The 41,035-nt window shown below is 66.0% G+C and carries 34 protein-coding genes; 13 read left to right on the top strand and 21 right to left on the bottom strand.

From position 1 onward, the window contains the following. Window positions 1-2,454 (top strand): Hint domain-containing protein (locus EG885_RS23455; protein WP_207392278.1); only part of this gene is annotated, 2,454 nt, incomplete at its 5' end. Between the two features lie 352 nt (window positions 2,455-2,806). Here the strand turns inward: EG885_RS23455 and EG885_RS13720 are convergent. Beyond that, on the bottom strand, window positions 2,807-4,036 hold the full coding sequence (locus tag EG885_RS13720) for a GGDEF domain-containing protein (RefSeq protein WP_131575518.1): 1,230 nt from the start codon (window positions 4,034-4,036) through the stop codon (window positions 2,807-2,809). Window positions 4,037-4,416: 380 nt separating this feature from the next. Here EG885_RS13720 and nadA point away from each other — a divergent pair, with 380 nt between their 5' ends. The 4 genes from nadA (at window position 4,417) to EG885_RS13700 (ending at window position 10,122) form a co-directional block, all read left to right on the top strand. Continuing rightward, entirely contained in the window at window positions 4,417-5,469 is a 1,053-nt protein-coding gene (gene nadA, locus EG885_RS13715; protein WP_131575516.1) for a quinolinate synthase NadA, read from the top strand. A gap of 4 nt (window positions 5,470-5,473) precedes the next feature. Further along, window positions 5,474-7,006 (top strand): L-aspartate oxidase, encoded by a 1,533-nt coding sequence (locus EG885_RS13710; protein WP_131575514.1) that lies wholly within the window; start codon window positions 5,474-5,476, stop codon window positions 7,004-7,006. Beyond that, the gene (gene nadC, locus EG885_RS13705) at window positions 7,003-7,848 is read left to right on the top strand and encodes a carboxylating nicotinate-nucleotide diphosphorylase (protein ID WP_131575512.1); all 846 of its coding nucleotides are present in this window, start codon (window positions 7,003-7,005) and stop codon (window positions 7,846-7,848) included. The genes EG885_RS13710 and nadC overlap by 4 nt, the downstream gene beginning before the upstream one ends. Window positions 7,849-7,947: 99 nt before the next feature. After that, complete coding sequence (locus EG885_RS13700) at window positions 7,948-10,122, top strand: esterase-like activity of phytase family protein (RefSeq protein ID WP_165571139.1); 2,175 nt, start codon at window positions 7,948-7,950, stop codon at window positions 10,120-10,122. A gap of 130 nt (window positions 10,123-10,252) precedes the next feature. On the opposite strand, the gene EG885_RS13695 is transcribed toward EG885_RS13700, so the two are convergent. From EG885_RS13695 to EG885_RS13600, 20 genes are all read right to left on the bottom strand, one after another. Further along, window positions 10,253-12,859, bottom strand: coding sequence for a nitrate reductase (locus EG885_RS13695; protein WP_131575507.1), 2,607 nt, complete (start codon window positions 12,857-12,859; stop codon window positions 10,253-10,255). Then, window positions 12,856-13,185, bottom strand: a complete 330-nt coding sequence (nirD, locus tag EG885_RS13690) for a nitrite reductase small subunit NirD (RefSeq protein ID WP_131575504.1) — start codon at window positions 13,183-13,185, stop codon at window positions 12,856-12,858. The genes EG885_RS13695 and nirD overlap by 4 nt, the downstream gene beginning before the upstream one ends. Then, a complete protein-coding gene (gene nirB, locus EG885_RS13685) occupies window positions 13,182-15,611 on the bottom strand; it encodes a nitrite reductase large subunit NirB (protein WP_131575502.1) in 2,430 nt (809 codons plus the stop codon). The genes nirD and nirB overlap by 4 nt, the downstream gene beginning before the upstream one ends. Before the next feature lie 4 nt (window positions 15,612-15,615). Next, window positions 15,616-16,410, bottom strand: a complete 795-nt coding sequence (locus EG885_RS13680) for an ABC transporter ATP-binding protein (RefSeq protein WP_242679654.1) — start codon at window positions 16,408-16,410, stop codon at window positions 15,616-15,618. Window positions 16,411-16,421: 11 nt separating this feature from the next. Beyond that, a complete protein-coding gene (gene ntrB, locus EG885_RS13675) occupies window positions 16,422-17,309 on the bottom strand; it encodes a nitrate ABC transporter permease (protein ID WP_131575498.1) in 888 nt (295 codons plus the stop codon). Window positions 17,310-17,313: 4 nt separating this feature from the next. Next, the gene (locus EG885_RS13670; protein WP_131575496.1) at window positions 17,314-18,606 is read right to left on the bottom strand and encodes an ABC transporter substrate-binding protein; all 1,293 of its coding nucleotides are present in this window, start codon (window positions 18,604-18,606) and stop codon (window positions 17,314-17,316) included. Between the two features lie 271 nt (window positions 18,607-18,877). Continuing rightward, window positions 18,878-20,050, bottom strand: a complete 1,173-nt coding sequence (locus tag EG885_RS13665) for a CmpA/NrtA family ABC transporter substrate-binding protein (RefSeq protein WP_131575494.1) — start codon at window positions 20,048-20,050, stop codon at window positions 18,878-18,880. Next, window positions 20,047-20,628: an ANTAR domain-containing response regulator gene (locus EG885_RS13660; RefSeq protein WP_131575492.1), complete on the bottom strand. Its 582-nt coding sequence runs from the start codon at window positions 20,626-20,628 to the stop codon at window positions 20,047-20,049. Before EG885_RS13660 ends, EG885_RS13665 begins: the two co-directional genes overlap by 4 nt. Before the next feature lie 91 nt (window positions 20,629-20,719). Then, window positions 20,720-22,066 carry a calcium-binding protein gene (locus EG885_RS13655; protein WP_131575489.1) on the bottom strand — a complete coding sequence of 449 codons (1,347 nt, stop codon included), beginning with the start codon at window positions 22,064-22,066 and terminating at the stop codon, window positions 20,720-20,722. Between the two features lie 140 nt (window positions 22,067-22,206). Continuing rightward, window positions 22,207-23,124, bottom strand: coding sequence for an N-acetyl-gamma-glutamyl-phosphate reductase (argC, locus tag EG885_RS13650; protein WP_131575487.1), 918 nt, complete (start codon window positions 23,122-23,124; stop codon window positions 22,207-22,209). A 55-nt stretch (window positions 23,125-23,179) separates the two neighbouring features. Beyond that, a complete protein-coding gene (locus EG885_RS13645) occupies window positions 23,180-23,527 on the bottom strand; it encodes a DUF779 domain-containing protein (RefSeq protein ID WP_207392277.1) in 348 nt (115 codons plus the stop codon). Next, on the bottom strand, window positions 23,524-24,579 hold the full coding sequence (locus EG885_RS13640) for a DNA topoisomerase IB (protein WP_131575483.1): 1,056 nt from the start codon (window positions 24,577-24,579) through the stop codon (window positions 23,524-23,526). Before EG885_RS13640 ends, EG885_RS13645 begins: the two co-directional genes overlap by 4 nt. Before the next feature lie 95 nt (window positions 24,580-24,674). Next, window positions 24,675-26,201, bottom strand: coding sequence for an aldehyde dehydrogenase (adh, locus tag EG885_RS13635; RefSeq protein WP_131575481.1), 1,527 nt, complete (start codon window positions 26,199-26,201; stop codon window positions 24,675-24,677). 110 nt (window positions 26,202-26,311) lie between these two features. Further along, complete coding sequence (locus tag EG885_RS13630) at window positions 26,312-27,283, bottom strand: GAF domain-containing protein (RefSeq protein ID WP_242679653.1); 972 nt, start codon at window positions 27,281-27,283, stop codon at window positions 26,312-26,314. Between the two features lie 71 nt (window positions 27,284-27,354). Further along, on the bottom strand, window positions 27,355-28,572 hold the full coding sequence (locus EG885_RS13625; RefSeq protein WP_131575478.1) for an ABC transporter ATP-binding protein: 1,218 nt from the start codon (window positions 28,570-28,572) through the stop codon (window positions 27,355-27,357). Between the two features lie 19 nt (window positions 28,573-28,591). Beyond that, a complete protein-coding gene (locus EG885_RS13620; protein WP_131575525.1) occupies window positions 28,592-30,091 on the bottom strand; it encodes an alpha-amylase family glycosyl hydrolase in 1,500 nt (499 codons plus the stop codon). Window positions 30,092-30,128: 37 nt separating this feature from the next. Then, window positions 30,129-31,262, bottom strand: coding sequence for a carbohydrate ABC transporter permease (locus tag EG885_RS13615; protein WP_131575476.1), 1,134 nt, complete (start codon window positions 31,260-31,262; stop codon window positions 30,129-30,131). Further along, complete coding sequence (locus tag EG885_RS13610) at window positions 31,262-32,257, bottom strand: carbohydrate ABC transporter permease (RefSeq protein WP_131575474.1); 996 nt, start codon at window positions 32,255-32,257, stop codon at window positions 31,262-31,264. The genes EG885_RS13615 and EG885_RS13610 overlap by 1 nt, the downstream gene beginning before the upstream one ends. Before the next feature lie 58 nt (window positions 32,258-32,315). Beyond that, the gene (locus tag EG885_RS13605; protein ID WP_131575522.1) at window positions 32,316-33,659 is read right to left on the bottom strand and encodes an ABC transporter substrate-binding protein; all 1,344 of its coding nucleotides are present in this window, start codon (window positions 33,657-33,659) and stop codon (window positions 32,316-32,318) included. A 96-nt stretch (window positions 33,660-33,755) separates the two neighbouring features. After that, window positions 33,756-34,814 carry a quinoprotein relay system zinc metallohydrolase 2 gene (locus EG885_RS13600; protein ID WP_131575472.1) on the bottom strand — a complete coding sequence of 353 codons (1,059 nt, stop codon included), beginning with the start codon at window positions 34,812-34,814 and terminating at the stop codon, window positions 33,756-33,758. Between the two features lie 148 nt (window positions 34,815-34,962). Between EG885_RS13600 and pqqA the strand changes: the two genes are divergently transcribed. From pqqA to EG885_RS13560, 8 genes are all read left to right on the top strand, one after another. Further along, window positions 34,963-35,055 carry a pyrroloquinoline quinone precursor peptide PqqA gene (gene pqqA, locus EG885_RS13595; RefSeq protein WP_042250260.1) on the top strand — a complete coding sequence of 31 codons (93 nt, stop codon included), beginning with the start codon at window positions 34,963-34,965 and terminating at the stop codon, window positions 35,053-35,055. A gap of 75 nt (window positions 35,056-35,130) precedes the next feature. Next, window positions 35,131-36,012 carry a pyrroloquinoline quinone biosynthesis protein PqqB gene (pqqB, locus tag EG885_RS13590; RefSeq protein ID WP_131575470.1) on the top strand — a complete coding sequence of 294 codons (882 nt, stop codon included), beginning with the start codon at window positions 35,131-35,133 and terminating at the stop codon, window positions 36,010-36,012. Beyond that, window positions 36,009-36,776, top strand: a complete 768-nt coding sequence (pqqC, locus tag EG885_RS13585; RefSeq protein WP_379105750.1) for a pyrroloquinoline-quinone synthase PqqC — start codon at window positions 36,009-36,011, stop codon at window positions 36,774-36,776. The genes pqqB and pqqC overlap by 4 nt, the downstream gene beginning before the upstream one ends. Beyond that, entirely contained in the window at window positions 36,773-37,066 is a 294-nt protein-coding gene (pqqD, locus tag EG885_RS13580; protein ID WP_131575467.1) for a pyrroloquinoline quinone biosynthesis peptide chaperone PqqD, read from the top strand. Before pqqC ends, pqqD begins: the two co-directional genes overlap by 4 nt. 77 nt (window positions 37,067-37,143) lie before the next feature. After that, window positions 37,144-38,217 carry a pyrroloquinoline quinone biosynthesis protein PqqE gene (gene pqqE / locus EG885_RS13575; RefSeq protein WP_242679655.1) on the top strand — a complete coding sequence of 358 codons (1,074 nt, stop codon included), beginning with the start codon at window positions 37,144-37,146 and terminating at the stop codon, window positions 38,215-38,217. Between the two features lie 3 nt (window positions 38,218-38,220). Then, window positions 38,221-39,048: a quinoprotein dehydrogenase-associated SoxYZ-like carrier gene (locus EG885_RS13570; protein WP_131575463.1), complete on the top strand. Its 828-nt coding sequence runs from the start codon at window positions 38,221-38,223 to the stop codon at window positions 39,046-39,048. 121 nt (window positions 39,049-39,169) lie between these two features. Further along, the gene (locus EG885_RS13565; RefSeq protein WP_131575461.1) at window positions 39,170-39,877 is read left to right on the top strand and encodes a response regulator transcription factor; all 708 of its coding nucleotides are present in this window, start codon (window positions 39,170-39,172) and stop codon (window positions 39,875-39,877) included. Beyond that, the coding region (locus tag EG885_RS13560; protein ID WP_131575459.1) for an FIST N-terminal domain-containing protein at window positions 39,877-41,035 on the top strand (1,159 nt) is incomplete at its 3' end. The genes EG885_RS13565 and EG885_RS13560, both read left to right, overlap by 1 nt.

Raw genomic sequence — 41,035 nt, 5'->3', positions numbered from 1 at the left:
GAGGGGCGGGGGACGGATTGGGTCAACCCCGACTTTCGCTATCAGACCGCGGGGCTGACAGATGGTGGCTTCGCGGTCACTTGGGAGGCGTCGGTGCCGACCCCCGACGAAGAGAACTATGACCCCAATTACGCCAATCAGGGGCGCGAGATCTTTGTCCAGCGTTATGACTCTGAGGGGCTCGCAGCTGGAGACGTGACGCGGCTGCAGGGAATGACGGGCAATCTGGACGATCAGTTGCCGCAGATCGAACCCTTGCCGGATGGCGGCTTCGTGGTCAGCTGGACCGGGGCCACGTCTGATCGACAGGGCACGGATGTTTTCGTGCAGCGCTTTGGCGCCGATGGAGAAGAGGCGGGCGATCTGCAGCGGCTGCAGGGCATGGCCGGAAACTTGAGTGACAGTCAGGCCCAGATCATCCCACTGCCCGACGGCGGTTTTGCCATGACCTGGAGCGGGGGCACGCCAAGCGGACCTTTCGGGACTGACGGGCAAGGCTTCGAGATCTTTGTCCAGACCTTCGATGCGGATGGCGCGGCGGTCGGGGCATTGCAACAGGTGCAAGGCGAGGCCGGGCGCCTGACGGACCGCTTTCCCGAGGGCGCAGCCTTGGAGGATGGCGGTTTCGTCGTAACGTGGGAGGGCGCCTCAGCCAATTTCGTGCAGCGGTTCGATTCAGATGGCGAATTGGTGGGTGAGGTTCAGCCATTGCAGGCGCCGCCCGAAGACTACAGACAGAACCAATATCCGCAGGTGGCGACGTTGTCCGACAACGGCTATGCCGTGACATGGAACGCCCGCAGCACAGACGGCGGAGGTGCCGACAACTTTGTCCAGACATTCGGCGCCGATGGTGCCCCGGCGGGGGATCCTCATCGATTGGAAGGCATGGCCGGAGAGTCGGATTCCAATCCCCTGATTTCGTCCTTGGCTGACGGTGGTTTTGTGGTGACGTGGCTGGGTTTTACGTCGGACGGGCAGCGTGGCGATATCTTCGTGCAGCAGTTCGGCGCGGATGGCGCGCCGGCTGCCGATCTTCAGCGGCTTCAGGGCATCGCGGGCGACAGGGCCGACACGACGCCGCAAGTCGCCGCGCTGCAGGATGGTGGTTTCGCCGTGGCATGGTCCGGAGAGACCACGGGCAGGCAAGGGCGGGATATCTTTGTCCAAAGCTTTGGTGCAGATGGCGCCCCTGTCGGAGATAAGAGCCGTCTTCAAGGCTTGGAAACGGACTGGCAACAGGACACTGCCCCAAAAATCGCGCCATTGGCGGATGGCGGTTTTGTCGTCACCTGGGGAACTCGTGACTCAATCTCAGGTGACCCTGACGGTATTTTACAACAGCAGCTCTTCATCCAACGCTTCGACGCCAACGGCGTGCCGGTCTATCCCGACGGGGATGACACGCTGCTGGGGGGCGACGGCGACGACACCCTGCTGGGCGGTGCCGGTGACGATGTGCTCAGCGGCGGCTCCGGCGATGATGTGCTGGACGGCGGATCGGGCAGCAACACGCTGACCGGCGGGCCGGGCGATGATGTCTTTGTCTGGGACGGGACCGGCGACACCACGATCACGGATTTCGGAACCGGTGATGTCGTGGACCTGTCGGGACTGTTCAACGAGGGGACGCTTGCGGCCTATAATGCGGAGAGCGGCACCGGGTTCACGACCCCTCTGCAGGCGATGAACCACGATCTGACCGACGGGATCATCAGCTTCAACGGCGCCGACATGACCGGTCCGGGTCTGACCATGACCGGCGTCACCGGCGGGCTGACCGCCACGCAGACCGGCGTCACCTGCTTTGCCAGCGGCACGCTGATCGACACCGCCACCGGCCCGAGGCCGATCGAAAGCCTTGCCGTGGGCGATCTTGTCATGACGCTGGATCATGGCGATCGGCCGCTGCGCTGGATCGGCCGCAGCGCGGTCTATCTGATTGCCCGCCCGCATCTGGCCCCGGTCCGCATTCCGGCGGGGGCGCTTGGCGGCGGGCTGCCCTTGCGCGCGCTGATCGTCTCGCCCCAGCATCGGGTGCTGGTGCGGTCCCCCATCGCCCTGCGGATGGCTGGCGCCGCCGAGGTGCTGGTCGCGGCCTGCAAGCTGGTGGGGACGGCGGGCATCCATGTCGCGCTGGATCTGACGCAGGTCGATTACTGGCACCTGCTGTTCGACGCGCATCAGGTGATCCGTTCGGAAGGGGCACTGACCGAAAGCCTGTTCACCGGCCCCGAGGCGCTGCGCGCGGTCCCGCCGCAGGCTCTGGCCGAGATTCTGGATCTGTTCCCGCTGCTGGCCGATCCGGGCCATGTTGCCTTGCATGCCCGACCGGTGGTGCAGGGCCATCGTGCGAGAACCCTGGCCGCCCGCCATCAACAGCATGGCAGGCCGCTGCAGGGCATGAAGACGGCGGCTTGGGATGGTCAGGGTGTCGTGCGCATCCGTCGATAGGATTGGCGGGGCGATCCGTGCGCCTTGATCGCAATCTCATCTGATCGGGGATCGATTGCGCGCCCGGTGTGGCCGCCAGATGCCTTGGTCCGAAAGGCCCATCAGGCAGGTCACGAGAGGAGGCCCATCAGCCGAGTCACCGAACTCTTTAAAAACTTTACAAGGTCACTCGGCTGATATGTTTGTTATACTCATTGGCGCTGCAATTGTCTGCCTGTCTAATGAGACAGGTCCGCTAGCGGATGCCTGCCCGGACTGGCCGAACGGCGGCCCCGGCATCCGAAAGGCCCCGCCGGGACGGGCAGTCATATCAGCGGTGCCACGGCCCGGTGGATGGCGCGGCAGACCCCGGTCATCCCACCGACATCAGGGGCGTCGCCGCCCCCCGCGTCACGGTCACCCGGTCTCGCCCGTAATGCTTCGAGCGGTAAAGCGCCTCGTCCGCCCCGCGATAGGCCAGACGATGGTCATAGGGCTGGCCGACCAGATCAAAGCCGCCGATGCTGACGGTCGTGCGCTGATCCCCGACCGCCGATCCCGCTGTGGGTGCGGCCCTCGCCAGCGGCGCCCCCGGTCCCGCCCCACCTGAAGACCCACCGCCTGAAGACCCACCGCCTGAAGGTGCACCGCCTGAAGATCGGGGCCCCGAAAACGCCGCGATGGGAATGCGCAGTTCTTCGCGGAAGCGCTCGGCGATGCGGCGGCCATCGGCGGGGCTTGTGGTCCTGATGACGACGGCAAATTCCTCGCCTCCGACGCGGGCCGCGAAATCGGTGGGGCGCATGCAGGACCGGATGGCGGCGCCGATGGCCCGCAGGGTCGTGTCCCCGACATCATGGCCATAGCGGTCGTTGATCTGCTTGAAATGATCGATATCCAGCAGCAGCAGGATCACGTCCCGAACCTTTGCCGCCTCAAGCTGCCGGGTGTAATCCTCGAAGCTTCGGCGGTTGGGCAGGTCGGTCAGGGGATCGGTGGCGGCGTGCTGGGCCAGCGCGCGTTCGCGCCTGCCGCGCCGCTGCTCGGTTTCAAGCATCTTGGAAAAGACCAGCGCGGTCAGCGCCGTCAGGGCGGTGACGAACATCGTGGTGGGCAGGCTGGCGGCGGTAAAGATCATCAGCGCCAGCGTCGTCGGCACAACGCATGCGGCCCCGATCAACAGCCAGCGCAGCCTGTCCAGCCTGCGCCCCGGCGGCGCAAGGGCACCCACCGAGACCGCGCTTATCCCTGTCACGATGATGACAAGCGCGCCCGTCAGGGCGCCATTGCCGCCGATGATCATCCGGGCCACGGCGGTGATCACCATCACGGCCAATGCCCCCGGCCATCCCGCAAAGACCGAGGCGATGCCGACAAAGGCGCCCCGGGCATCAGCCTGAAAGCCCGCCCCAAGGTCGATCGGTTGCAGCATCACGATCACCGTGGCGATGCCGAAGACGATCCCCGTGACCGTCCGCCGCAGCAGGCGGTGCCGGATCCAGTGCTGAACCCGGCCATAAAAGAAGACCGCGACGGCCATCAGGCCCAAAGTATGGATCAGGATCAGGATCAGGATATGGTGCACGGCAAGGGCAGTTTCCATCAGGCATCGTCTTAAACCTTATGCGTCATGGCCCGGAATAAATCGACACTGTTCGGTACAGTTACGGGATGTTTCCGCCCTGTGTCGCATGGCGCGGCGGATCGTGGGCGTTCTGCCACAGGTTGCAGGCGCGGCGACCGGACCCTTGCCCGGGTTTTGATGGGATCGCGACGCGTGGCGGCCCTTTTCGGGGTCGGGGTCGGGGTCGGGGTCTGGACCGGTCACGGGCCACAAACGGTCCCCACGCCATCCTGTCGCGCGTGAATAAAGTTGCCCTTGCGTCAGCCATCGACTATGCCAGCCGCCAGTCGTCGCCCTGACGATCTGCGCAACCCCGCAAAGGGCGCATCCGAGGGGGCGCATCGGAGGAGGAGCCGATCTTGCTGGACCTGACCACCATCCGCGCCGAGCTGGACCGGCATTACGATCTGGCCCCCTCGGTCGCGCTGGCCGCGCAGATGTCGGATATTCATGCCCGCATGAACCGGGCGATGCCCTTTCCCGATTGGGCCATCGCCGCACCCTATGTCGCCGCGATCAACCGGCTGAAGGCCGAACGCGGCGCGGTGGTGCTGGCGCATAACTACATGACGCCCGACATTTATCACGGGATCGCCGATGTGGTGGGCGACAGCCTGCAGCTGGCGATCGAGGCGACGCGGACCACCGCCCCGGTCATCGTGCAATGCGGCGTGCATTTCATGGCCGAAACCTCGAAGATCCTGAACCCGTCGCGCATCGTGCTGATGCCCGACATGCAGGCGGGCTGTTCGCTGGCCGAAAGCATCACCGCCGAAGGCGTGGCCGCGATGCGGGCGCGCTATCCGGGCGCGAAGGTGGTCAGCTATGTCAACACCTCGGCGGCGGTCAAGGCGGCGTCCGACATCTGCTGCACCTCGTCCAATGCGGCGCAGATCGTTGCGGCCATGCCCGGCGATACGGTGATCATGACGCCCGACAAATGGCTGGCCCAGAACGTCGCTGCGCAGGTGCCGCAGAAGCGCATCGTCTGGTGGGACGGGGCCTGCATCGTGCATGAGCGCTTTACCCCGCAGGATCTGCGCGATTTCCGCGACTGGCATCCGGGCCTGCGCATCATCGCCCATCCCGAATGCCCCCCCGATGTCGTGGCCGAGGCCGATTTCGTAGGCTCGACCGCGCATATCATCGAATGGGTCGGGCGCGAACAGCCCGCCAAGGCGATGCTGGTCACCGAATGCTCGATGGCGGCGAATATCGCGGACGCGCATCCGGGTGTCGAGTTTCTGGGCCCCTGCAACATGTGCCCGCATATGAAAAAGATCACGCTGGAAAAGGTGCTGTGGTCGCTGCATTCGATGACCGGCGTGGTCGAGGTCGATCCCGCCATCGCCGCCCCCGCCCGGCTGGCGGTGCAGCGGATGATCGATCTGTCGCGCCAACTGGCCTCGTGATCCGATGATCGCCACGGACCGGGTGGTCATCATCGGCGCCGGGCTGGGGGCGCTGTATGCGGCGCTGGTGCTGGCGCCGCGACCTGTTCTGATGATCAGCCCCGATGCGCTTGGGCAGGGGGCCAGTTCGGCTTGGGCGCAGGGCGGGGTGGCCGCTGCGATGGACCCCGCCGACAGTCCCGCCGCCCATGCCGCCGATACGGTGCGGGCCGGGGCCGGGCTGGTCGATGCCGCGATGGCCGCTCTGGTGACCGCCGAGGCGCCGGATCACATCCTGACCCTGACGGCGCTTGGCACGCCCTTCGACCGTGATGCGGCGGGCGGCTATGTGCTGTCGCAAGAGGCCGCGCATGGCTGCGCGCGCGTGGTCCGCGTCAAGGGCGATCAGGCGGGGGCAAAGATCATGCAGGCGCTGGTCGCCGCCGTGCGCGCCGCGCCCTCGGTTCAGGTGGCCGAGGGGTGGGTCGCGACCGGGCTGGTGATGCGCGGTGGTCATGTTGCGGGCGTCGATCTGGCGCGGGCGGCGGGGTCGGTGCCGGTGTCCGTCATGGCGCCTGCGGTGCTGATCGCGGGCGGTGGTGCAGGCGGGCTGTTTGCCGTGACGACCAACCCGCCGCGCATCCGGGGCGAGGCTGTGGGCATGGCCGCCCGTGCGGGGGCGGTGATCGCCGACGCGGAATTCGTGCAGTTTCACCCGACCGCCATCGCCTGCGGCACCGATCCCGCACCTTTGGCGACCGAGGCGCTGCGGGGCGAAGGCGCGCGTCTGATCAATCGCGCGGGCGGGCGTTTCATGGCGGCGCTGCATCCCGATGCCGAACTGGCGCCGCGCGATATCGTGGCGCGGGGCGTTTACGCCGAAACCGTCGCGGGCCGCGAACCGGCACTGGATTGCCGGGCGCTGCCCGATCTGGGCACGCGCTTTCCGGCCGTCTCGGCGGCCTGCACTGCCGCGGGCATCGACCCCGCGCGCCAGCCGGTCCCGGTGGCGGCGGCGGCGCATTATCATATGGGCGGCATCGACACCGATGCGCAGGGCCGCAGCAGCCTGTCCGGCCTCTGGGCCTGTGGCGAGGCGGCCTCGACCGGGCTGCACGGGGCGAACCGGCTGGCCTCGAACGGGTTGCTGGAGGCGCTGGTCATGGCCCGCCGTGCCGCCCTGTCCATCGGGCGCGACGGGCCCCCTGCGCCGCCGGTGACGCTGCCCGATCCGGCGGCGGCGCCTTTGCCCGATCCGGCGCTGGTCGCGCGGCTGCGCGATGCGATGACCGATGGCGCGGGCGTGCTGCGCGATCAGGCCGGGCTGACCCGCGCGCTGGATCGCATCGCGAAGATCGCCCGCGCCCAGCCCGACAGCCCGCAGCTGGCGAACATGACCGCCACCGCGACGCTGATCTGCGCGGCAGCCCTGGTGCGCCGCGAAAGCCGGGGTGCGCATTGCCGCACAGATTATCCCGACACCCTGTCCCTTGCCCGCCGCAGCCGCCTGACTTTGGCCGAGGCGCAGGCCCTGATCCCGGAACCGAGGCCCGCATGATCCCGCCCTTGCCCGACCTGATCCTTGAACCCCTGCTGCGCGCCGCCCTGATCGAGGATCTGGGCAGCCACGGCGACATCACCACCCGCACGGTCATCCCCCATGGCACCCGCGCCCAAGGCCGGATCCGCGCGCGAGAGGCGGGCACCGCCTCGGGGATGGCGCTGGCGGCGCTGGCCTTCCGGCTGATCGACCCCGATCTGCGCCTGAACGTGCTGGTGCCCGACGGCACGGGGTTTGACGCCGGTGCCACGCTGGCCTCAATCGAAGGCGACGCCGCCGCGATCCTGTCGGCGGAACGCGTGGCGCTGAATTTCGCGGGCCGTCTGTCGGGCATCGCCACGATGACGGCGGCCTTTGTCGCCGGGACGCGTGGCACCCACACCCGCATCACCTGCACCCGCAAGACCACGCCGGGTCTGCGGCTGGTGGAGAAACAGGCCGTGCTGCATGGTGGTGGGTTCAATCATCGGGTGTCGCTGTCCGATGCGATCCTGATCAAGGACAACCATATCGCGGCGGCGGGTGGCATCGGCCCTGTTCTGCGCGCGGTCAAGGCCCGCGCCTCGCATATGATGCGGGTCGAGATCGAGGTGGATGATCTGGACCAGCTGGCGCAGGTGCTGGACGAGGGTGGCGCCCATGTCGTGCTGCTGGACAACATGGACGACACGACGCTGGCCCGCGCGGTCGAGATGGGGCAGGGGCGCGTGGTGCTGGAGGCATCGGGCAATATGGTGCTGGACCGGATCGCGCGGGTGGCGGCGACCGGGGTGGATTACATTTCGGTCGGGGCGCTGACCCATTCGGTCCGGGTGCTGGATCTGGGGCTGGATCTGTAAGGGCCACCGCACAGCCTGTCCCAAAAAAGTCGCCAATCTGTCGCAGCACTGACATCATGCGCAGTCAGACAGGCCCCTGATCAGCATAGGGGACTGTCCATCATGCATAAATTCGCGCTTCTGACCTCGGCCATCGCCCTGGCGACCGCCATGCCCGCCCTGTCCGACACGACCTTCAACCGGATCGCCGCCTTTGCCACGCCCGACAACATGGCCGCAGGGGAGGACCGCGCCCGCCCGACCTCGGCCGAGATCATCTCGGCCTCCGAGGATGGCAACACGGTCGTCTATTCCGACAGCCCCCTGGGCGTGCTGGGTTTTCTGGACATCACCGATCCCACCGCCCCCAAACCCCTTGGCAATGTCGCCATGGAGGGAGAGCCGACGACGGCGGTGATCATCGGCAACCGGGTCTTTGTCGGCGTCGATACCTCGGCATCCTTCACGGATCCTTCGGGGCAATTGCGGGTGCTGGATCTGGACAGCCACGCGGTTCTGGCCTCGTGCGATCTGGGCGGGCAGCCGGATTCCGTGGCCAGATCGCCCGATGGCAGCTTTCTGGCCGTCGCGATCGAGAATCAGCGCGACGAGGATCTGAATGACGGCGCGTTGCCGCAGATGCCTGCGGGATATGTGGTCAAACTGCCGGTGACGAATGGCGAACTGGATTGCGACGGCCAGCAGCGCATCGAGATGACCGGTCTGGCCGAGATCGGCGCCGACGATCCTGAATCCGAATATGTCGATATCAACGAGGCCGGAGAGATCGTCGTCACCCTTCAGGAAAACAACCATATCGTGGTGATCGGTGCCGATGGTGCGGTCGCCTCGCATTTCAGCGCGGGCACGGTCAGCCTGGAGGGCGTGGATGCGAAAGACGATGGCGCGTTGACTTTCACCGACAGGCTGAGCGATCTGCCGCGCGAACCTGATGCGGTGAAATGGATCGACGCCGATCATTTCGCCACCGCGAACGAGGGCGATTACGAGGGCGGATCGCGCGGCTGGACGATTTTCAACCGCGACGGCACGGTCGTCTACGATTCAGGCAACAGCTTCGAACATGCGGTGATTGCGGCGGGCCATTACCCCGACAAGCGGTCTGATGCCAAAGGGGTCGAGCCGGAATCGATCGAGGTCGCGACATTCGACGGCACGCCTTACGTCTTTGTGGTGTCCGAACGCGGCTCGATCATCGGGGTCTATGATGTCACTGACCTGACCGCGCCGCGCCTGACGCAGCTGCTGCCCTCGGGGATCAGCCCCGAAGGCATCGTGGCCCTGCCCGCGCGCAACCTGCTGGTCACCGCGAACGAGGCCGATCTGGGCGAAGACGGTGGCGCGCGCGCCCATGTCATGCTGTTTCAGGCGGGCGATGCGCCTGCCGCCTATCCGATGCTGACATCGGAGGGGGCGGACGAGATGATCGGATGGGGCGCGCTGTCCGGTCTGGCGGCGGGCGATGCGCCGGGCCAGCTGTTCGCGGTGTCCGACAGCGTCTATGGCGCCCACCCCGCGATCTATACCATCGACGCGACCCAGACCCCGGCGCGCATCACCGCGAAAACCGTGGTCACCCGCAACGGGGATCCGGCGCAAAAGCTGGATCTGGAAGGGATCGCCCCCGATGGTCAGGGTGGTTTCTGGCTGGCATCCGACGGGCGCAGCGACCGGCTGATCCCGCATGCGATCTATCACGTCGACGGGACAGGAGAGATTCAGGCCGAGATCGGTCTGCCCGCCGACCTGCTGGCGCATGAGACCCGCTCTGGTTTCGAAGGCATCGCCCTGCAGGGCGACCGGCTGTGGATGGCCGTGCAGCGCGAATGGGGCGACGATCCCGAGGGGCAGGTCAAGCTGGTCTCTTATGATCTGGACAGCGAGGAATGGGGCGCGGTCGCCTATCCGCTGGAGCCTGCGGGCGAGGGCTGGATGGGCCTGTCCGAGATCACCATCGACGGGGACTGGGCCTATGTCATCGAACGCGACAACTTGATCGGTGCCGCCGCCGTGGTGAAAAAGCTGTTCCGCGTGCCGCTGGCCGATCTGGCCCCTGTGGCTTTGGGTCAGACGCTGCCCGTGGTGACCAAAGAAGAGGTCCGCGACCTGATCCCCGATCTGCAATCGCAAGGCGGCTATGTGGTCGACAAGGTCGAGGGCTTTGCCATCGACGCGGGCGGCGAGGGCTGGATGGTCACCGATAATGACGGTGTCGATGACAGTTCGGGCGAGACGCTGTTCTGGTCCGTGGGGGCCATGCGCGACGCCCAGTGATGTTGGTCCAGTGACGTCAGCCCTGTGACGTCAGCCCTGTGACGTCAGCCCTGTGACGTCAGCTCTGTGACGTCAGGCCAGTGACGTCAGGCGGGCGCCCGGATCGTTCCGGGCGCCCGGCCTTTGAGGTTTATTCAGCGGCCAGCTGGCGGCGGTGACCCGAGATCAGGGCCGCCAGTTCGGGACGGCAGGATCCGCAGTTGCTGCCTGCGCCAAGGGTCGTTCCAAGCGCCTCGACGCTGTCGGTGCCCTGCAGGATGGCGTTCAGGATCGTCGTGCGTCCCACGTTCAGACACGCGCAGATCACCGGGCCGGGATCGGGCCGGTCGGCGGGCGGGCGGCCTGCCAGCGGGTGGCTGTCCGCGTCCGCCATCGGCCCGCCCAGCAGGCCCGCCAGATGATCGCGTGACAACAGCACCGGACCCGGCGCCACGAACAGCGCCGCCGCCAGCCGGCCCTGATGGTGAAACGCCATGCGATGCACGCCGCGCCGGGCATCGCCCAACTGCATCGAGGGCGCGCCAAGGCCCAGCAGTTCCTCGGCCCAAAGCTGCCAGTCGGGGACGGGGGAGGCATCGGCCATCTCGATCTGCCAGCCGCCGCGCAGGCGCGCGCGCGCCCAATAGGCGCAATCGGGCGTCACGGACCGCGTTGTCAGCAGATAGCCATGCCATGCCGCGCCATAGCGGGTGACCGTGACCGGCGCCGATTTGCTGGCGGGCTGACCCGAGATCGGGTCGCTCAACCCCGGCACCAGCGCGTCGATGCGTCCGGTGGGGGCCGTCTGGCCGGTCCAGTGGATCGGGGCGAAGGGATGGCCGGGGGCCACGCGGTCGCTGATCAGGACGCGCAGCAGCGCCCGGCCCTGCGGACTGTCGACCTGCGCCAGATCGGCGGGGGCGAGGGTCAGGTGCGCGGCGTCATCGGGGTGCAGCTCCAGATAGGGTTCGGCCAGATGGCGCGACAGGCGCGGCGACAGGGCGGTGCGGGTCATCGTGTGCCATTGATCGCGGATGCGCCCGGTGTTCAGCAGCATCTGCCCCGGCGCCCGTGCGGGCAGGGCGGCGGTGACCGGCACCATCCGGGCGCGCCCGTCGGGCGTGTGGAACCGCCCCGTGCCAAAGAACCGCCCGCCTCGCTGCGCCGGACCCTGCGGCCACAGAACCGGCGCCAGCGCGCCGTAATCCGCCCCGGCCAGATCCGAGATGTCGAAATCGCTGCCCAAGGCGCCCGCCACCCCCGACAGCGCCGCGTATTCGGCAAAGATCGCTGCCGGATCCTGCCAGTCGAAGCCCTGAAACCCCATGCGCCGCGCGACCTGCGCGATGGCCCACCAGTCGGGCCGCGCCTGCCCCGGCGCGGGCAGGGCCGCGCGCTGGCGGCTGATCATGCGTTCGGAATTGGTGACCGTGCCGTCCTTTTCGCCCCAGGCCGAGGCCGGCAGCAGCACATCGGCCAGCCGGGCGGTGTCGGTGTCGGGCCAGACCTCGCTGACCGCCACGAAATCGCAGGCCTTGATCGCGCGGGCGACGCGGTCGGCATCGGGCATGGTCACGGCGGGGTTGGTGTGGATGATCCACAGCGCCTTGATGCGCCCGTCCTCGACCGCGCGGAACATGTCCACGGCCTTGAGACCGGGGCGATCGGCCATGCGGGGGGCGTTCCAGAAAGTCTGGACGGCGCGGCGATGGGCGGGGTTTTCCAGCTCCAGATGGCAGGCCAGCATATTGGCCAGCCCGCCGACCTCTCGTCCGCCCATGGCATTGGGTTGGCCGGTGACGCTGAAGGGGCCCATGCCGGGACGCCCGATCCGGCCCGTCGCCAGATGACAGTTCAGGATCGCATTCACCTTGTCCGTGCCGCTGTCGGACTGGTTGATGCCCTGGGAATAGACGGTGACGGTCTTTTCCGTGCCCGCCCACAGGTCCAGAAAGGTCGCCAGATCGGCAGGGTCCAGCCCGGTCGCCTGCGCGGTCGCCGCCCGTGCGGCGGTCAGGGCGGCGTCAAAGCCGGTGACATGGGGCAGGAACGTCGCGCTGGTCTGTTCGGTATCGAACAGATGGCACAACAGCAGGTTGAACAGATGCGCATCCGCGCCGGGTGCGATGTCCAGATGCAGGTCGGCACCCTCGCAGGTGGCGGTGCGGCGGGGGTCGATGACGACGATCTTCATGTCGGGCCGCGCGGCCTTGGCGGCCAGAATGCGCTGATGCAGGACCGGATGGCACCATGCGAGGTTCGATCCGGTCAGCACCACCAGATCGGCCTGTTCCAGATCGTCATAAAGGCCGGGCACGGTGTCGCTGCCAAAGGCCCGCCGGTGGCCCGCCACGCTGGAGGCCATGCACAGCCGCGAATTCGTGTCGATATTGGCGCTGCCGACAAAGCCCTTCATCAGCTTGTTGGCGACATAGTAATCCTCGGTCAGCAACTGACCCGAGACATACATCGCCACCGAATCCGGCCCGTATTGGGCGATGGCATCGGTGAAGCGGTCGGCGATCAGGTCCAGCGCCTGACCCCAGGGCGCATCCGCGCCGCCGATCCGGGGGGCCAGCAGGCGGCCGCTGGTGTCGACGGTCTCGCCAAGGGCCGCGCCCTTGACGCACAGGCGGCCGCGGTTGGCCGGGTGGTCGGGATCGCCCGTGATCGCCAGCCCGCCCTTGCCGTCCGGCATGGCCAGCACGCCGCAGCCCACCCCGCAATAGGGGCAGGTGGTCCTGACCGCGCCGCTCATGCGACGCGCCGGATGGCGGATGCGTCCAGCCAGATGCGCCCGCCTTCGACGCGCACCGGATGGGTGGCGACCATGCCGTCATCCGCGCCCTGCGCCTGTCCCGTGGCCATTTCGAAAACCCAGTTGTGCAGGGGGCAGGTCACCTGCGTGCCATGCACGATGCCTTCGGACAAAGGCCCGCCCTTGTGGGGGCAGCGGTCGTCCAGCGCAAAGACCCGGTCGTCGGCGGTGCGAAAGACCGCGACGCAGCCGTGCTGTGTGCGCACCACGCGGGCGCCCTGCGGGGGGATATCCTCCAGCGCGGCGATGTCGATGAACCGGGTCATTCGGCAGCCCTCATGCGCAGATCGGCAACCGGTGCCCAATCGGCGGGACGCGCGGCCAGTTCGGCCCAGGGATCGGTCTGATAGACCGATTGCGACAGCTGGAACCGGGCCAGCAGACCGGCGCGGATATCGGGGTCCGCAACCTGGTCGCGGCACCAGTCCAGCCCCACCTTGTCCACCCATTTATAGATCCGGTGCAGATAGCGGGCATGTTCGCGATAAAGCTGCACAAAGGCTGCGATCATGTCGCAGACCTCATCCTCGGTTTCCACGGTCAGCAGGGGCACGGTTTCCCGCACATCCATGCCCGCAGCCCCTGCCACGCTGATCTGGAACCCGCTGTCCACGCAGATGACGCCGATATCCTTGCAGGTCGCCTCGGCGCAGTTCCTGGGACAACCCGAGACGCCCAGCTTGACCTTGGCGGGCGTCCACGACCCCCACAGCAATTTCTCCAGCCGGATGCCCAGACCGGTCGAATCCTGCGTGCCAAAGCGGCAGAAATCCGTGCCCACGCAGGTTTTTACCGTCCGCAGCCCCTTGGCATAGGCATGGCCTGACACCATCCCGGCCTGATTGAAATCGGACCAGATCGCGGGCAGATCCTCTTTCTTGACGCCCAGCAGGTCGATGCGCTGGCCGCCGGTGACCTTGATCAGGGGCACCGCATAGCGGTCGGCGGCATCCGCGATGGCGCGCAATTCGGTGCTGGTCGTGACGCCGCCCCACATGCGCGGCACGACGGAATAGGTGCCGTCCTTTTGGATATTGGCGTGGTTTCGTTCATTGACGAAGCGGCTTTGGCGATCGTCACGATAATCCAGCGGCCAGTCGGCCAGCAGATAGTAATTCAGCGCCGGACGACACGATGCGCAGCCGCCCACGGTTTTCCAGCCCAGATCCTGCATGACGGCGGGGATGGATTTCAGGCCCATCGACTTGATCAGGCGGCGCACGTCCTCATGCGTGTGATCGGTGCATTTGCACATGGGCGGGTTGGCATTGGCGGCAAAGCTGTCGCCAAGCGTCAGCGCCATGACCTGTTCGACCAGCCCGGTGCAGGTGCCGCAGGATGCGCTGGCCTTGGTCAGCCCGCGCACCGCGTCCAACGTGCTGGCACCGCCCTGAATGGCGGTGACGATGGTTCCCTTGCATACGCCGTTGCAGCCACAGATTTCCGCCTCAGGCGGCAAGGCTGCAACGGCTGCCAGAGGGTCCGCTTGGGCACCTCCGACGAAGGCCGGGCCAAAGATCAGCGTGTCGCGGTCGACGCTGATATCGGCCCCGCTGCGGATCTTGTCAAAGAACCAGGCACCGTCCGCCGTGTCGCCATACATGACGGCGCCGATCAGGCGATCGCCTTCCAGGATCAGGCGCTTGTAGATGCCGCGTCCGGGGTCGCGGAAGACGATATCCTCGCGCCCCGGGCCGTCGGCAAAATCGCCCGCGCTGAACAGATCGCAGCCGGTGACCTTCAGCTTGGTCGCGGTCTGGACGGGCTTGAAGGCGGCGTCCGTGCCTGCCAGCGTCGCGGCCAGAACCTTGGCCTGATCGTAAAGCGGCGCGACCAGACCGAACAGCTGCCCGTCATGTTCCACGCATTCGCCAAGCGCAAAGATCGCCGGATCGCTGGTCCGCATCTGGTCGGTGACGGTGATGCCGCGCGCGACCTCCAGCCCCGCATCATTGGCCAGCCGGGTTTCGGGGCGGATGCCCACGGCCATGCAGACCAGATCGGCGGGATAGGTGGTGCCGTCTTCCAGAGCCACGGCCTCGACCCTGTCAGTCCCGAGAATCGCCTTGGTCGCGCCCGTGCAATGAATGCGGATGCCGCGCTTTTCCAGATCCTTTTGCAGCAGATAGCCTGCGGCGGGGTCCAGCTGGCGTTCCATCAGATGGCCCATCAGGTGGATGACGGTCACCTCGGCCCCCCGCGCGGCCATGCCGGCGGCGGCCTCCAGCCCCAGCAACCCGCCGCCGATGACCACGGCCGAGGTGCCGGGACGGCTGGCCTCGATCATCGCATTGGTGTCTTCCAGATCGCGATAGGCCACGACGCCGGGCAGCTTGTGCCCCGGCAGCGGGATGATGAACGGGGCCGAGCCGGTGGCGATGACCAGCGCGTCGTATTCGACCGGGCCGTTCTTGCCATGAACCACCTGCGCCTCGCGGTCGATGGCGGTGACGGATTCGCCAAAGCGGCAAGTGACGCCGTGGGCCAGATACCAGTCGTCGTCATGGGTGACGATCTGGTCATAGGTCTTGTCGCCCGACAGGACCGGCGACAGCATCAGCCGGTTGTAATTGCCGCGCGGTTCGGCGTTGAACAGGGTCACGTCCCATTCGCCGGGGGCGTGTTCGAACAATTGTTCGAGCATCCGGCCCGAGGCCATGCCCGCGCCGATCACAACTAATTTGCGTGTCATGGGCTTACTCCGCGGCTTCGACGAAGCGGTGACGTTCATAGAGGAACCGCAGCACGGCCTCGCGCGCCTTGACGTAATCGGGCTGGCTGGCCAGACGGATGCGGTCGCGGGGGCGGGGCAGGGGCACGGTCAGCACCTCGCCGATGGTGGCGGCGGGGCCGTTGGTCATCATCACGATGCGGTCGGCCAGCAGAACGGCCTCGTCCACATCATGGGTGATCATGATCATCGTATTGCCAAGGCGGGCATGGATGTCCATCACCGCGTCCTGCAGATGGGCGCGGGTCAGGGCGTCCAGCGCGCCAAAGGGTTCGTCCAGCAGCAGGACCTTTGGCTCCATCGCCAGCGCCCGGGCGATGCCCACGCGCTGGCGCATCCCGCCCGAGATTTCGGCGGGGCGCTTGTCGGCGGCGTGGCTCATCTGAACCAGATCGAGGTTCTGCATGATCCAGTCGTGGCGTTCCGCGCGGGTTTTCGTGGACCCGAAGACCTTGGTCACCGCCAGCTTGATATTGTCATAGACCGACAGCCAGGGCAGCAGCGAGTGGTTCTGAAACACCACGGCGCGGTCGGGGCCGGGCGCGTTCACCTCTCGTCCGTCCAGCAGGATGCCGCCGGTGGTCACGTCGGTCAGCCCGGCGATCAGGTTCAGCAGGGTCGATTTCCCGCAGCCGGAATGGCCGATGATGCTGACGAATTCGCCCTTGTCGATCGACAGGTTGATGTCGGACAGCACATGCGCCGTCTTGGCCCCGTTCACGAAGGTCTTGGACAGATGTTCGATTGCCAGATATTTCATGGTCATTCCCCTTACACAGCCGTGCCGCGAGAGACGACGCGTCCGATCCAGCCGACCAGACGATCAAGGATAAAGCCCGTGCCGCCGATATAGGCGAGGGCCACGATGATGTCGCTGAGCCGCGAGGAATTCCACGCATCCCAGATGAAGAACCCGATGCCCACGCCGCCGGTCAGCATCTCTGCCGCCACGATGGCCAGCCAGGACAGGCCGACACCGATACGCAGCCCCGAAAAGATATAGGGCGCGGCCGAGGGGATCATGATCTTCCAGAAGAACTCGATCTGGTTCAGGCGCAGGACGGCGGCGACATTGCGGTAATCCTGCGGGATGGCGCGCACGCCTGCGGCGGTGTTGATGATCACGGGCCAGATCGCGGTGATGAAGATCACGAAGATCGCGCTTGGGCCGCTGTCCATGAAGGCCGCAAGGCTGATGGGCAGCCATGCCAGGGGGGGCACGGTGCGCAGGATCTGAAAGATCGGATCGAAGCCGCGCATCATCAGCGCCGATTGCCCGATGACCGCGCCGGTCAGCACGCCCACCACGGCGGCCAGACCAAAGCCGTAGAACACCCGTTCGAGCGAGGTCAGGACGCGCCAGCCAAGGCCGATATCCTGCGTGCCATAGACATAGAACGGCTCTAGGAACAGAAAGCCGCTGTCGGTCCAGACCTGCATGGGCGTGGGCAGGCCGCTGCCCTCACCCGATGCACCGATCTGCCAGATGCTCAGCAGCACGATCAGCACCACCAGCGGCGGCAGGACCGCATTGGCCAGCGCCACCCCGCGCTTGCGCCAGGGGGCCAGCCGGTCGGGCGTGCGGGGGGGCAGCGCCGTGACCGGGGCTACGGGTTTGGGGGTCAGGTCCAGTTTGCGCTTGAGGGCTGTGACGTTCATCGGATCACACCATCGCCTTGATGGACTGGGCGTCCAGATAGGCCTGCGGATCGGCGGGATCGAAGGTCTTGCCGTCAAAGAACGTCTCGACCCCGCGGCTGTCGCCGAAATCGACGCTGAGGCCAAGGCCCGCCGCGGCCGCCAGCCACAGATCGGACCGGTTGGTCGCATTGACCAGCGCCGCCGTGTCCAGATCGCCGGGCAGATAGCCCCACCGCTTGTTCTCGGTGATGAACCACGCATCCAGCGATTTCCACGGATACGAGGTCTCTCCGTTCTCGCCCCAGAATTTCATGGCCAGCTCCGGGCGCAGCTCGTTGCGGCCATTGCCATAGTTGATCTGGCCCTGAATGCGCCCGACGATGTCGGCGACGGGGACGTTGTACCATTGGCGACGTCCGATGATCTCGGCCATCTCCTGCTTGTTCTCGGGCAGGTCGCACCACATCTGCGCCTCCATCACCGCCATCATGACGGCGATCGTGGCGTTGGGATTGGCGTCGACCCAATCGGCGCGCATGCCCAGCACCTTTTCGGGGTGACGCGCCCACAATTCGCCCGTGGTGGCGGCGGTAAAGCCGATATTCTGGTTGACCAGTTGTTCGTTCCACGGCTCGCCCACGCAAAAGGCCTCCATGTTCCCGACCTTCATGTTGGCGACCATCTGCGGGGGCGGCACGACGATCAGATCGACCTCACTGGTCGGATCGATTCCGCCCGCCGCCAGCCAATAGCGCATCCACAGATCATGCGTGCCGCCGGGGAAGGTCATCGCCACCGGGATCTCTTCGCCTGCGGCGCGGCGGGCGGCAAAGATGTCCTTCAGCGGGCTTGAATCCAGTCCCACGCCGCTGTCGGCGTATTCCTGACGCACGGACAGGCCCTGTCCGTCCTCGTTCAGGTTCAGCAGCGTGTACATGGGCAAAGGCTGGCTGTTCTGCATGACGCTGCCGGTGGAATAGAGATGCACCTTGGGCCGCAGGATGTGCCCGCCATCAATGCCGCCCGAATCCGAGCCTAGGGCCATGTTGTCGCGCGTGGCACCCCAGCTGGCCTGCTTTTCGACCAGCACGTCGGGCATGCCATGTTTGGCGAAGAAGCCCTTTTCGACCGCGATGATCAGCGGTGCGCTGTCGGTCAGGGCGATGTAACCCAGTTTGCAGCCGGTGACCTCGGGTGTGGCGGTGGTCTGCGCCCATGCGCCACCGGGCAGGGCGATGCGGGCGGCGGCCATTGTGGCCAATGCACCCGAGGCTTGCAGGAAACGACGGCGAGAGGGCGGTTTGATCAAGCTCATCTGGCTTATCCTTGGCTGGCCCACGGAGAAAGGGGCGGGCGCGAAAACACGAAAAGCCACCGGTCGCAGCCCAAGGAAGGGGTGCGAACAGGTGGCGACATTGCCGGAATGGGGGGAGCCGCGTCCTTGCGGCCAGATCGAAACGCGGAGCGCCGTTGCATCCGCCTTTCATCAAGCATCGCGAACCAGTTAATGCCGGTCAAGCAATCGCAGGCCGCAGGGCAGAGGTTTTGGCATCGTGGCCGCGTAAGGCAGCACCCTGCCTGCGATTTCAGCGGGTTTGAAACGCCGGGTCAAAAGTATAGCCGTCAAAGAACGCATCCGCGCCCAGAATCATCTGGCCCTGTTCGGCGGCGACAAGGGTCGGGGCCTGCACCGCGCCCTCGATCCGGGACGAGGCGCCGGGCAGTTGCGCGCCCGCCTCGCGCAGATGCAGACGGTAAAGATCGGTGCGGAAACACCCGGCTGCCCTTTGGGTTGCCTGCCCGGGGTCCAGACCGTGCCGGGCGGCCATGCGCGCGGCCATCATCGACGCGATGCTGCGCCAGGGGAAGGTCGCGCCTTCGGCGTGAAAGCGGATGAAATCGGGATAATCCCGCAGCTCGCCCGTCGCGGTGACATGCAGACGGCCCAGCAGACCGCGTTCGCACAGTTCCGGCGACAGGTTCAGGTAATCGGCGCGCGACAGAATCTCGGCGGCGGTGCTGCGGTTGCCGGGATGATCCAGCCAGCGGCCCGCGCGCCACAGCGCCCGCATCAGGCGGCCCGTGGCTTCGGGGCGGGTTTCGGTAAAGGCGCGGGTCATGACCAACCCCTTTTCGGGCGGCGCGGCCCAGATCGCCCGGCCCGGCAGCAGCAGCGCGCCCACCCCCCGTTCGACCGCATAAGAGGCCCATGGCTCGCCCACGCAAAAGGCATCGACCTCGCCCGAGGCCATCGCAGCGGCCATTTGCGGGGGCGGGACGGTATGCACCGTCAGCCGCGCGGCCAGCGGCGTGCCGCGCAACCAGTGGCGCACCAGTTCGGCATGGGTAGAAAAGGGAAAGGGCACGCCGACGCGCAGCGGGCCAGGATGGGCGCGCTGCAGCGCGGCGCGGGCGGCGACCGGATCGCGGAAATCGAACGGATGGCCCTGATCGCGCAGCCTGTCCTCGATCGTCTTCGACACGGCGATGGCCTGCCCGCCCTGGGACAGAAACATCAGCAGGTCGAAATCGGGATAGGCGGGGCCCAGACCCAGGCTTTGCGCGATGGGCACGGGAACCAGCATATGGGCCGCATCAATACCGCCCGTGCCCAGCAGATCGCGGCTTTGCGCCCAGCTGCCCACCCGGATCAGGTCCAGATCCAGCGCCTCTTCGGCGGCAAAGCCCAGTTCCTGCGCGATGATCAGGGTCGCGGCATCGCTCAGCGGCACATAGCCAAGGCGCAGCCGGTCGGTCATGTCAGCAGGCCTGCCGCCATCACCAGCTGCTGCGCGATATCGGCGACGCGGCGTTTCTGATCCATCGCGGTCTTGCGCAGCAGGGCATAGGCGGCCTCTTCGTCGATGCCGCGCGCCTTCATCAGGATGGCTTTCGCGCGGTCGATGATCTTGCGTTCTTCCAGCGCGGCCTTGGTGGCGGCCAGTTCGGCGCGCATCTTCTGGAACATGTGAAAGCGCGCGATGGCGGCGTCCAGGATCGGCTTGATGCGGTCCTTGTGCAACCCGTCCACGACATAGGCCGACACGCCCGCCTCGATCGCCGCGCGGGTCAGGCCTTCGTCGGACCGGTCCACGAACATCGCCACCGGACGTTCCAGCGGCCCCGAGACCAGCGCCAGTTCCTCCAGCACATCGCGCGAGGGGTTGGCCACGTCGATCAGCACGATATCGGGCTGCTGTTCGGCGATGCGGCGGGCCAGACCGGTTTCCTCGGCGATCACCGTGACCTGATGATCGCCCGAGGCGCGCAGCCCGTCGACGATCTTCAGCGCCCGTTCCCGGTCGCGCTCGACCACGATGATTGACAGCCGTTCCATGCCGCAGCAGGGCCCCCTTGACCGCGCCTTGGCAAGACCGCCGCGCCCCGACGGGGCATGGCAGGCCGTGTTTGCCCGAAAATCAGGCAGATCAGAGGATGAAGTCACCCTCGGTCAGGGTCAGGATGCCGGTCATGCGGATGATCGCGTCCGCGCGCCCGTCGCCGTCGATATCCAGCAGCACCTGCGTTTCACGCAAACCGTCACCCTGATGATGGTGGAAGGTCAGCTGACCCGGCGTGCCCGGTTGCAGCGCGCCGAACCCGCCAAACTCAAACGGCGGATTGCCGGGGATATTCCACAGCGCGATCCCGCTGACGTCGATCCGGTCGGTGCCGCGCTGGAAATCGGTGATCAGGTCGCCCTGACCCACACGGCTGTCGGTCAGGGCGCGGAACACAAAGACATCCGCCCCCGCGCCGCCGGTCAGCACATCGCCATTCGATCCGCCGATCAGCGTGTCGTTGCCAGTGCCGCCCCACAGCCGATCGCGGTCGATGCCGCCATCCAGCCGGTCATTGCCCATGCCGCCGTCCAGCGTGTCATTGCCGCGCCCGCCGATCAGCGTATCCGTCCCGGCATTGCCGATCAGCATGTCAAAGCCGTCGCCGCCGTCCAGCCGGTCATGGCCCAGCCCGCCGACCAGACGGTCTGCCCCGGCGCGGCCCGTCAACTGGTCGTTGCCCGCGCCGCCCTGCAGGATATTGGCCTGCGCATCCCCCAGCAGCGTGTCATTGCCCGCTCCGCCCGCAGCGTGTTCGACGCCGGTGATGATATCCATGCCCTGCCGGGTGTTCTGCTGGGTGGCCACGGCCAGATCGACCCGGATCGCCGCTGGCCCCTGCATGATGACCCAATCCTGACCCACCCCGCCAAAGATCGCGTCATTGCCCGCATCCAGCATCAGCCGGTCCTGACCCAGCCCGCCGAACAGCCGGTCATCGCCCGCGCCACCGCCAAGCGTGTCGTCGCCGCCATTGCCGATCAGTGTGTCATGGCCCGCCATGCCAAAGGCGCGGTCGGCCTCGAAGCTCAGCTCGAACAGGTCGTTGCCGGACAGCATGCGCCCGATCAAACGCACATCGTCCGCCGTCGATCGGGTCAGGGTGGCGTTGTAGATGTCGGTCAGAGGCAGGTTCAGGCCGTCCATCTCCCACATCTCTTCAAAGCTGCCGTTGACGGCGCGGACCTCGGCGATCGCCTGCAGTGTCCCACCCGTCACGCGGTCACCGTCCATGCGAAAGCGGCTGCCGGCGAAACCGATGCCAAAGATGTCGCCGTTCCATTCATAGGCGACGGCCAGCATGTCTTCCAGAATCCGGCCGTCACGGTCCAGATTGATATTGTCGCTGAACTCAAAGCCCAGTGAGTTGTAATAAAGGGCGCTCAGATCGAAGTTCAGCTGATCAAAGCCGCGATATGCAAAAACCCGTGCCACTTTTGAAAACTCCTGAAAAATACCGCCCTGTGTCCGTGATTCGCACAGACAAATGCCGGGGCCATTAGGCCCCGGTCCGGGTCTGCGTCAAAGGAACAGTTAAGAAAGGGTTAATTTTCCGGAGCGGAGTTTGGCGGCCCTTAAAGCCCCGCATCCTCGGGCAGGCCCAGCATGATGTTCAGGTTCTGCACCGCCGCGCCCGAAGCGCCCTTGCCCAGATTGTCCAGCACCGCGATGATCGTGGCGCAGCCCGTCTCATCATCGCCATGCACGCTCAGACGCATGCGGTTGGTGCCGTTCAGCGCGGTCGGATCGATGCGCGCGCCCAGTTCGTCGGCGGGCACGACCTGTACGAAAGCCTCGGCCGCGTAATGGTCGGCCAGCGCCTGATGCAGGGCCGCGACGCTGCGGTCGTCGTCCAGATGCAGCGGCAGCTGCACGGCCATGCCTTGCGCGAAATTCCCGACCGAGGGCGCAAAGACCGGCTGCAGCAGCAGCCCGCCATGGGTCATGATCTCGGGGATGTGCTTGTGGCGCTGGTTCAGGCCATAGACGAAATGGGCGGGCGCGCCGCCTGCGTCATATTCCGCGACCAGCGCCTTGCCGCCGCCGGTATAGCCGCTGACGGCGTTGATCGTCAGGGCCTCGGTTTCCTCGATCAGACCTGCGGCGACCAGGGGAGCGATGATCGCGATGGACCCGGTGGAATAGCAGCCCGGGTTGCTGACGAACCGCGCCGCCGCGATCATCTCGCGCATTTCGGGGGCCAGTTCGGCAAAGCCGAAGACCCATGCCGGATCGATCCGATGCGCGGTCGAGGCGTCGATCAGCCGCACGTCCATGTCGGCGGTCAGGGCCACGGCCTCGCGCGCGGCATCATCGGGCAGGCATAGGATCGCAACGTCGGCTTGCGCGAAACATTCGGCGCGGGCTGCGGGATCCTTGCGCCGGGCGGGGTCCAACTGCACCAGACGGATGTCGTCGCGCGCCAGAAGGCGGTCGCGGATCTGCAGGCCGGTGGTTCCGGCCTCGCCATCGATGAAGACGCTGTGGGTCATGAGGACAGCCTTTCGCTTGCCAGATCGGGGCCTGTCTAGCGCAGGGCCCGCGCGGTCACAACGGCGTTGGCCCCTCGACGCTGCAGATCTCGGACCGGGTCAGGAACCGTTCCTCGCGCCCGTTGTCCAGGCTGAACATGCCGCCCCGGCCCGGCACCACGTCGATGATCAGGTCGGTATGCTTCCACGCCTCGGCCTGCGAGCCCGAGATATAGAAGGGCGCGCCGCCGATCTCGCCCAAGCGCACGTCGCGTTCGCCAAGCCGGAAATCCCCCTGCGCATAGCACATGGGCGACGACCCGTCGCAGCAGCCGCCCGACTGGTGGAACATGACCGGGCCATGATCGGCCACGATCTCGGCGATCAGGCGCAGGGCCGCAGGGGTCGCGGTGACGGTGCTCATGTCTTCAGCCTTTTCTTGAGAAATGTCAGAACCTGTTTTTCCTCGGGGCGCAGGTCGTCGTGGCTCAGCGCCTCGGCGATCTCGTCCTGCAGTTCCAGCTTCAGCTCATCGGCCAGATAACCGTCGATGATCTGCGGATGGACATAGCATTTGCGGCAGATCGTCGGCGTGTTGCCAAGCCGCGCGGCGACCGTTTCGATCGCGTCGCGGACATTGCGTTTGGCGGCGGCCTCGCTGTCGGCCTTTTCAAATTCAGACAGGGCGATGGCGGCCAGAACCGTGCTGGTCCAGGTGCGGAAATCCTTGGCGGTGATGTTGCGGCCGGACACCGCGCGCAGATAGGCGTTCACCTCGGTCGAGGTGACCTGATGGCGCTGGCCTTCGTCGTCCAGATACTGGAACAGATGCTGGCCGGGCAGATCCTGCACCGCCCGGATGATCCGCGCCACGCGGCGGTCGCGCAGGCCCAGATCCCAGTCCTTGCCCGATTTGCCCTTGAACCGGAACCGGACCTGATTGCCGGTCAGCGTCACATGCCGCGCGCGCAGGGTCGTCAGGCCGTGTGACTTGTTCGCCTTGGCATAGGTCGCGTTGCCGACCCGGATCATGGTGTTTTCCAGCAAATAGACGATGGTCGCCAGCACCTTTTCAGGCGGCAATCCACGCCGCGCCATATCCTCATCGACCTGACGGCGCAGTTTCGGCAGGCCGCGCGCGAAATCCAGCATGCGGTCATATTTGCTGCCGTCGCGCAGTTCGCGGAAATCGGGGTGATAGCGGTATTGCTTGCGCCCCTTGGCATCGCGGCCCGTGGCCAGAATATGGCCCTGCGGATGGGGGCAGATCCAGACATCGGTATAGGCGGGGGGCACGGCCAGCGCGGCCAGCCGCTTGCGCGTCGCGCGGTCGGTGATCCTGCGCCCGTCCGTGTCGCGATAGGAAAACCCCTTGCCCGCGCGGATGCGGGTGATGCCCGCCATATCCTCGTTCACATAGACCAAGCCCGCGCTGATCGCGGCATCCTCGGGGTCGATGATGGCATCTTTCGGCATGGGCGGGATCCGGATGAGTGTCCCGGCCCAACGCCGCAGCGCCGGGCCGGGTTGCGGACGGCCCGAAGGCCATTCGCTGTGACCAAAGGTCAGGATCAGAAAAAGCCCAGCTTCTTGGGGCTATAGCTGACCAGCATGTTCTTGGTCTGCTGGTAATGGTCCAGCATCATGCGGTGGTTTTCGCGCCCGATGCCCGACTGCTTGTAGCCGCCAAAGGCCGCATGCGCCGGATAGGCGTGATAGCAGTTGGTCCAGACCCGGCCCGCCTGAATGGCCCGGCCAAAGCGATAGCAGGTGTTGGCGTCGCGCGACCAGATGCCCGCACCCAGACCGTAAAGCGTGTCATTGGCGATCGACAACGCCTCGTCATGGTCCTTGAAGGTGGTCACCGACACGACCGGGCCAAAGATTTCCTCCTGGAACACGCGCATCTTGTTGTGGCCCTTGAAGACCGTCGGCTTGATGTAATAGCCGCCCGACAACTCGCCGCCATGGTCTGCCGCCTCGCCGCCGGTCAGCACCTCGGCGCCTTCCTTCCGGCCGATGTCGAAATAGGACAGGATCTTGTCCTTTTGCTCGCTGCTGGCCTGTGCCCCGATCATCGTGGCCTCGTTGCGCGGATCGCCCTGCACGATGGCCTCGACCCGTTTCAGGGCACGCTCCATGAAGCGGTCATAGATGCTTTCATGGATCAGCGCGCGTGACGGGCAGGTGCAGACCTCGCCCTGGTTCAGCGCGAACATCACGAACCCCTCAATCGCCTTGTCGAAGAAATCGTCATCCTCGCGGGTCACATCCTCGAAAAAGATGTTGGGGGATTTTCCGCCCAGTTCCAGCGTCACCGGAATCAGGTTTTCCGACGCATATTGCATGATCAGCCGTCCGGTGGTGGTTTCCCCGGTGAACGCGATCTTGGAAATGCGCGGGCTGGAGGCCAGCGGCTTGCCCGCCTCGAGCCCGAAGCCGTTGACGATGTTCAGCACGCCCGGCGGCAGCAGGTCGCCGATCAGATCGATCCAGACCATGATGCTGGCCGGGGTCTGTTCGGCGGGCTTCAGCACCACGCAATTGCCCGCAGCCAGCGCGGGCGCCAGCTTCCAGCAGGCCATCAGCAGCGGGAAATTCCACGGGATGATCTGGCCCACGACGCCAAGCGGCTCGTGGAAATGGTATGCGATGGTGTCGTTGTCGATCTCGCTGATGCCGCCTTCCTGTGCGCGCAGAACGCCCGCAAAGTAACGGAAATGGTCCACGGCCAGCGGCAGGTCGGCGGCCATCGTCTCGCGGATGGGCTTGCCGTTGTCCCATGTCTCGGCGGTGGCCAGCAGCTGCAGGTTCGCCTCCATCCGGTCGGCGATCCGCAGCAGCGCGTTCGACCGATCGGTGGTCGATGTCTTGCCCCATGCGTCCTTGGCAGCGTGGGCGGCGTCCAGCGCGGCCTCGATATCGTCGGCGTTCGACCGGGCGATCTCTCCGATGGGGGCGCCGGTGATGGGGGTGGTGTTGGTGAAATAGCGGCCCGACTTGGGGGCCATCCACTGGCCGCCGATAAAGTTGTCATAGCGGCTGGCAAAGGGCATCACGCCCACGCCCTTGAATTCATGCGTCTGGTCGTTCGGCATCGGTTCCTCCTTGGGGTCAGTCCCGGATCTCCCCATCCGGTCTGGCTGTAGGGTCGTTCACCGGGCGATTCGGGGCAACCGCCCTTGCGCGCCGCGGGGCAAAAGCTGTCTCAGTGCTGAGACAGTCCGCCTGGGTGATCGGTGATCCCCAAGCGCGCCATGCGCCGATAAAGCGTCGCGCGCCCCACCCCCAACGCGCGCGCCGCAGCCGACACATTGCCCTCGGCCCGCGCCAGCGCCCGCATGACGGCGGCGCGTTCGGCCTTGTCGAACCCCGCCAGATCGCCCTGACGGCCCAGCAGATCGACGGCGGGGCGAGGGCGCAGCGCGCCTTCGCGTTCCAGCCCCAAGACCCGTCGCGCGGCGCGGGTCGCGCCGATGGCCAGATCGTCCTTGTCCACCGCCAGCAGCGCCGACTGTTCGCCCGGATCGTCCGAGGCCAGCACGATCCGCGCCTGTGGAAAGCTGGACCGGAAGAACATCGCCTCGATCGCCCGGGCGGTCGAGGCCACCTGCGCCGAGATCAGCCGGTTATAGCGTTCGGTCTGATCGGCCCGCGCCGAACTGACATCCAGCGCCGCCAACAGCCGCCCGTCCGGCCCCCAGATCGGCGCATCCATGCAGGAAAGGCCGGTGTTCCGGGTGTGGAAATGTTCGTCGCGATGGATGGTCACCTGCCGCCCCTCGGCCAGACAGGTGCCGATGCCGTTCGTGCCCTGCGCGGCCTCGGACCAGACGGCGCCGCGCCACAGGCCCCATTCGCGGAACTGCGCCGCATCGCCGTCCAGCACGCGCTGATCCAGCACCACGCCCTCGGCATCGGTCAGCAGGACATTGCAGCCCGACAGGCCGACCAGATCGTGCAGCTGATCCAGCTGCGGACCAGCGACATGCAGAAACCCCGCCATCGCCTGATGGCGCAGGGCCAGTTCGGACGCGGACAGCCGGTCGGGGGGGCGGCGATCCGCCGGGTCCAGCCCATGTTTCAGCATCGAACGCCGCCAGCTGGCCGCAAGGGCCGAGGTGGCGCTGCGCGATTGCGATTGCGCGGCCACCAGATCGGCATGGGTGCGTGAGGTCATCTGCCCCTCCGTGGATTGAGGGGAAGTATATCACCGAATGCGCCCCGCGATCTGCGACCTTGGTCGCAGGGTCAGCGGACGGGACCGGCAGGCTTGATCACCCCTTCGTCGATGCGGTCCCGGTCGTGATCTGGCGCCGCCGGTGTGCCGCCCATGCTGCCCGAGGGTGCAGCCATGCGCGGCTGATAGGGCGGCGGTGTGCCATCGCGATACAGCAGCGACAGGCCCTTGTGGAACAGGTGCAGCGCATGGGGATCGGCGGTCAGCCGCACGCGGCGGCCCTTCAGGTCGGGATGAATGCCCGGCAGCTTGGCGGTGATCGGCGCGGTGTCGGCATTGGTGCCGAAGTACAGCAGCGTCACCTCGCCCAAAGCCTCGGTCAGATCGACGGTGCTTTCGAAGACCGGGGTGCCTTCGGTGATGCGCATGTCTTCGGGACGGACGCCCAGAGTGACGGGCATGTCCTCGTCGCCCGCGCGAGTCGGAATGGCAACATGCGCCTCCAGCCCGCCATCCAGCGCGACGATGGTGGTCGCGCCCACGGTCCTGACCCGTCCGGGCAGCAGGTTCATCGCCGGGCTGCCGATGAACTGGGCGACGAATTCGGTCATCGGACGCTCGTACAGCTCCAGCGGCGCGCCGACCTGCGCGATGGTCCCGCCGGCCAGCACCACGATGCGGTCGGCCAGCGTCATCGCCTCGGTCTGGTCATGGGTCACATAGATCATCGTGCGGTCGGGCATCGACGCCTTCAGCTGCGCGATCTCGATCCGGGTGGCGACGCGCAGGGCGGCGTCCAGGTTCGACAGAGGTTCGTCGAACAGATAAACCTGCGGGTCGCGCACGATGGCCCGCCCGATGGCCACGCGCTGACGCTGGCCGCCCGACAGGGCCTTGGGCAGGCGGTCCAGATAGGGGGTCAGCTGCAGCATCTTGCCCGCGCGGTCGGTCGCGGCGGTGATCTGTTCCTTGCTTTGCCCGGCGATTTTCAGGGCAAACGCCATGTTGTCGCGCACCGTCATGTGCGGATAAAGCGCATAGGACTGAAACACCATCGCGATGCCGCGCTGGCTGGGGGGGATGTCGTTCATCACCCGGCCCCCGATCTGCAATTCGCCCCCGGTGATCTGTTCCAGCCCGGCAATCATCCGCAGCAGCGTCGATTTCCCGCAGCCCGAGGGGCCCACAAAGACCACGAATTCGCCCGAGGCGATGTCCAGATCGATGTCGTGCAGCACGTTCACATCGCCATAAGCCTTGGCGATGCCCGTCAGTTTCAGTCCGGCCATGGCCGTTCCCCTCCCCGGTTTATCCCTCGATGATCTGAACCTGCCACGGCCTCAGACCGGCCACCTCATCCTCGGACAGGTTGGCGCGGATCAGCAGGCTCTGCTTGTCGTCCGTGCGGCGGAAGGACAGGACCGGGCCCTCGGCCGCGATATCCGTCATCGCCCCGCCGCGCAGCGCGCTGTGCTTGCGGCGCAGACCGATGGCCCACCGGTAATGATGCAGCATGGACTGGGCGTCGGCTTCCTGGCTGACGGCGGTGCGCTGCAGATGGGTGTGCGGCACCGGCAGCCAGGGCTGGCTGGTCGAAAAGCCGCCATTCACGCCCATATCCCAGACCATCGGTGTGCGGCAGCCGTCGCGGCCCTTGTATTCGGGCCAGAACTCGATGCCATAGGGATCGCGCAGATCCTCCAGCCGCAGATCGGCCTCGGGCAGGCCCAGCTCTTCGCCCTGATAAAGACAGACCGATCCGCGCAGGCAGAGCAGCACCGTGGCATAGGCCTTGGCAGCGGGGTCGGTCAGGCTCCACCGGGAAATGTGGCGCACGACGTCATGGTTCGACATCGCCCAGCAGGGCCAGGCATTCGGCGCGACGGCCTGCAGCGTGTCGAACACGTCGACGATACGCGATGCCTGCAGATCGGTGCCCGACAGGAAATCGAAGACATAGGACATCTGCACCCGGCCCGGCACGCCGGTATATTCCTCCAGCAGTTCCAGCCCGCGTTCGCTGTCGCCGATCTCGCCCACCACGGCGGCCCCGTAAGAGGCGATCGTCTGGTGAAAGCGTTCCAGAAAGGCGATGTTTTCCGGCTGCGACTTGCTGAACAGATGGCTTTGATGGTTGTAGGGATTGACGGCGGGCGCGGTGTCCGATTTGCGCAATTCGGGCGCCAGAGGCGGGTTGTCGCGCAGCTGCTGGTCGTGAAAGTAATAGTTCACGACATCCAGCCGGAACCCGTCCACGCCCTTGTCCAGCCAGAACCGCGCCATGTCCAGCAACGCATCCTGAACGACGGGATTGTGAAAGTTCAGGTCCGGCTGCGAGGACAGGAAGTTGTGCAGGTAATACTGCTCGCGCCGGGGATCCCATTGCCATGCGCTGCCGCCGAACATCGACAGCCAGTTGTTGGGCACCGTTCCATCGGGTTTCGGATCGGCCCAGACATACCAGTCGGATCTGGGATTGTCGCGGCTGGTCCGGCTTTCCTGAAACCAGGCATGGCGGTCCGAGGTATGCGACATGACTAGATCGATGATGACCTTCAGCCCCAGATCATGGGCGCTTTGGATCAGCCAGTCGAAATCGTCCATGGTGCCAAAGATCGGGTCGATGCCCTGATAATCGCTGACATCATAGCCGAAATCCTTCATCGGCGAGGTGAAGAACGGCGAGATCCAGACCGCATCCACGCCAAGCGAGGCGACATAGGGCAATCTTTGGGCGATGCCGCCCAGATCGCCGGTGCCGCTGCCGGTCGTGTCCTGAAAACTGCGCGGATAGATCTGATAGATCATCGCGCCCTTCCACCAGTCCGTGGCCTGTTCCGTCAATTCATCCGCCTTTCACCGACCCGGCCAGCAATCCGCGGACCAGGTATTTCTGCATGGCAAAGAACACCAGCAACGGTACGGCTATCGAGATGAAGGCCGAGGTTGCAAGGATCTCCCATTCACCTCCGCGCGATCCCATAAGTTCGCGCAAAAGGCCCGTCATCACCAATTGCTCGCGGGTATTGCCCAGAAACACGGTGGCGACCAGCAGATCGTTCCAGACCCATAAAAATTGAAAGATCGCAAAACTGGCAAGTGCCGGAAAAGACAGCGGCAGGATGATGCGGCGAAAGATCTGAAACTCGCTGGCGCCGTCGACGCGGGCCGATTCGATGACCTCGCGTGGCAGGCCGACCATATAGTTTCGCAAAAGATAGACGGCCAGCGGCAGGCCGAACCCGGTATGGGCCAGCCAGATCCCCAGATATCCCTTGCCTAGCCCCAGATCGTTGTGCAGCCGCAACAGCGGGATCAGTGCCACCTGCAGCGGCACGACCAGCAGGCCGACCACCGCCGCCGTCAGCAGCGCGCGCCCCGGAAAGGTCATCCAGGCCAGCGCATAGGCGGCGAATGCGGCGATCAGGATCGGGATCACGGTGGCGGGGATCGTCACTGTCATCGTGTTCATGAAGGCCCGGCCCAGCCCCCCCGCCGTCAGCACGCGGCCATAATTGTCGGTGGTAAAGCTGGCGGGCGACAGGGTGGTGGTAAAGATCCGTTCGCCCCGCGTCATCTCGAAGGGCTGGGCCGAGATCATCTGATAGGCGCCGTCGGGGGCCACGGTCAGGGTGACGCCGGGGTCGATCTCGACCGTGTCGCCGGGCTCATTGGCGGCGGGGTCGCGGGCATTGGTGCCCCAGCTGGTCAGTTCCTGGGTGCCCTCCAGCGCGGTGCCCTCGATCACGTACATCCCGTCGCGCTCGGTCTGATCATCGGCAGTGCCTGTGCGCACGAAACCGGTCTGTTCGGACCCCGAGAAGGACTGCCACCACCCCGAGGTCGAGATCTGGTCGCGATCGCGGAACGACGACACGAACAGCCCCAAAGTCGGGATCGTCCAGAGCAGCACCAGCAGGAAGGCCGAGATATTGACCACCCATGTCAGCGAGGATTTCTGTCCGGCCATACCCTCCATCAGCGAAGCTCCCTGCGTGCGTTCCAGATGTTCCAGACCATGATCGGCGTGACCAGGATCATCAGGACGATGGCGATGGCCGAGCCGCGCCCGTAATCGGGCGTGCCGCGGAACATCCAGTCATACATCAGATTGGCCAGCACCTGCGTGCCCCATTGTCCGTTGGTCATGACAAAGACGATGTCGAACACCTTCAGCACGACGATGGTGATGGTGGTCCAGACGACCGCGATGGTGCCCATGATCTGCGGCACCTTGATCTTGAAGAACACCTGCAACGGCGATGCGCCGTCCAGCACGGCGGCCTCGATCGTTTCTTCGGGGATGCCGCGCAGCGCGGCGGACAGGATGACCATTGCAAAGCCCGTCTGAATCCAGACCAGCACGATCATCAGCAGCAGGTTGTTCCAGACCGGCAGGGTCAGCCAGATCTGCGGTTCGCCCCCGAATTGTGTGACGATCCAGTTCAGAAGGCCGATCTGGGTTTCCCCGGACGCACGGTATTCATAGATGAATTTCCAGATCACCCCCGCGCCGACAAAGCTGATCGCCATCGGCATGAAGATCAGCGACTTGCCGATATTGCCCCATTTGATCCGGTCGGTCAGCTGCGCCGCGATCAGGCCGAAGACGGTGGACAGGGCGGGCACGACCAGCAGCCACATCATGTTGTTCAGCATGGATTCGCGGAACTTGGCGTCGTTCATCAGCCAGATGTAATTGTCGGCCCCCACGAACTGCGACCCGTTCGAATTGAACAGCGACCGCCAGAAGCTGTCCAGAACCGGATAGACCAGATACAGGGTCAGAAACAGGATCGCCGGGCCCAGAAACAGCCATGGCCGGATCTGCCCGGCCCGGCGGATATTGTCGCCCGCCCGGGCCCCGCGCGGCGGATAGATCCGGTCCAGCAGCCAGTTCGACCCCCAGAACCACGCCACGCAACTGAACACCCCGATCACGATCGTGCTGACCGCCAGCCACAGCAATTCCATCCCTGTCACTCCCCTGTCGGTAAGGGCGCGGCGGACCGGCCGCCGCGCCGGGCCGCTTTCAGTTCAGCGAGGCCCATGTGGCCTGAATGCGATCCGCCACGTCCTGCGCCGAGGCGCCGCCGACAAAATCGATCATCCCAGTCCAGAAGGCCCCCGCGCCGATGGCGCCGGGCATCAGGTCCGACCCGTCAAAGCGGAAGACGGTGGCGTCCAGCAGGATCTCTCCCATGCGGCGGACGGTGGGATCGTCGTAAGCCTCGACATTGGCGCCGGTATAGGGGGTGACAAAGCCCTGCTGCGCCATCCAGATCTCGTGCGCGGCGGGGGTTTTCAGGAACTCGACAAAGGCCATCGCGGCGGGGTTGTCCGACAGCACCGCAAACATCGTGCCGCCGCCCAGAACCGGCTGGCCCAGATCACCCGAGGCGGGGGCGGGCATATAGAAGAAATCCGCATCCTCGCCCACGATGGTGCCTTCGGGAAAGAAGGTGGTGATGAAGCTGGCCTGCCGGTGCAGATAGCACCCCGGAGGGCTGGCAAACAGACCCGCCGGGCTTTCGCGGAAATCGGTCGCGCTGACCGATCCGACACCGCCCGCCACGAAATCGGGGTTCTTGGCGAACCAGCCGAATTCCTCGATCGCGGCCACGACCTTGGGGTCGTTGAAGGGCATGCCGTTGGTCGTCCAGGCGTCGTAATCCTCGGGGGTTGCGGTGCGCAGCATCAGATCCTCGACCCAGTCCGTCGCGGGCCAGCCGGTGGCGCCGCCCGATCCCAGACCGATGCACCACGGCGTCTCGCCCTCGGCGGCGATCTGTTCGGTCAGGGTCTTGAGGTCTTCATAGGTTTCGGGGATCTCGTATCCCGCATCCTCGAAATTCTCAGGCACATACCAGACCAGCGATTTCACATCGGCCTTGTAGGGAAAGGCGTAAAGCGCATCCGCCCCGTCGGCCCCCGCATAGGTGCCAAGCGCGGCCCAGCTGTCGCCCGCCGCGTAATTGTCGATGATCCATTGCGCGGTGTCGGGGCCAAGCGGGCGCAGGAACCCCTTTTCCGCCAGATCGGCGGCCAGACCCGGTTGCGGAAAGACCGCCATGTCGGGCGGCGATCCGGCCTCGCTGTCGATGACGATCTGCTGTTCGAAACTGTCCGAGCCGGAATAATTCGCCTGCGCGCCGGTCGCCTCGTTGAAATAGGCGATGACCGACTGGAACAGCTCCTGATCGCCGCCCAGCCACGGGCCCAGAATGTCGAAGCTCTCGCCCTCCAGTCCCGGATGCGCTGCGGCGAATTCCTCGAGGCTGGTCCAGTTGATGCGGTCGTCGCTGCCCGGTTCGATCACCAGCTGCGCCTGCGCCATGCCGGCGCCAAGCGCAAGGACGGCCACGGTCGTGAACATAGTGGTTTTCAAATCTTCCTCCCTGAAGATGCGGGGACGTTGACCCCGATGTTACCGCCAGCATCCGACAGGGCGGCGGAACCTGTCAAATGCTTCTCATTCCCATTCCAGTTCCTTGTAGGCCGCAGTGGCGTTCCGCGCCACCGTAGCGGGATAAGAGAACCAGATTTTCCCCAGTGGTTGCAAGGCGTCGGCAATGACGGGCACGGCCTCGGACAGGGCCAGACCTTGGGCGATGACGTTGCGTGTCTCGGTCGCCAGCGCGTCGAGAAAGATCCGCTGCGGGTCCGAGGCATCGCGCCATGACGCCGAGGCCGGGCCGTGGCCGGGCACGATCAGCGCCGCCCCTGCGGCGGGATTGCCCGCCATCCAGTCCAGCCAGCCCCTCAGCGATCCGTCCACCACCGGGGTCAGGTCGCGAAACAGCAGATCGCCGGTGAACAGCGTGGCCGTGGCGCTGTCGCGCATCGTCAGGTCGCTGTCGGTATGCGCCGTGGGCCATGCCCGCAGGTCCAGATGCCGGTCGCCCAGATCGATGCGGTCGCGGTCGGTCACAAGCCTGTCGGGCAGCGCGATCCGCGTGCCGATCCATTCCGGGGCGGGATACAGGCCCTGCAAACTGTCCAGATAGCTGCCTGCCCGCGCCTGCAGACTGACGGGCAGGGCGTGATGGGCGGTGATCCGGGCGCCCGCCTCGGCCAGCACCTCGGCGCCCATGACGTGGTCGGGATGCATATGGGTCAGGATCAGATCGGTGACGGGCCGGTCGGTCAGCCGCCGGATCGCGACATACAGGGCCTGCCCCTCGGCCCGCGACACGCCCGCATCGATCACCGCCACGCCGTCCCGTCCGATGATCACGCCCAGATTGGCGATGCGGCCGTCCGCTGTTTCCTCCATCTGCCGCGAGGTGCCGAAATGGGCGAAGACGCCGGGGGCCAGTTCGTCCAGGCGGGCGGCGGGCAGATCGGCATTGGCGCGGCATAGGGGCGCACCCCCGGTCAGATCGGGCCGGTCGGCCAGCCAGTCGGCGGCCACCTGCGCCGCCTGTGCCTGACAGCCCGCCAGATTGGGGGAATCGCCCTTTGGCAGCAGGATCTGGCCGCATTGCCCGTTGGACAGCGCCAGACATACCCCAAGGATCAGATGAAACATGGCGCCATGGACCTCTTGTCCCTATCTATCCGCTCACGAAATGGTCACGGGAATACGACCTTAGTCCTGTTGATTCATTTTCCCTCTGATCTACATTAAAGACCAGTCGCCTTCTTAGCGGCACCACCGGATATAGGAGGAGCATATCATGGCCTGGACCAAACCCATTCTGACCGAGATCGCTTGCGGCATGGAAATCAACATGTACGCACCGGCCGAGGACGAACCCGTTCTGTTCTGAGCCTGACTTTCAGGCAGGATGCGGCCCCGTCCGATCTGATCGGGCGGGGCTTTCTTCTTTGCAAGGCATGACCCGATGCGCATCATCATTCTGGGAGCGGCGGCGGGCGGTGGATTGCCGCAATGGAATTGCGGCTGCGCCAATTGCGACGCGGCCCGGGCCGGGCGCATTCCGTCCCTAACCCAAAGCTCGGTCGCGGTCAGCGCCGATGGGCGGACCTGGGCGATCCTGAACGCCTCTCCCGATATCCGCATGCAGCTGGCGGCGACCCCGGCCCTGCATCCGACCGGTCCGCGTGGCATGCCGCTGCGGGCAGTGCTGGTCACCAATGGCGATATCGATCATGTGGCGGGGCTTTTGACCCTGCGCGAAAGCCAGCCCTTTGATCTGTATGCGACGGCGGCGATCCATGATGCGCTGGCGGCCAATCCGATGCTGGCGGCGGTGAATCCCGAATTCGTCCCGCGCCTGACCGTTGCGCTGGATCAGACCGTCGAACTGACCCCCGGCCTGACCGCGACCCTGTTCGCCGTGCCCGGCAAGGTGCCCCTGTACCAAGAGGGTGCGGTGGTCGAGACCGGCCTGATGGGTGAGACCACCGTGGGGGTCGAACTGCGCACCGCCGACCGCCGCGCATTGTATATCCCCGGCTGCGCCGATCTGCCCGAATGGCTGCGCGCGCGGATCGAGGGCTGCGATGCGCTGCTGTTCGACGGCACGCTGTGGGATGATGACGAGATGATTCGCATGGGCCTTGGCCGCAAGACCGGGCGCCGGATGGGGCATATGGCCGTCACCGACACGATGCCCGCGCTGGCCGGAACCACGATCGGGCAGCGCCTGTTCGTGCATATGAACAATTCGAACCCGCTGACCGATCCGGCCAGCCCCGAGGCGGTGGAAGCCGCCCGGCAGGGCTGGCAGGTCGGCCGCGACGGCATGGAGATCAGCTTGTGAAAGACATCCGCGATCAGGCCCAATCCCCACAGGCCCAGACCCCACAGGAATTCGAGGCGCGGCTGCGCGCCATCGGCACTGAGCGCTATCACGACCGCCACCCGTTCCACGCCCGCTTGCATGGCGGCGCCTGCACCCCGGACGAGGTGCGGGCCTGGGTCATCAATCGCTGGATGTATCAGTCGCGCATCCCGATGAAGGACGCGGCCTTCATGTCTCGCGTCACCGATCCCGACCTGCGCCGCGCCTGGCGCAAGCGGATCGAGGATCATGACGGTGGCCAGACCGAGGGCGGCGGCTTGCGGCGCTGGCTGGCCTTGGCGCAGGCGGTGGGTCTGGACCCCGATTACGTCGCGGGCGGTACCGGCATCATGCCCGCCACGCGGTTCGCGGTGGACGCCTATGTCCGCTTCGTGCGCGACATGCCCCTGCTGGACGCCGTCGCCGCCAGCCTGACCGAACTGTTCGCGCCAAAGATTCACGCGCAGCGGATCGAGGGACTGTTGCGGCATTACGATTTTGCCGATGACAGCAGTCTGTCCTATTTCAAGAAGCGCCTGACAGAAGCGCCCGAGGATGTGAAATTCGGTCTGGATTACGTCCTGACCCATGCCGACACGGCTGAAAAGCAGGATGCGGCCGCGGCGGCGCTGACCTTCAAGACCGATGTTCTGTGGGCGCAGCTGGATGCGCTGTGGCATGGCTATGTCGAGGGGAACATTCCCCCCGGCGCATGGCAGCCCGGTCAGGGGATGCGCGCATGACGCCCTTGATCCAAGGCCATGACATCCCCTATCTGCCGCGCGGCGTGCGGTTGCAGGGCGACCGGGTGCGCGGCATCCGGGTGTTGCAGGCGCCCGAACGGGCGATGCAGCTGGACCAGATCGGCGAGGCGATCCTGTCCGAACTGGACGGCGCGCGCAGCATGGCCACCATCATCGCCGATCTGGCCGCCCGCTATCACGCGCCACCCGAACAGATCGCGGGCGATGTCCGCGATTTCCTGACCGGGCTGATCGAACGGCGCATGGTCTTTGTCAGGGACGCCTCATGAAGGACCAGCACACCCCCGCAGAACAGCAGGACGGGCCGCGCGATCTGGACGGCAACCCCGTCACCCCCGGCCTGCCCATGGCCATGCTGGCCGAGGTGACGCATCGCTGCCCCTTGGCCTGCCCCTATTGCAGCAATCCGGTCGAACTGGTGCGCGCCGCGTCCGAGATCAGCGCCGATGACTGGGGCCGCGTGTTCCGTCAGGCCGCCGATCTGGGCGTCCTGCAGGTCCATATCTCGGGCGGGGAACCCGGTGTGCGGCGCGATCTGGCGCAGATCGTGACCCATGCGCGGGATGCGGGGCTGTATGTGAACCTGATCACCTCGGGGATCGGCATCACCCGGGACCGGCTGATCGAGTTGGACCGCGCGGGCGTCGATCATGTGCAGCTGTCATTGCAGGGCATCCGCCCGGACATGGCCGACCGGATCAGCGGCCATCCGGGGTCATGGGACAAGAAAATGGCCTTCAGCGATTGGGTCACGGAAATCGGCTTTCCGCTGACCATCAATGCGGTCGTGCATCACCAGAACATGGACCGTCTGCCCGACATGATCGATCTGGCGGAACGCCTTGGTGCGCGGCGGATCGAGGTGGCGACGGTGCAGTTCCACGGATGGGCGGATCTGAACCGCAAGGCGCTGATGCCCACGCGCGAACAGGCGGTCTTTGCCCGGCAGGTGGTGAATGACGCGCGCGCGCGGCTGCGGGGTCGGATGGTCATCGATTATGTCCCCGCCGACCATCACGCGGTCTATCCCAAGGCCTGCATGGGGGGCTGGGGCAGCACGGGCCTGAATGTCGGCCCCGACGGCACGGTTCTTCCCTGCCATGCCGCGCAATCCATCGACTGGATGCGGTTCGAGAATGTTCAGGATCGTTCCCTGTCCGACATTTGGCACCTGTCCGACAGTTTCAACGCGTTCCGGGGCACCGCATGGATGCCCGAGCCCTGCCAAAGCTGCGACCGCAAGACCGTCGATTTCGGCGGCTGCCGCTGTCAGGCCATGGCGCTGGCGGGCGACGCGCGGGCGACGGACCCGGTCTGTTCGAAATCTCCGCTGCACGCGCAGGTCGTGGCACAAGCCGAGGAGGATGCGGCCGCCACGACCAGCGATCTTGTCTATCGGAGGATGACAAAGGGAGGATAGGTGATGAGATACTGGCTGACCCTTGGCGCGGTCCTGCTGGCCTTGCCCGCAGGCGTGGCGCCCGCTGCCGCGCAGGACACTGCCGCCGCGCAGACGAATGCCCTGCAACCCTCGCCGGTGTGGGAGGATCTGCGATACTCGATCATCGCGGCGGATGTCGATCCGCCCCTGAACACCGCGGTTCTTGATCTGGAGGCGCCTGTGCGTGCCCATGACGCGGCCATCGTGCCGGTGCGCCTGACCCAATCGCCCACCGCCCCGGCCCTTGAGGCGCTGACGCTGGTCATCGATGGCAACCCCGCCCCCGTGGCCGCCGAATACAGTTTCGGCCCCGCCCTGATGCCCTTGGATTTCGAGGTGCGGGTGCGGGTGGACAGCTATTCCGATGTCCGTGCGATCGCAACGCAGGCGGATGGCGCGCAGGTCATGGCCGGGCGCTTTGTCAAGGCGGCGGGCGGCTGTTCGGCCCCCGCAGGCAAGGACATGGCCGCGGTCGAGGCCAGCATGGGTCAGATGCGCTGGCGCTCCACCTCGGAAGACGGGCGCCAGATCGGCACGCTGATGATCCGGCACCCGAATTTCTCGGGCCTGCAGCGCGATCAGGTCACGCTGCTGAACATCCCGGCCCATTTCATCGACCGTCTGGATGTCCGGCAGGGCGAGGATCTGCTGTTCACCATGTCGGCGGGCATCTCGGTCAGCGAGGATCCGGTCTTCCGGTTTCAGTATGAACCCAATGGCCAGCCGGTTCATGTCCGGGTCGAGGACACCGATGGCAATACATGGACCGAAAGCTTTCCCGCGACAGGCGAGCCCGTCAACAAAAGCTAAAACGGTTCTGCACCTTTGGTCGTGGTATCCCGCTTGCTTTATGCGCAAGCGGGCCTAAACTGTATGCAGCGGACGAACCTTGGAGGAGGGGAGCCCCGCTGGTAATTTTGGGAGGAATGCCATGACCGCAGCCGCCATGCAGGTGCGCCCTGCGCCGTCACCGCGACCCACCGCCGATCAGGTCCGTGAAATCCTGATTGTCGACGACCACCCGCTGATGTGCGACGCGCTGGCGTTGACGCTGAAGATCAGCTTTGGCCTGAAGAATGTCCGGACCGCCCGCAGCCTTGCCGCAGCCGTCGAACAGATCCGGGTGCAGGGTGCCCCCGATGCGGTGATTCTGGACCTGAACCTGCCCGATGCGCGCGGGTCCGAAGGCATCGTCACGCTGCGTCGGCAATTGCCGGGCGTGCCGATCACCATGATCTCGGCCGATCTGGAAGGCGCGATGATTTCGACCGCGATGGCGGCGGGGGCGCAAGGCTATATCAGCAAGTCCCTGTCCCGCGAGGCGCTGGTCGACAGCCTGCGCCGCATGTGGGAGGGCGAACATGTCACCCCCGAATGCTATCGTCCCGAACAGGACGGTGCGGGAGAACAGGCCAAGGCGGAATTGGCGCGGCGCTTTTCCTCGCTGACGCCGCAGCAGATGAAGATCCTGAGGCTGATCTGCAAGGGCAAGGCGAACAAGGAAATCAGCTACGAGCTGTCCATCGCCGAGGCCACGGTCAAGACGCATATCACCGCGATCATGTCCAAGATCAACGCCCGCCGCCGCACGCAGGCCGTGCTGCTGGCCAATTCGATCCGGCTGTTCGAGGCCGGTTGATGAACACCGGACCGGCTGCGAAGGAGGGCGCATCCGGACCGGTCGCTGTGCAGGCCGACCGCGGCGGGACCGATCTGGTCCCCGCCCTGCTGGACGGCCTGCGCGGCACCCATCCCGCCATGGTGCTGCTGTTCGGGGCCGAGGGCGATGAACTGGCGGCCCTTGCCCAAGCGCTGACACCGGGACTGCCCGAGGGTTGCGTGATCGCCGGATGCTCTTCCGCCGGGGAAATCGGGCCGCAGGGCTATGCCTCGGACAGTGTCGTGGCGATCGGCTTTCCCGCCCGTCATTTCCGCGCCGCAGCCCTGGTTCTGCCCGATCTGTCGGCGCTGCCGGTCTCGGGCTGGATGGCCAGCCTGCGGGCGATGGCGCGCAGTTTCGGCCATGATGCCGATCGCAGCCTGTTCGGCCTGCTGCTGGTCGACGGGCTGACCGGGCAAGAGGACGCGCTGGTCGCCACGCTGGACGCGGCGCTGCCCTCGGTCCCGGTGCTGGGCGGATCGGCGGGCGACGGGCTGGATTTTAAGGTGACCTCGCTGCTGGGGCAGGGGGTGGTGCAATCGAATGTCGCGGTCTTTCTGCTGGTCGAAACAGACCTGACCATCCGCGAGGTGACATTCGCCCATTTCAGCCCGACCCCGACCCGCGCCGTCGTCACCGCAGCCATCCCCGAACGCCGCCGCATTCTGGAACTGAACGCAGAACCCGCTGCCGATGAATATGCCCGGCTGACCGGGTTGACCCGCGCGTCGCTGACCCCCACAGAATTCGCCCGCCACCCGCTGCTTCTGCGCATGGGGCGCAGGCATCATGTCCGCGCGATCAGCGCCGTCACCGATGATGGCGGGTTGTCGCTGATGTCGGCCATCGATACGGGCACCGTCCTGACCCTTGGCCGGGCCGAGGATATGACGCAGGGCTTTTCCGACGCGCTGGACGCGCTGCCCCGCCCACCGCTGATGGTGCTGGCCTTTGACTGCATCCTGCGCAGGCTGGCCCTGGAACGTGCCGGGCTGATGGACCGGATGTCGGATCTGTATCGCCACCACCGGGTGGCGGGATTCAACACCTATGGCGAACAGCACAGCGGCATGCATGTGAACCAGACCTTTGTGGGGCTGGCCTTCATGGACCCGGCAGGCGCGGACCGGGTCCATC

Origin of the sequence: Paracoccus nototheniae, from assembly GCF_004335005.1 — a bacterium.
In the GTDB taxonomy this organism is placed as follows: domain Bacteria; phylum Pseudomonadota; class Alphaproteobacteria; order Rhodobacterales; family Rhodobacteraceae; genus Paracoccus; species Paracoccus nototheniae.
Note: the sequence above shows the minus strand (reverse complement) of the source record. Positions and strands in the feature narration are given on the sequence as shown.

Coding starts and splice junctions, on each gene's coding strand:
- EG885_RS13670 (WP_131575496.1), bottom strand. CDS start 18,606: ATGAGCTTGATCAAACCGCCCTCTCGCCGTCGTTTCCTGCAAGCCTCG.
- EG885_RS13570 (WP_131575463.1), top strand. CDS start 38,221: ATGAGATACTGGCTGACCCTTGGCGCGGTCCTGCTGGCCTTGCCCGCA.
- ntrB (WP_131575498.1), bottom strand. CDS start 17,309: ATGAACGTCACAGCCCTCAAGCGCAAACTGGACCTGACCCCCAAACCC.
- nadC (WP_131575512.1), top strand. CDS start 7,003: ATGATCCCGCCCTTGCCCGACCTGATCCTTGAACCCCTGCTGCGCGCC.
- EG885_RS13695 (WP_131575507.1), bottom strand. CDS start 12,859: ATGAGCGGCGCGGTCAGGACCACCTGCCCCTATTGCGGGGTGGGCTGC.
- pqqD (WP_131575467.1), top strand. CDS start 36,773: ATGACGCCCTTGATCCAAGGCCATGACATCCCCTATCTGCCGCGCGGC.
- EG885_RS13565 (WP_131575461.1), top strand. CDS start 39,170: ATGACCGCAGCCGCCATGCAGGTGCGCCCTGCGCCGTCACCGCGACCC.
- nirB (WP_131575502.1), bottom strand. CDS start 15,611: ATGACACGCAAATTAGTTGTGATCGGCGCGGGCATGGCCTCGGGCCGG.
- adh (WP_131575481.1), bottom strand. CDS start 26,201: ATGCCGAACGACCAGACGCATGAATTCAAGGGCGTGGGCGTGATGCCC.
- pqqE (WP_242679655.1), top strand. CDS start 37,144: ATGGCCATGCTGGCCGAGGTGACGCATCGCTGCCCCTTGGCCTGCCCC.
- EG885_RS13610 (WP_131575474.1), bottom strand. CDS start 32,257: ATGGAATTGCTGTGGCTGGCGGTCAGCACGATCGTGATCGGGGTGTTC.
- argC (WP_131575487.1), bottom strand. CDS start 23,124: ATGACCCACAGCGTCTTCATCGATGGCGAGGCCGGAACCACCGGCCTG.
- EG885_RS13600 (WP_131575472.1), bottom strand. CDS start 34,814: ATGTTTCATCTGATCCTTGGGGTATGTCTGGCGCTGTCCAACGGGCAA.
- EG885_RS13605 (WP_131575522.1), bottom strand. CDS start 33,659: ATGTTCACGACCGTGGCCGTCCTTGCGCTTGGCGCCGGCATGGCGCAG.
- EG885_RS13720 (WP_131575518.1), bottom strand. CDS start 4,036: ATGGAAACTGCCCTTGCCGTGCACCATATCCTGATCCTGATCCTGATC.
- EG885_RS13615 (WP_131575476.1), bottom strand. CDS start 31,262: ATGGAGGGTATGGCCGGACAGAAATCCTCGCTGACATGGGTGGTCAAT.
- EG885_RS13660 (WP_131575492.1), bottom strand. CDS start 20,628: ATGGAACGGCTGTCAATCATCGTGGTCGAGCGCGACCGGGAACGGGCG.
- pqqA (WP_042250260.1), top strand. CDS start 34,963: ATGGCCTGGACCAAACCCATTCTGACCGAGATCGCTTGCGGCATGGAA.
- nirD (WP_131575504.1), bottom strand. CDS start 13,185: ATGACCCGGTTCATCGACATCGCCGCGCTGGAGGATATCCCCCCGCAG.
- pqqB (WP_131575470.1), top strand. CDS start 35,131: ATGCGCATCATCATTCTGGGAGCGGCGGCGGGCGGTGGATTGCCGCAA.
- EG885_RS13620 (WP_131575525.1), bottom strand. CDS start 30,091: ATGATCTATCAGATCTATCCGCGCAGTTTTCAGGACACGACCGGCAGC.
- EG885_RS13625 (WP_131575478.1), bottom strand. CDS start 28,572: ATGGCCGGACTGAAACTGACGGGCATCGCCAAGGCTTATGGCGATGTG.
- EG885_RS13710 (WP_131575514.1), top strand. CDS start 5,474: ATGATCGCCACGGACCGGGTGGTCATCATCGGCGCCGGGCTGGGGGCG.
- EG885_RS13665 (WP_131575494.1), bottom strand. CDS start 20,050: ATGACCGACCGGCTGCGCCTTGGCTATGTGCCGCTGAGCGATGCCGCG.
- EG885_RS13645 (WP_207392277.1), bottom strand. CDS start 23,527: ATGAGCACCGTCACCGCGACCCCTGCGGCCCTGCGCCTGATCGCCGAG.
- EG885_RS13630 (WP_242679653.1), bottom strand. CDS start 27,283: ATGACCTCACGCACCCATGCCGATCTGGTGGCCGCGCAATCGCAATCG.
- EG885_RS13680 (WP_242679654.1), bottom strand. CDS start 16,410: ATGAAATATCTGGCAATCGAACATCTGTCCAAGACCTTCGTGAACGGG.
- EG885_RS13640 (WP_131575483.1), bottom strand. CDS start 24,579: ATGCCGAAAGATGCCATCATCGACCCCGAGGATGCCGCGATCAGCGCG.